The 55661-nt window shown below is 70.3% G+C and carries 53 protein-coding genes and 3 pseudogenes (1 of these 56 cut by a window edge); 28 read left to right on the forward strand and 28 right to left on the reverse strand.

Going from position 1 to position 55661, the window contains the following annotated elements:
* Window positions 1–38: 38 nt before the first annotated feature.
* From ACQHII_RS31405 to ACQHII_RS31420, 4 genes and pseudogenes are all read left to right on the forward strand, one after another.
* Entirely contained in the window at window positions 39–509 is a 471-nt protein-coding gene (locus ACQHII_RS31405) for an ATP-binding protein (RefSeq protein ID WP_427922432.1), read from the forward strand.
* Window positions 510–571: 62 nt separating this feature from the next.
* A complete protein-coding gene (locus ACQHII_RS31410) occupies window positions 572–925 on the forward strand; it encodes a hypothetical protein (RefSeq protein WP_427922433.1) in 354 nt (117 codons plus the stop codon).
* Window positions 918–1169 (forward strand): hypothetical protein, encoded by a 252-nt coding sequence (locus ACQHII_RS31415; RefSeq protein ID WP_427922434.1) that lies wholly within the window; start codon window positions 918–920, stop codon window positions 1167–1169. Before ACQHII_RS31410 ends, ACQHII_RS31415 begins: the two co-directional genes overlap by 8 nt.
* 105 nt (window positions 1170–1274) lie before the next feature.
* A pseudogene (locus ACQHII_RS31420) lies at window positions 1275–1763 on the forward strand (GNAT family N-acetyltransferase); the annotation flags it as partial.
* A gap of 346 nt (window positions 1764–2109) precedes the next feature.
* Here the strand turns inward: ACQHII_RS31420 and ACQHII_RS31425 are convergent.
* A complete protein-coding gene (locus ACQHII_RS31425) occupies window positions 2110–2736 on the reverse strand; it encodes a Uma2 family endonuclease (RefSeq protein ID WP_427922435.1) in 627 nt (208 codons plus the stop codon).
* A 157-nt stretch (window positions 2737–2893) separates the two neighbouring features.
* Window positions 2894–3988, reverse strand: a complete 1095-nt coding sequence (locus ACQHII_RS31430) for a mechanosensitive ion channel family protein (RefSeq protein WP_427922436.1) — start codon at window positions 3986–3988, stop codon at window positions 2894–2896.
* A gap of 355 nt (window positions 3989–4343) precedes the next feature.
* Between ACQHII_RS31430 and ACQHII_RS31435 the strand changes: the two genes are divergently transcribed.
* Window positions 4344–4880: an HNH endonuclease gene (locus tag ACQHII_RS31435; protein WP_019065631.1), complete on the forward strand. Its 537-nt coding sequence runs from the start codon at window positions 4344–4346 to the stop codon at window positions 4878–4880.
* Window positions 4881–5012: 132 nt separating this feature from the next.
* On the opposite strand, the gene ACQHII_RS31440 is transcribed toward ACQHII_RS31435, so the two are convergent.
* From ACQHII_RS31440 to ACQHII_RS31450, 3 genes are read right to left on the reverse strand one after another with little or no spacing between them, the layout of a single operon-like run.
* The gene (locus ACQHII_RS31440; RefSeq protein WP_427922437.1) at window positions 5013–6374 is read right to left on the reverse strand and encodes an ABC transporter permease; all 1362 of its coding nucleotides are present in this window, start codon (window positions 6372–6374) and stop codon (window positions 5013–5015) included.
* Window positions 6371–7069 (reverse strand): ABC transporter ATP-binding protein, encoded by a 699-nt coding sequence (locus ACQHII_RS31445; protein WP_427922438.1) that lies wholly within the window; start codon window positions 7067–7069, stop codon window positions 6371–6373. Before ACQHII_RS31445 ends, ACQHII_RS31440 begins: the two co-directional genes overlap by 4 nt.
* Window positions 7066–7599 carry a PadR family transcriptional regulator gene (locus ACQHII_RS31450; RefSeq protein WP_427922439.1) on the reverse strand — a complete coding sequence of 178 codons (534 nt, stop codon included), beginning with the start codon at window positions 7597–7599 and terminating at the stop codon, window positions 7066–7068. The genes ACQHII_RS31445 and ACQHII_RS31450 overlap by 4 nt, the downstream gene beginning before the upstream one ends.
* Window positions 7600–7797: 198 nt before the next feature.
* On the opposite strand from ACQHII_RS31450, the gene ACQHII_RS31455 reads away from it, so the two are divergent.
* From ACQHII_RS31455 to ACQHII_RS31465, 3 genes are all read left to right on the forward strand, one after another.
* The gene (locus ACQHII_RS31455) at window positions 7798–8040 is read left to right on the forward strand and encodes a hypothetical protein (protein WP_019065627.1); all 243 of its coding nucleotides are present in this window, start codon (window positions 7798–7800) and stop codon (window positions 8038–8040) included.
* Window positions 8041–10242 (forward strand): 4-alpha-glucanotransferase, encoded by a 2202-nt coding sequence (malQ, locus tag ACQHII_RS31460; protein ID WP_427922440.1) that lies wholly within the window; start codon window positions 8041–8043, stop codon window positions 10240–10242.
* Between the two features lie 126 nt (window positions 10243–10368).
* Entirely contained in the window at window positions 10369–10632 is a 264-nt protein-coding gene (locus ACQHII_RS31465; RefSeq protein ID WP_427922441.1) for a hypothetical protein, read from the forward strand.
* An 85-nt stretch (window positions 10633–10717) separates the two neighbouring features.
* Here ACQHII_RS31465 and ACQHII_RS31470 read toward each other — a convergent pair whose 3' ends face one another.
* On the reverse strand, window positions 10718–11311 hold the full coding sequence (locus ACQHII_RS31470) for a TetR family transcriptional regulator (protein ID WP_427922442.1): 594 nt from the start codon (window positions 11309–11311) through the stop codon (window positions 10718–10720).
* Window positions 11312–11424: 113 nt separating this feature from the next.
* Here ACQHII_RS31470 and ACQHII_RS31475 point away from each other — a divergent pair, with 113 nt between their 5' ends.
* The 3 genes from ACQHII_RS31475 to ACQHII_RS31485 all read left to right on the forward strand — a co-directional run bounded on the left by ACQHII_RS31475 (window position 11425) and on the right by ACQHII_RS31485 (window position 14305).
* Window positions 11425–12864, forward strand: a complete 1440-nt coding sequence (locus tag ACQHII_RS31475) for an FAD-dependent monooxygenase (protein ID WP_427922443.1) — start codon at window positions 11425–11427, stop codon at window positions 12862–12864.
* Window positions 12865–13026: 162 nt separating this feature from the next.
* Window positions 13027–13884: a radical SAM protein gene (locus ACQHII_RS31480; protein ID WP_427925448.1), complete on the forward strand. Its 858-nt coding sequence runs from the start codon at window positions 13027–13029 to the stop codon at window positions 13882–13884.
* 10 nt (window positions 13885–13894) lie between these two features.
* Window positions 13895–14305: a nucleotide triphosphate diphosphatase NUDT15 gene (locus ACQHII_RS31485; RefSeq protein ID WP_427922444.1), complete on the forward strand. Its 411-nt coding sequence runs from the start codon at window positions 13895–13897 to the stop codon at window positions 14303–14305.
* Here the strand turns inward: ACQHII_RS31485 and ACQHII_RS31490 are convergent.
* The 4 genes from ACQHII_RS31490 to ACQHII_RS31505 all read right to left on the reverse strand — a co-directional run bounded on the left by ACQHII_RS31490 (window position 14277) and on the right by ACQHII_RS31505 (window position 18137).
* Window positions 14277–15998 carry a hypothetical protein gene (locus tag ACQHII_RS31490; RefSeq protein ID WP_427922445.1) on the reverse strand — a complete coding sequence of 574 codons (1722 nt, stop codon included), beginning with the start codon at window positions 15996–15998 and terminating at the stop codon, window positions 14277–14279. The two genes, ACQHII_RS31485 and ACQHII_RS31490, sit on opposite strands and share 29 nt — an antisense overlap.
* A 3-nt stretch (window positions 15999–16001) precedes the next feature.
* A complete protein-coding gene (locus ACQHII_RS31495) occupies window positions 16002–16742 on the reverse strand; it encodes a hypothetical protein (protein WP_427922446.1) in 741 nt (246 codons plus the stop codon).
* A 58-nt stretch (window positions 16743–16800) separates the two neighbouring features.
* Window positions 16801–17430 (reverse strand): hypothetical protein, encoded by a 630-nt coding sequence (locus tag ACQHII_RS31500; RefSeq protein ID WP_427922447.1) that lies wholly within the window; start codon window positions 17428–17430, stop codon window positions 16801–16803.
* A gap of 185 nt (window positions 17431–17615) precedes the next feature.
* The gene (locus ACQHII_RS31505; RefSeq protein WP_427922448.1) at window positions 17616–18137 is read right to left on the reverse strand and encodes a MarR family winged helix-turn-helix transcriptional regulator; all 522 of its coding nucleotides are present in this window, start codon (window positions 18135–18137) and stop codon (window positions 17616–17618) included.
* A gap of 106 nt (window positions 18138–18243) precedes the next feature.
* On the opposite strand from ACQHII_RS31505, the gene ACQHII_RS31510 reads away from it, so the two are divergent.
* The 3 genes from ACQHII_RS31510 (at window position 18244) to ACQHII_RS31520 (ending at window position 21312) form a co-directional block, all read left to right on the forward strand.
* The gene (locus ACQHII_RS31510) at window positions 18244–19311 is read left to right on the forward strand and encodes an EamA family transporter (RefSeq protein ID WP_427922449.1); all 1068 of its coding nucleotides are present in this window, start codon (window positions 18244–18246) and stop codon (window positions 19309–19311) included.
* On the forward strand, window positions 19233–20474 hold the full coding sequence (locus ACQHII_RS31515) for a sigma-70 family RNA polymerase sigma factor (protein WP_427925449.1): 1242 nt from the start codon (window positions 19233–19235) through the stop codon (window positions 20472–20474). The genes ACQHII_RS31510 and ACQHII_RS31515 overlap by 79 nt, the downstream gene beginning before the upstream one ends.
* Before the next feature lie 79 nt (window positions 20475–20553).
* Window positions 20554–21312 carry an SDR family NAD(P)-dependent oxidoreductase gene (locus tag ACQHII_RS31520; protein ID WP_427925450.1) on the forward strand — a complete coding sequence of 253 codons (759 nt, stop codon included), beginning with the start codon at window positions 20554–20556 and terminating at the stop codon, window positions 21310–21312.
* Window positions 21313–21371: 59 nt separating this feature from the next.
* On the opposite strand, the gene pepN (ACQHII_RS31525) is transcribed toward ACQHII_RS31520, so the two are convergent.
* Window positions 21372–23945, reverse strand: a complete 2574-nt coding sequence (pepN, locus tag ACQHII_RS31525; protein WP_427922450.1) for an aminopeptidase N — start codon at window positions 23943–23945, stop codon at window positions 21372–21374.
* Window positions 23946–24057: 112 nt separating this feature from the next.
* Between pepN (ACQHII_RS31525) and ACQHII_RS31530 the strand changes: the two genes are divergently transcribed.
* Entirely contained in the window at window positions 24058–24522 is a 465-nt protein-coding gene (locus tag ACQHII_RS31530) for a DUF1203 domain-containing protein (protein ID WP_427922451.1), read from the forward strand.
* 201 nt (window positions 24523–24723) lie between these two features.
* Here ACQHII_RS31530 and ACQHII_RS31535 read toward each other — a convergent pair whose 3' ends face one another.
* A complete protein-coding gene (locus ACQHII_RS31535; protein ID WP_427922452.1) occupies window positions 24724–25740 on the reverse strand; it encodes an aspartate-semialdehyde dehydrogenase in 1017 nt (338 codons plus the stop codon).
* 188 nt (window positions 25741–25928) lie between these two features.
* Between ACQHII_RS31535 and ACQHII_RS31540 the strand changes: the two genes are divergently transcribed.
* Both ACQHII_RS31540 and ACQHII_RS31545 read left to right on the forward strand, forming a co-directional pair.
* Window positions 25929–26450 carry a sigma-70 family RNA polymerase sigma factor gene (locus ACQHII_RS31540; protein WP_427922453.1) on the forward strand — a complete coding sequence of 174 codons (522 nt, stop codon included), beginning with the start codon at window positions 25929–25931 and terminating at the stop codon, window positions 26448–26450.
* Between the two features lies 1 nt (window position 26451).
* Window positions 26452–27198 carry a hypothetical protein gene (locus ACQHII_RS31545; protein WP_427922454.1) on the forward strand — a complete coding sequence of 249 codons (747 nt, stop codon included), beginning with the start codon at window positions 26452–26454 and terminating at the stop codon, window positions 27196–27198.
* Window positions 27199–27253: 55 nt separating this feature from the next.
* Here the strand turns inward: ACQHII_RS31545 and ACQHII_RS31550 are convergent, their stop codons facing one another.
* Entirely contained in the window at window positions 27254–30547 is a 3294-nt protein-coding gene (locus ACQHII_RS31550; RefSeq protein WP_427922455.1) for a S8 family serine peptidase, read from the reverse strand.
* 129 nt (window positions 30548–30676) lie between these two features.
* Window positions 30677–31219 carry a CGNR zinc finger domain-containing protein gene (locus ACQHII_RS31555; RefSeq protein WP_427922456.1) on the reverse strand — a complete coding sequence of 181 codons (543 nt, stop codon included), beginning with the start codon at window positions 31217–31219 and terminating at the stop codon, window positions 30677–30679.
* Window positions 31220–31327: 108 nt separating this feature from the next.
* On the opposite strand from ACQHII_RS31555, the gene ACQHII_RS31560 reads away from it, so the two are divergent.
* From ACQHII_RS31560 to ACQHII_RS31585, 6 genes are all read left to right on the forward strand, one after another.
* Window positions 31328–31777 (forward strand): VOC family protein, encoded by a 450-nt coding sequence (locus ACQHII_RS31560; RefSeq protein WP_427922457.1) that lies wholly within the window; start codon window positions 31328–31330, stop codon window positions 31775–31777.
* 11 nt (window positions 31778–31788) lie between these two features.
* On the forward strand, window positions 31789–32679 hold the full coding sequence (locus tag ACQHII_RS31565) for a pyridoxamine 5'-phosphate oxidase family protein (RefSeq protein ID WP_427925451.1): 891 nt from the start codon (window positions 31789–31791) through the stop codon (window positions 32677–32679).
* Window positions 32680–32779: 100 nt separating this feature from the next.
* Window positions 32780–33238: an NUDIX hydrolase gene (locus ACQHII_RS31570; RefSeq protein WP_427922458.1), complete on the forward strand. Its 459-nt coding sequence runs from the start codon at window positions 32780–32782 to the stop codon at window positions 33236–33238.
* A 252-nt stretch (window positions 33239–33490) separates the two neighbouring features.
* On the forward strand, window positions 33491–35266 hold the full coding sequence (locus ACQHII_RS31575) for a TIGR03767 family metallophosphoesterase (RefSeq protein ID WP_427922459.1): 1776 nt from the start codon (window positions 33491–33493) through the stop codon (window positions 35264–35266).
* 116 nt (window positions 35267–35382) lie between these two features.
* Window positions 35383–36522 carry a serine hydrolase domain-containing protein gene (locus ACQHII_RS31580; RefSeq protein WP_427922460.1) on the forward strand — a complete coding sequence of 380 codons (1140 nt, stop codon included), beginning with the start codon at window positions 35383–35385 and terminating at the stop codon, window positions 36520–36522.
* Window positions 36523–36606: 84 nt separating this feature from the next.
* Entirely contained in the window at window positions 36607–37635 is a 1029-nt protein-coding gene (locus ACQHII_RS31585; RefSeq protein ID WP_427922461.1) for an aldo/keto reductase, read from the forward strand.
* A gap of 7 nt (window positions 37636–37642) precedes the next feature.
* Here the strand turns inward: ACQHII_RS31585 and ACQHII_RS31590 are convergent, their stop codons facing one another.
* Window positions 37643–37855: a DUF397 domain-containing protein gene (locus tag ACQHII_RS31590; protein WP_427922462.1), complete on the reverse strand. Its 213-nt coding sequence runs from the start codon at window positions 37853–37855 to the stop codon at window positions 37643–37645.
* Between the two features lie 4 nt (window positions 37856–37859).
* A complete protein-coding gene (locus tag ACQHII_RS31595) occupies window positions 37860–38735 on the reverse strand; it encodes a helix-turn-helix domain-containing protein (RefSeq protein ID WP_427922463.1) in 876 nt (291 codons plus the stop codon).
* A gap of 236 nt (window positions 38736–38971) precedes the next feature.
* On the opposite strand from ACQHII_RS31595, the gene ACQHII_RS31600 reads away from it, so the two are divergent.
* Together ACQHII_RS31600 and ACQHII_RS31605 are read left to right on the forward strand one after the other, a co-directional pair.
* Window positions 38972–39334 carry an ATP-binding protein gene (locus tag ACQHII_RS31600; RefSeq protein ID WP_427922464.1) on the forward strand — a complete coding sequence of 121 codons (363 nt, stop codon included), beginning with the start codon at window positions 38972–38974 and terminating at the stop codon, window positions 39332–39334.
* 154 nt (window positions 39335–39488) lie between these two features.
* The gene (locus ACQHII_RS31605) at window positions 39489–40694 is read left to right on the forward strand and encodes a glycosyltransferase (protein ID WP_427925452.1); all 1206 of its coding nucleotides are present in this window, start codon (window positions 39489–39491) and stop codon (window positions 40692–40694) included.
* A gap of 73 nt (window positions 40695–40767) precedes the next feature.
* Here the strand turns inward: ACQHII_RS31605 and ACQHII_RS31610 are convergent, their stop codons facing one another.
* Both ACQHII_RS31610 and pepN (ACQHII_RS31615) read right to left on the reverse strand, forming a co-directional pair.
* A complete protein-coding gene (locus tag ACQHII_RS31610) occupies window positions 40768–41805 on the reverse strand; it encodes a hypothetical protein (RefSeq protein ID WP_427922465.1) in 1038 nt (345 codons plus the stop codon).
* 230 nt (window positions 41806–42035) lie between these two features.
* On the reverse strand, window positions 42036–44633 hold the full coding sequence (gene pepN / locus ACQHII_RS31615; protein ID WP_427922466.1) for an aminopeptidase N: 2598 nt from the start codon (window positions 44631–44633) through the stop codon (window positions 42036–42038).
* Between the two features lie 148 nt (window positions 44634–44781).
* Between pepN (ACQHII_RS31615) and ACQHII_RS31620 the strand changes: the two genes are divergently transcribed.
* A complete protein-coding gene (locus tag ACQHII_RS31620; protein WP_427922467.1) occupies window positions 44782–45432 on the forward strand; it encodes a disulfide bond formation protein DsbA in 651 nt (216 codons plus the stop codon).
* A gap of 9 nt (window positions 45433–45441) precedes the next feature.
* On the opposite strand, the gene ACQHII_RS31625 is transcribed toward ACQHII_RS31620, so the two are convergent.
* The 3 genes from ACQHII_RS31625 to ACQHII_RS31635 all read right to left on the reverse strand — a co-directional run bounded on the left by ACQHII_RS31625 (window position 45442) and on the right by ACQHII_RS31635 (window position 48473).
* Window positions 45442–45648 carry a hypothetical protein gene (locus ACQHII_RS31625; protein WP_427922468.1) on the reverse strand — a complete coding sequence of 69 codons (207 nt, stop codon included), beginning with the start codon at window positions 45646–45648 and terminating at the stop codon, window positions 45442–45444.
* Window positions 45649–45783: 135 nt separating this feature from the next.
* Window positions 45784–47205, reverse strand: a complete 1422-nt coding sequence (locus ACQHII_RS31630) for an FGGY family carbohydrate kinase (RefSeq protein ID WP_427922469.1) — start codon at window positions 47203–47205, stop codon at window positions 45784–45786.
* 227 nt (window positions 47206–47432) lie between these two features.
* A complete protein-coding gene (locus ACQHII_RS31635) occupies window positions 47433–48473 on the reverse strand; it encodes a 2-hydroxyacid dehydrogenase (RefSeq protein ID WP_427922470.1) in 1041 nt (346 codons plus the stop codon).
* A 71-nt stretch (window positions 48474–48544) separates the two neighbouring features.
* Between ACQHII_RS31635 and ACQHII_RS31640 the strand changes: the two are divergent.
* A pseudogene (locus ACQHII_RS31640) lies at window positions 48545–48808 on the forward strand (FGGY family carbohydrate kinase); the annotation flags it as partial.
* Window positions 48696–49243 (forward strand): annotated as a pseudogene (locus ACQHII_RS31645) (histidine phosphatase family protein). The pseudogenes ACQHII_RS31640 and ACQHII_RS31645, both read left to right, overlap by 113 nt.
* Window positions 49244–49283: 40 nt before the next feature.
* On the opposite strand, the gene ACQHII_RS31650 reads toward ACQHII_RS31645, so the two are convergent.
* The 7 genes from ACQHII_RS31650 to ACQHII_RS31680 form a co-directional block, all read right to left on the reverse strand.
* On the reverse strand, window positions 49284–49919 hold the full coding sequence (locus ACQHII_RS31650) for a superoxide dismutase (protein WP_427922471.1): 636 nt from the start codon (window positions 49917–49919) through the stop codon (window positions 49284–49286).
* A gap of 77 nt (window positions 49920–49996) precedes the next feature.
* Window positions 49997–50887, reverse strand: a complete 891-nt coding sequence (locus tag ACQHII_RS31655; protein ID WP_427922472.1) for a TauD/TfdA dioxygenase family protein — start codon at window positions 50885–50887, stop codon at window positions 49997–49999.
* A 12-nt stretch (window positions 50888–50899) separates the two neighbouring features.
* Complete coding sequence (locus ACQHII_RS31660) at window positions 50900–52237, reverse strand: LLM class flavin-dependent oxidoreductase (protein WP_427922473.1); 1338 nt, start codon at window positions 52235–52237, stop codon at window positions 50900–50902.
* A gap of 126 nt (window positions 52238–52363) precedes the next feature.
* Complete coding sequence (locus ACQHII_RS31665) at window positions 52364–53080, reverse strand: ABC transporter ATP-binding protein (RefSeq protein WP_427922474.1); 717 nt, start codon at window positions 53078–53080, stop codon at window positions 52364–52366.
* Window positions 53056–53904 (reverse strand): ABC transporter permease, encoded by an 849-nt coding sequence (locus ACQHII_RS31670; protein ID WP_427922475.1) that lies wholly within the window; start codon window positions 53902–53904, stop codon window positions 53056–53058. The genes ACQHII_RS31665 and ACQHII_RS31670 overlap by 25 nt, the downstream gene beginning before the upstream one ends.
* A gap of 5 nt (window positions 53905–53909) precedes the next feature.
* On the reverse strand, window positions 53910–54980 hold the full coding sequence (locus ACQHII_RS31675; RefSeq protein WP_427922476.1) for an ABC transporter substrate-binding protein: 1071 nt from the start codon (window positions 54978–54980) through the stop codon (window positions 53910–53912).
* 214 nt (window positions 54981–55194) lie between these two features.
* Window positions 55195–55661, reverse strand: partial view of an ROK family protein gene (locus tag ACQHII_RS31680; RefSeq protein WP_427922477.1) — the final stretch only. 745 nt of this gene lie beyond the right edge of the window; the window shows 467 of its 1212 coding nt (coding positions 746–1212); its start codon lies off the right edge, out of view; it ends in the stop codon at window positions 55195–55197.

The following is a 55661-nucleotide window of genomic DNA, read 5'->3' on the forward strand; positions in this document are numbered from 1 at the left end:
TCAGTGCTCGATCCGCTACAAGGAGAGGTACGTGTCCCATGACCGAACCCCCCACCGCCCGCGACACCGAATCCGTCCCCGTCCCCCACGAGGACCGTCTCGACTACACCCCCGTCGCCCGCAGCGTCCCCCTCGCCCGGCGCCGAGCCGCACGGCTCGTCACTGAGTGGGGTCACCCCACCCTCGCCGGGGACGTCGCGGTCGTCGTGTCCGAGTTGATGAGCAACGCGCTGCTGCACGGCAGCCTTCGGGATCGGCTCATCCGGGTGCGGATCACGGACACCGGCGTCGTCCTTCGCGTCGAGGTCAGCGACCCGCGCGGCGAACGTCTGCCGAGCCCGTGCTCCGTAGGCGACACGGATCAGTTCGGGCGGGGATTATTGCTGGTCGGGGCCCTGTGCCATCACTGGGGGTGGGAGCCCCGGTCTGTCGGCAAGACCGTGTACGCGGAGTGGGTGCTCGGCCCTGACCCGGCTACGGTGAATCCGCTCGTGGGTGCGAGGGAGTGACGGGAATGGCGCTAGCGTGGGCACGTGCCACAAGGGCGCTTGGCGAGCGGAAGGGGCGGCCGATGACCATGCCGTACGCGGAGGGGAATGCTCCGCTGATTCCCCGTCCCGACCTCAGTCTTCCGGCGCTTCGCCAGGCGGTTGCCACGGTTGCCCCCTCCCGGCTTCCTGAGTTCTTCGAGGACCTGCAGAGGGCGTTCGTGCGGGCCGGGGACGAGGACAGCGTTGTGCCGATCCGGATGTTCTACCGGGAGTGGGGCGTGGTCGTAGAGATCGAGCGCCACCCGGAGACGGCCCGTCGGCTGCATGCCGCCGAGTCGGCTATTAACAGCGCGGACCCCGCCGTACGAGACCGAGCCGTTCGCGAGGCCGGAGAGATCGTCCGCGCCGCGCACCGCGAGGTCGCGGGTGGCTGACTGGCACTGGGAGCTGTTCCAGGACGACATCCTGGACGGACTCCCGGATTCGGCCCGCACCGAGGCGGAGCGGCTCGCCAACGAGATCGCCGTACGTGAGTCCATGGTCTTTCTGGAGGGTGCGGCCTATACGGGCCCCGGTCCCGGAGTGCGTACCGAGAGCCGTGGGTTGCTCATGCTCACCTATCTGACGGATGTGCGTGGGGAGCGGATCGTGGTGGTTCAGGTGAGCTGGTTCGGATAGGTCTTCATCCTCGGGGTTTACGGGGAGTCGTCAGCCTGTCGCAGGCAGCCTTGCCCCGACAACCCCCGTGCGCCCCAACCACCCCGCGTGATACTTCTCGCTGCCATGAGCGATCTTGTGACGGCACGGCTCGTGCTGCACCCGATGACCGTCGGTGAAGCCGGGCGAGTGGTCGCCGGTGAGCCGGGCAGCGGTGACCGGTGGGCGCCCGAATACCCCACCGACGGGGACGTGTTCGCCGCCAGGCGCTTCCTGGGTGTCTGTGCGGACACCGGTGATCCCGAGCCGTTCGGCAACTACGAGATCCGTCGCCGGGAGGACGGCCGGGCGATCGGCGGCCTCGGCTTCCACGGACCCGTGGACGAGGACGGCACCGTCACGATCGGCTACGGCCTCGTCCCGTCGGCCCAGGGTCAGGGATACGCCTCCGAAGCCCTCCGCGCGCTGCTGCAGTTCGCGCGGGCGCAAGGAGTCACGTGCGTGAAGGGCGACGCCGACCACGACAACATCGCCTCCCACCACGTCATGACGGCGGCGGGCATGCGGCCGGCCGGACAGGACGAACGCGTCAGGTACTTCGAGATCACCTGGGCCGACGCGAAGCCGATGAGTGAACTGTCCTGGTACGGCGTCCGATGCGTGTTCCAGCATCGCGAACTCGGCGTCTACGAGGAGCGGTTGACCCTCTGGCAGGCCCGTTCGCTCGACGAGGCCATCGGGCGGGGGGAGTCGGAGGCACGCGAGTACTGCGCCGACCTCGAGGGAGTTGAGTACGTCGACTTCGCCGAGGCTTACCGGATGTGCGGCGAGCCCGGGGAGGGTGCCGAGGTGTTCTCCCTCATGCGGGAGAGCGAGTTGCCGGCGGGGGAGTACGTGGGGCGGTTCTTCGCCACGGGGGCGGAGCGGACGGGGAGTTGAGGTGGGTCCGTGGTCTCGGGGCTCAGCTCTCCAGGAAAGGGGCCGTGTCCAGAGTGGGGTACGGGGCCGGGAGGACGAGGGGATTTCCCAGGCCGACCTTGGACTCGGCGTCGTAGTACGCCTCTTTGGGATCGTCGCCGGGGAGAACGGGGGCGGTGTAGCAGTGGGCCGTCTTCGTGTTGCGGTTGATCAGGACGAAGACCGGGACTCCGGCGGCGGCGTAGGTGCGGAGCTTCGGGCCGGTGTCCGTCTCGTGGTTGGTGGACGTGACCTCGCCGACCAGGGCGATCATGTCGATGGGGTACCAGCCCCTGTGGGCCTTGAGATACGACTCGTCGAGCTCGCTCGGCCTGCGGCGACGGACGTAGAAATCCGGGATGAGCAGGGCCATCGTGGTGCCGTCCTTGTGGGCTGCGCGGTAACCGTTGCCCATGCCCACGAGGCGGTGCCCGGCGGCGCGGAACTGGAAGGACAGCTCGAAGGCGCCATCGTTGTGGTTGTCGTTCGGTGCCGATGGCACGATGGCCATCCCCTCGACGTACTCGGGTCGAATCGGCGTCGTCGACGCTTCCTCGATCGCGATCAGCAGATCGATGGGGTCCTGCTGCGTCTGCGTCATGACCGGCTCCATGATGGGTTCGGCGCTCATCGATGCTTCTCCCTCGTCACGCTGTTGCCAGGCTACGCCCGTGCCGGGTGCCTCGGCAGAACGCTGAGGCATTCGTGCGCCCCGCGACCTGCGGTTCCGCCACCCTTCACTCGAACGAGTGTGCTGAACCGTTCCGCCCGCACCGGCCCCCGTACCCCTACCGCGTCGAGGGCCGCTGGGACGAGATCGGCGCAGCCGCCGCCACCTGAGGCGAGTCGGAGTTGGAGTACACGGAAGGCGCCGCGACCGACTCCGTAGGGTCGGCCGGGGTGTCCGCCGGGTCGGCCGTCGCGCCGCCGACGATGCGGATGTTCGCCTCGTCGAAGGCCCGCTTCACCCGCCAACGCAACTCCCGCTCAACGCCGACCGACTTGCCCGGCATCGTCTTCGCCGAGACGCGGACGACCATCGAGTCGATGAGGACGCTGTCGAGGCCGAGGACCTCGATGGGGCCCCAGAGTAGCTCGTTCCAGGGTTCTTCCTTGCTCATGCGCTCCGAGACCGCGTCGAGCGTCGCCTTCACCCGGTCCAGGTTCTCCGACGCACGCACCGTGACGTCCACGCCCGCCGTGGCCCAGCCCTGGGAGAGGTTGCCGATGCGCTTGACCTCGCCGTTGCGGACGTACCAGATCTCGCCGTTGTCGCCGCGGAGCTTGGTCACGCGGAGGCCTACCTCGATGACCTCGCCGGAGGCGACCCCCGCGTCGATCTGGTCGCCGACGCCGTACTGGTCCTCCAGGATCATGAAGACGCCGGAGAGGAAGTCCGTGACCAGGTTGCGGGCGCCGAAACCGATCGCCACGCCCGCGACACCGGCGGAGGCGAGCAGCGGGGCCAGGTTGATCTCGAATGTGCCGAGGATCATCAGCGCCGCCGTGCCCAGGATCACGAACGACGCCACCGAGCGGAGGACCGAGCCGATCGCCTGGGAGCGCTGGCGGCGGCGTTCCGCGTTCACCAGGAGACCGCCGAGCGCCGTGCCGTCCACCGACTCGACCGTGCGGTTCATCCGGTCTATCAGCTTGGTGATCGCCCGCCGCACCGTCATTCTCAGCACCGCCGCGATCACCAGGATCAGCAGCACCCGCAGCCCGATCGCCAGCCAGGTGGACCAGTTCTGCTCGACCCAACTCGCTGCGTTGGTCGCGCTCTCCTGGGCGTCCTGGAGCGTGGGCACGGTCACCGTGGTCTCCGAGGGGCTCGGAGACGGCGACGGCGAGGCGGCGGCCAGTAGGACGGCGGACAAGGACACGGCAGGTACCTCCAGGTGCTGCGGTCCGCCCCCGGCGCTGCGGTCAGGTCTTACACGTCGTACACGTCTTCGTACACGCGGTCTAGGTCACGAATAGGTCACCGTAGGGGCGGACCCACCACACTATCGGGGCAACGCGTGAGGATCGTTGCCGCATTCGGGGGAGAGGCTGTGCTCAGCCGGGAAAGAACAGGTGGGACGAACCCACGGCCGTCCCGGGGACGGATCACATGTGGTCGAAAACACTCCCAGCCCGTTACCGGGACATGGTGGCGCTTCCACCAGGCATGAGGGGAGACTGACTACAGATCGTCCCGGCGCGAGCCACGCGCCGCCGACGCACAAGGAGGCATCCGTGCCGCATGTCCTGGTCCTCAACGCGTCGTACGAGCCACTCGGCGTCGTACCGCTCCGCCGCGCGCTCGTCCTCGTCCTGGAGAACAAGGCTGTCTCCCTGGAGGAATCCGGCGCCTATATGCACAGCGCAACCGTCACAGTCCCCGCACCCAGCGTGGTCCGGCTCAAGCGATTCGTGCGGGTTCCCTATCGGGGGCCCGTTCCTCTTACCCGGCGGGCGCTCTTCGCGCGCGACGGGGGCCGGTGCATGTACTGCGGTGGCGTCGCAACCAGCGTCGACCATGTCATTCCGCGCAGCCGCGGGGGCAAGCACGCCTGGGACAACGTGGTGGCGTCCTGCCGCCGCTGCAACCACACGAAGGCCGACCGGCACCTCTTCGAGATCGGCTGGCGGCTGCGCCACAAACCCGCCCCACCCACCGGCCTGGCCTGGCGCATCATCGGGACCGGGCATAGGGACCCGCGCTGGCTGCCGTACCTGCAGCCATACGGCGCGGAGGACGCGATGGCCCGGATCGACGGCATCTCCGCCTGACGATCCGGGCTTTTGTGTACCCCGCTGTACGGCGCTGTACCCCGTAACACCCGGTTCCGTACGACGGTACGGAGCGGTCCGCCCCGGGAGTCCCCTGTGCTCCCGGGGCGGACCGTCATGCGTGGCGCGGGATCACGTGTAGCGCAGTTCGCCGGGACGCACCGAGCGGCGCAGCAGCGGCAGTGACGTGGCCGCCGCCAGCAGACAGGCCGCGTAGATGCCGAGGGGGACCAGCAGCGCGTCGTACGGCACCGGGATCGCCGTGTGGTCCGAGGCGGCGGCGCCGTACCAGACGCCGATCGTCAGGCCGCCGAGGCCCGCCAGCGTGAGCGCGGGCGCCAGCGGGACCGCGGTCTCCAGCAGGGTCGCCCGCGCGAGCACCGGGTACGGCACGCCGGCCGCCACCTGGGCGGCGAGTCCCCGGCGCCGGGTGGCGACGGACTCGGCGGTGCCGACGGCGAGCGCGGCCAGGACCAGGGCGAGCGCGAGGAGGAGCGCGAGGCCGACGAGGTTCAGGCCGTTCTCGTAGAACCCGATGTCCTCCGCGTACTGGTCCGCCTCCCCGCGCAGGACCGAGAGCAGCACCTGCCGTATCCCCATGAAGCCCGAGCCGACGACCGTCACCAGCAGCACCGCGGCATGGGTACGGGCCGCGGCCCACGGGTCGTCGCGCAGTCGCTCCGCCGCGATCAGTACCGCCGGGCGCCGGGCGCGGGCGGCCACGCCCTCGCCGAGCTGCCGGGCCGAGGCACCGGTCAGCCACACCGCCACGGCACCGATCAGCAGGCACACGCCGACGACCGTGACCGGGGTGAGGGCGAACTCGAAGGGCACGTCGTGGAAGGGGGTGGTCACGATGTACACCACCGACAGCACCAGCACCGCCGTCGCCACCCGGAACAGCCGCCCCGGGCCCTCGGCCGGCCGCAGCCGCCGGATCCGTCCCAGGGGAGAGGCCACCACTCCGCGCAGCACCAGCGCGCTCACCGCCGCGCCCAGCACCGGCACTCCCACGGCCACCAGGGCGATGCCCGCCCAGGCCGCGGGGACGGGGCTGTGCCACAGCCGCAACAGGGTCGGCACGGCCACCGCCGTGGCCACCGCCGAGCCCGCCAGGCAGGCCAGCCCCGACTCCAGCGCCGCGATCCGCCGCGTCTGGCCGGGGGTGGCCCCCGCGAGCCGCAGTGCGGCCAGCCGGCGGTCGCGGTGCACCGCGCCGACCCGGGCGCACTGGCCCAGGAAGCCGAGCACGGGGATGAAGAGCAGCAGGAGCGCGGCGACCACACCGATCCGGGTACCGGGCTCGTCCAGCAGCCCGCCGCCCACGGACACCCTGTGGTGCCCCTCCAACGGCAGCAGCGCGGCGACGGCCAGCCCGAGGCCGGTCGCCAGTCCCGCCCCGACGACGGTGAGCAGGACCCGCCACCACTCCCGGCGGTCGGACCCCCGGGTGAGCAGCCAGGCCAGCCGCAGATCGGACAGCAGAGCACTCATGCCGCCACCCCCGCCCGCGCCACGGTCCCGTCCGTCAGCCGGATCTCGCGGTCCGCGTAGGCCGCGACCTGCGCGTCGTGGGTGATCAGCAGGACCGCCGTACCGGACTCGCGGGCCGTGCCGACCAGGGCCGTCATCACCTGCTCGCTCGCCAGGGAGTCCAGGGCGCCCGTCGGTTCGTCCGCGAAGACGATCCGCGGGCCGGTCACCAGGGCCCGGGCGAGGGCCACCCGCTGGGCCTGGCCGCCGCTCATCCCGCCCGGCCGCAGCCCGGCCTGCCCGCGCACCCCGAACCGCTCCAGCCACTCACCGGCCCGTTCCTGCGCCTCGCCGCGGGTCGCCCCGGCCAGCAGCAGGGGCAGGCCCACATTGTCGACGGCCGTCAGTTCGGGTATCAGCTGGCCGAACTGGAAGACCACCCCGAACTCGGTCCGCCGCAGCTCGCTGAGCCGCTTCTCCGGCAGCTCGTCCAGCCGCTCCCCGGCATACGTCACCGTCCCCTCGTCGGGGCGGACGATCCCGGCCAGGCAGTGCAGCAGGGTGCTCTTGCCGCTGCCGCTGGTCCCCGTGACGGCGAGGATCTCGCCGGCCGCCAGGTCGACCGAGGCGCCGTCCAGCGCCCGGGTCCTGCCGTGCGTCCTGGCGAGGTCCCGGGCCGCGAGCAGCGGCGTCGCCGTACCCCCGATGTCGCTCATGCTGTGTCGACCTCCGCGGTCAGTGTGGTCAGCCGGGCCGCCGTCGTCGCCATCCAACGGAGGTCCGCGTCAAGGTGGTTGAGGGCGTAGTCCGCCGAGAGGACGGTCGCCAGGTCGGCGCCCTTGGCGGTCTTGAGCGCCGTGAGTTCGCGCATCCGCTCCATGTGGGCGGCGCGTTGGGCCCGCAGATAAGCCTCCGGGTCGCCGCCGGACAGGATCGAGACGACGACCTTGGCGAAGATCTCGTTCGTCACGAAGGGCGCGGGCGGCGCGATCTCCCCTGCCCAGTGGGCGAGTTCACGCGAACCCTCGGCGGTCGAGCGGTACGCCGTCCGCTCCGGGCCGCCGTCCGAGCCGGTGCCGTCGACCTCCGCGAGACCGTCCCGGACCAGGCGTTGCAGGGTCGTGTAGACCTGCCCGTAGGCCAGCGGGCGGGCCTGCGGGAAGCGTTCGTCGTGGCGTCGCTTCAGGTCGTAGCCGTGGCTGGGTCCTTGGGCGAGCAGGCCCAGCAGGATGTGGCGGGTGCTCATGGGCATCAGTATGCACTGGATACATGTACTGAGTGAATAGTGATCAGCGGGAAACGCGCGGGTGTCCGGTACGGGAGTGGCCACGGTGCCGCCCGTACCCCAACCTGGAGGTCTGCCGTCGCGCCCACTGGGTAGGGCTGCGGTAACCGGACCGTCGCCCGACCCGACCATCCCGACCATCCCGGCAAGGAGGCCACCGTGGCCGCATCGGCATCACTTCCGCTCCCGGCCCGCTCCAAACGCGTCGCGGAGCCGTCCGCCGACCTCGAACCCGAGCTCTTCCACGTCGACTCCGAGGGCGCCTGGGCCGAGACCCCGCTCACCAGCGAACCCCCGCTGACCGACGCCGAACCCCTCACCAGCGAGCCTCCGCTCGCCGACACGGCCCCGCTCACCAGCGAGTCCGCGGTGTTCGCCGACCCGGACTCGACGAGGCCCTAGATGACAGCACCCCGGCCGGTCGAAGCCCTCGGCGAGGAGCTGTCCCGGCTCGCCGAACTGCACGGTGTCGCCACCGCCTACAGCCCCTCCCCGGACCGCGCGGTCCCTGCCTCGCCCGGCGCCGTCGTCGCCGTACTGGCCGCCCTCGGCGTCGACGCGAGCACCCCGCGGGCCGTCCGCGCCGCGCTCGCCGCCCGCCGACAGGAGCTGGCCGAACGGCTGTTGCCGCCCACCGTCGTGGGCCGGCACGGCAGCACGCCCGCCGCGCTCGACGCACTGCCCGAGGGCACCCGGTTGCACATCGAGACCGAACAGGGCGAGACCTACGACGGCACCGGGCACGGTGAGTTCGGGGCGGTCGTCGGACAACTCCCGCCCGGAGTCCACCACTTGACCGCCACCGCCCCGGACGGCCGCAGCGCCGAGGCCCATCTCGTCATCGCCCCGGACCGGTTGCCGACGCCCGCCGGACGGTCGTACGGACTGATGGTGCAGGTCTACTCGCTGCTCTCCCGGCACTCCTGGGGCATGGGCGACCTCGGTGACCTGGGCGAGCTGACCGCCTGGGCCGGGCGGGCGCTCGGCGCCGGATTCGTGCAGGTCAACCCCTTGCACGCGGCCGTGCCCGGCGCACCCACCGACCCCTCGCCCTACCGCCCGTCCTCGCGCCGCTTCCCCGACCCGGTGTATCTGCGGGTCGAGGACGTCCCCGAGTTCGCGTACGTCGAGGAGCGCGAGCAGGTGCGCGGACTCCTCGAACGAGCCGCGCGGCTGCGCGAATCCGTCCTGGAGAAGGGCGCGTTGATCGACCGCGACGCCGTGTGGGAGCTCAAGCGGGAGGCGCTGGAACTCGTACGGCGGGTCCCCCTCGGGCCCGGACGGCGGGCCGCCTACGTCGACTTCCTCGCCCGCGAGGACGAGGCGCTGGAGGACCACGCCACCTGGTCCGCCCTCGCCGAGGTGCACGGCTCGGACTGGCACCGCTGGCCCGCTGGTCTGCGCGACCCCCGCTCGGCCGAAACCGCCCGCGCCCGCGCCGAGTTGATGGACCGCGTCGACTTCCACTCCCGCCTCGCCTGGCTCACCGACACCCAACTCACCGCCGCCCAGCGGGCCGCACGGGAAGCGGGCATGCCCCTCGGAGTCGTCCACGACCTCGCCGTGGGCGTGCATCCCGACGGCGCCGACGCCTGGGCGCAGCAGGACCACTTCGCGGCCGGCATGTCGGTCGGCGCACCACCGGACGCCTTCAACTCCCTTGGCCAGGACTGGGGTTTGCCCCCGTGGCGCCCCGACCGCCTCGCGAAGTCCGGCTACGCCCCGTATCGCCGCCTGCTCCGCGCGCTCTTCCGCTACGCGGGCGCCCTGCGCATCGACCACGTCATGGGCCTGTTCCGCCTGTGGTGGGTCCCCCAGGGCGGCCCGCCCACCGAGGGCACCTACGTCCGCTACGACGCGGAGGCCATGCTCGCCGTCCTCGCGCTGGAGGCCTCGCGTGCCGGGGCGGTGGTGATCGGCGAGGACCTGGGGACCGTGGAGCCGGGTGTGCGCGAGGAGTTGCAGGAGCGCGGGGTGCTCGGCACGTCGGTGCTGTGGTTCGAACGGGACTGGGACGGCGACGGCCGGCCCCTCGCGCCCGAGACGTGGCGCGCCGACTGTCTCGCCACCGCCACCACCCACGACCTGCCGCCCACCGCGGCCCGGCTCACCGGCGAACACGTCGAACTCCGTTACCGGCTGGGCTTGTTGACCCGCCCGGTGGAGGAGGAGCGGGTCGAGGCCGCCACCGACGTGGGGGAGTGGCTGGCGCTGCTGGCCCGGCTCGGTCTCTACGAACCCGCGACGGGCGGCGGCCGGCCCGCGTCCGAGGAGGAGGCGGAGATCCACGCCGTCCACCGCTTCCTGCTCCGCACCCCCGCCCGGATGATCGGCGTCTGGCTCCCCGACACGATCGGCGACCGCCGCCCGCAGAACCTGCCCGGCACGTGGGACCAGTACCCGAACTGGCGCCTCCCGATCGCCGACGCGGACGGCCGTCCCGTGACGCTGGAGGAACTCGCCGCGTCACCGAGGCTGCACGCGCTGGTGGATGTGCTGCGGGTGGGGCTGGAGGCGGGCGCGGAAACGGGCTCGGGTGCGGAAACGGGCTCGGGTGGGGAATCGGCCGCGGGTGCGGAATCGGCCGCGGGCGGGGGTGGGTAATCGGGCTCCGGTGAGGGCGCGGGGACAGGCCCGGGCGGAGGTGCTGAGGGACGCCCGTGACGCCCGTACGCCCCATACGGCACCCCCGGGCGCGCGGCTCGTTCGGGCGTTCGCTACTTTTGCGTTGTGGACAAGAAGAACGCCCTGCGCGCCGGTGCCCTGGTTGCCGGTACGACGCTGATGATGCTGCTCATGACGTCCCCCGCGCTCGCGCTCACCCGCGACGACGGCGACGACCCGGGCAACGGCCTGAGCGTCGCCGAGACGCTGGGGCTCTTTGTCCTGTGCCCGCTGGCCCTGTTCGCGATCATCGCGGGCCTGGTCCTGGTGCTGGACAAGTCCAAGGACCGTGCGCCGAAGGCCAAGTCCGCCACCGGCACGAAGGCCTGACCCCACCTTTTCCGGAGGGCGCCCGCATCACCCACAGCGGTGAGGCGGGCGCCCTCGGCATGTCCGCCTGCCGGTTCCGCCGGTCTCACGGGCTCGGCGCGGTCAGATACCGCTGCACCGTGGGCCCGAGCCAGACCGTGATCTCCTCGCGGGTCAGCGCCACGGCCGGCGGGATGCGCAGCACATAACGGGTGAGCGCGAGCCCCAGGAGCTGGGAGGCGACCAGCCCGGCCCGCGTCGGCGCCTGCACCGGGTCGGGGCACGCCTGCCGCGCGACCGGCAGCAACTGCTCCCGGAAGATCTCCTGCATCCGCTCGGCCCCGCCCCGGTTCGTGGCGCCGACCCGGAGCATCGCCGTGAGCTCCTCGTTCTCCTCCCACATGGCGAGGAAGTGCGTCACCAGGGTGTGGCCCACCTCGTCCCGCGCGGCCGAACGCAGGTCCGGCAACCGCAGGTCGTAGGAGACGGCCGCCGCGAACAGCCCCTCCTTGTTGCCGTAGTAGCGCATCACCATCGACGGATCGATCCGCGCGTCCTTGGCGATGGCGCGGATGGTGGCGCGCTCGTAGCCGTCGGCGGCGAAGCGCTCGCGGGCGGCTTCGAGGATGGCGGCGCGAGTGGCGTCGGAGCGGCGGGGACCGGTGCCGGGGTCGGGGCTCGGGCTGGCGCTTTCGTTCATGCCAACAAGCGTAGGCCAACACGTGTTGACAGTCCAGGGAGGTGGTTCTAATCTCACCAACGAGCGTTGGCCAACAGGCGTTGGCAAACAACTGTTGATCCCAGGAGGTCGCCATGAACCGCACCGCCCGCGTCATCGTCGTCGGCTCCGGACCCACCGGCCTGCTCCTGGCCGGTGACCTCGCCGCTGCCGGCGTCCCGGTCACCCTGCTGGAGAAGCGCCCCGAGAAGATCAGCAACCTCTCCCGCGCCTTCGTCCTGCACGCCCGCACCCTGGAGCAGCTCGACGCCCGCGCCCTCGCCGACGAGCTTGAAGCCATCGGCCAACCCCTCGACCGGCTCCGCCTGTTCGGCCGCCTCACCATCGACCTCACCCCCCTCCCCTCCCGCTTCAACCACCTCCTGGTCCTCCCGCAGTACGAGGTCGAGAAGGTGCTGTTGCGGCGCGCGGTGGAGGCGGGCGTGGACTTCCGCTACGAGACCGAGCTGACCGGACTGACGCAGGACGCGGCCGGCGTGACCGTCGAGGTCCGCGGGACCACCGGACCGTCCGAGTCACTGCGCGCCGCGTACGTCGTCGGCACCGACGGAATGCGCAGCGCCGTGCGGAACGCCATCGGACTGCCCTTCCCCGGCCGCTCCGTCATCCGTTCCGTCGTCCTCGCCGACGTACTGCTCGACGAGAAGCCCGACACCCTGCTCACCGTGGCCACGGTCGGCGACGCCTTCGCCTTCATCGCGCCCTTCGGCGACGGTTACTACCGCGTCATCGGCTGGAACCGCGCCCACGACGCCGCCGACGACGAACCCCTCGACCTCGACGAGGTCAGGGAGATCGCCAGGCTCGCGCTCGGCCGTGACTTCGGGATGCGCGACGCCCGCTGGATGTCCCGCTTCCACAGCGACGAACGCCAGGCGCCCGCCTACCGGGTGGGCCGCGTCTTCCTGGCCGGCGACGCCGCGCACGTGCACACCCCGGCCGGCGGCCAGGGCATGAACACCGGCCTCCAGGACGCGGCCAACCTCGGCTGGAAACTGGCCGCGGTACTCGGCGGCCACGCGCCGCTGTCCCTCCTCGACACCTACCAGTCCGAGCGCCACCCCGTCGGCAGGGCGGTCCTGCGCAGCAGCGGCGGCATCGTCCGCCTCGCGATGGCCAAGCGCCCCTGGACCCTCGCCCTGCGCGCGGCCCTCACCACGGTCCTCGACCACGTCCCCCCGGCCCGCCGCAAGGCCCTCGGCCAACTCACCGGCATCGGCTACGCCTACCCGGCCCCCCGAGGCACCCACCCCCTGACCGGCACCCGCGCCCCCGACGTCTCCCTCGCCAACGGCACCCGCCTCTACGAGGCCCTGCGCGGCGGCCGGTTCGTACTGATCACACCGGAGCCGTACGAGAACCAGGGCACCCGCAAGAACCGGCTGGCCGCGGAGCACTGGACGAGCGACCGCCGTACGGCACTGCTGGTGCGGCCCGACGGGTATGTGGCGTGGGCGGCGGACGCGGCGGATCCGGCGGCGATCGAGAAGGCCCTGGGCGAGTACGTCGGCTGACGCCGGTGGAGCGGGGACGGGAGTGATCTCTCCGGCTGCTGGGAAGTGTTCGGAGAGGAACGCAGTCGGCGCCGCGCTGCCCATCAGTAGGGTGACACTTTTCAGCGACGGGCGGCGGGCTGCGCCGCTGGGCTGTACATTCGCCGGGTGCTCCCTCCGTATGTGGATTTCCGTCCGATCGGCAGATGCAATCTGAGCTGCCCTTTTTGCTTCGGACCCCGCCACGAAACGCCCACCATGCGTCGCGAGGAGGCATTCCGGATCGCTGCGACGCTGCGGCAGGAAGGGGTGCAGGGAGTCGTGATTTCGGGTGGGGAGCCCACGCTCCTGCCGTATCTCGGGGACTTGGTCGAGGAGTTGGGCAGTCCGCTGCCGGACGGCGGATCGCCTCCCAAGGTGGTGCTCAGCACCAACGGACTCGCGTCGCTGCGGGTGATGCAGCGCATCCTGCCGGGACTTTCGTGGATCGCGCTGCCGCTGGAATCGGCGGACGACAAAGAACACCGGGAACTCAGGAAAGGTGTCGCGCCGCACCGGGAAAGGGTTCTCGGTCTGTTGCGGGAAGTGCGTAAGAACCACGGGACGGTCGGCGTGAAACTGGGGACCGTCGTCACCCGGCGCAATGTCGCGGGAGCCCCGCGCGTCCTCGACCTCATCGAAGACTCCTGGCTTCCCGACGTCTGGAAGGTCTACCAGATGTCGGAGACCAACTACGGGGCGGACAACGGGAATTGGCTCTCCGTCGGTGACGACGAGTTCGAGGACGTGGTGGCGCGGTGCCAGGAAGCCGCCGACAAGCGGAAGGTCGCCCTGCGGGTCTACCGGAACTCCACCCGGACGGGCAGCTATTTCTTCATCGACCCCGACGCCGAGGTCGTCGTGATCGACGACGGTGAGGAACGGCGGCTCGGCAACTTCTTCGACCTGCTCCAGGACGACGGGGTCCGCCCGTCCAGTCTGGTCCTGCCGTCCAGGAACGTCGCGAACTTCGTCGACACCTATACCCATCCGGAACGCTGAGAGGGCTGTCATGACGGCGCACGTACGCGTGGGGGTTCAGGCCATCGTCCGCTCCGGCGAGCGCGTCCTGCTGGGGCTGCGGGCCAATACCTTCGGCGCCGGCAGCTGGGGGCTGCCGGGCGGGCATCTCGAGATCGGCGAGACGCTGACCGGAGCCGCCTGCCGCGAACTGGAGGAGGAGACCGGGGTCCGCGCCCGGGCCGCGCGCGTCGTCTGCGTCACCGACCCGGATCCGGCCGCCAACCATCACATGCAGGTCGGCGTGGAGATCCCGGCCTACACGGGCGAGATCCAGGTACGCGAACCGGACCGGTGCGAACGCTGGGAGTTCTGGCCGCTCGACGCGCTGCCGACACCGTTGTTCGTGGGATCGGTGGACGTGCTGGACAGGATCAGGGGCGGGGTACTTCTCCCCTCCTGACGCTCGCCCTGACCCGTACGGAGGCGAGCGCCCCCATCTCCGAGCGCAGTGCGGCCTTGTGCTGTTCCTGGTTGGCCTCGAACTCCTGCCAGGTACTGGAGAGTTCCCACTGCGCCCGGAACTCCTCCAGGCTGTCGGCGTAGTACCGGCTGTCCCTCCTGAACTCCACCTCGAAGACGCTCATGCCCCGCCGGGTCCGGCGCTGCGGATTCGACGTGATGTACGGCTCGAAGAACCCGACGTTCGAGGTGAGCAGAGTGGAGCCGCTGACGTCCAGAGAGGTGATCCGCAGTTCGATCCGGCCCGGGTACATCGCCTTGAGCAGCTTGTACGACTCGACCACGGGAAGAAAGGTGTTGTTGTACGAGGGGCTGCTCTCCACCAGTTCCACGATGTTCTGGTAATTGCCCGGTTCGGAAGCGGCGTTGTGCGGCATGAAGGCGGCGAGGCTGTTCCACGGACTGCTGATGACGACGTTGAAACGGACTCCGCGCGCCAGCGCGTCCTTGACCCGTCCGTAGAAGAGCCGGGTCTCCTCCAGGAAGTAGGAGGCGCCGGCGTGGGCGATGAGTCGGATGACGCTCGGCTCCTCCTCCAGGGCCCTCCTCTTGGCGTCGTTGCGCTCGGTGTTCTCCTGGGGCTTGTACACCTTCTCGATGCGGTACGGGAGTTCGTCGTCCGGAGTGATGGCCGCCCGCATGTCCGCCAGTTCGTCCTGGAGGATGTGCGTCTGGGGATGCTCCTGGCCGAGGTCGGGAGAGGCGACGGCGCGGCCCGTCGCCGTGGCGAAGGCCTGCACGGCCGCCGTCGTACGCTCGTTGGCCTGTCCGCCCCAGCCGTCCGCGGCCGCGAACTCCGTTGCGGCGAGGGTGGCTTGGGCGATGATCGTCTCGCGGTGCTCCAGACCGAGCGCCACCTGCACGGAGACCTGGAGGAACTCCAGCTCGGCCAGGTTCTGCGGGCTCGGGTCGGCGTCGTAGCGTGCCGCGGCCAGGGCGATGCGCGCGCCCAGGGCCCTGGGGTGTTCGCCGCCCTCGTTCTCGACGAAGAGGGCCACCGACTCGGCGAAGCTGTCCACCGCGCCGTGCAGGTCCTGGTCGTCGCCCGACGCCCTGGCCAGGTCCAGGCGTACCCGGTCGGCGGTCAGCCGGGTCTCCACGTCCTTCTCCCGTTCGTACTTCAGCGAGTCGAAGGCCTTGTCGGCCCAGACGGCGGCCGCCTTCGGATCGCCCAACTGGAGGCTGACGGCGGCCAGGTTGGCGAGGATGGCCGGGACTTCGTAGGTCTCGTACTCATGGGCGCGGGTGAGCGCGCAGTTCAGCACGGCACGGGCGCGCACCAGGTCGCCCTGCTCGGCGAGCAGGGACCCGAGGTGGTTCCAGAGCTCCGGCTCCTTGTACACGACCTGGTCGATCTCCGAGAGCTCCATGGTGCGCAGCGTTATGTCGGTCAGGTCGGCGGCGGCCTTGCTCAGACCGAGGGCGAGCAACAGCTCGACCAGGTGGGTGTAGCGGGCGATCCGCTGGGGCTCCTCCTCCCACGGGACCTGTCCGTCGCGCAGGCGGTCGACGTAGTGGATGAGGGCCGCTTCGGATTCCCGCACCGAGTTCTGTGTTTCCGGGCCGCCGTCCTCGTGTTCCGCCATTTCCTCCGCGGTCGATATCGCCTCGTCGAGGTCACTGATTTCGTTCATCGATCAGTTTCCTTCCGGCGGGCGTCGTGTACGCCGGCTCGGGTCGGTCCTCGTCCATTGCGGGCGAACGCTGCCATATCCCCTGTCGTGGAGAATCTGGCCGGCCCGTGTGCGCCTCTCCGCTTTCCTGACCCCTGTGACGGCCGAGGGCTGAGGCTGTGAAGGCAAGGACAGTTTGTAGTTCTCGAACAGCCTGAGCGCCTCCTTCACGGAGATGGCGAAAGCCTCGTCGCTCTCCTCGGACGACGTCCCCCTGGGCTTGACCAGCAGGCCGAAGACGACGGGCGGATCGACCTGCCGGGTCTCCTCGATCGGGCTGCCGGCGTAGGCGGAGGGATCGCGGAGCGTGCGCTCGCAGCGCAGCCGCAGGGCCTTCACCTTGAGGTTGGGGCCGTCGTGGTACATGGCGTCGGGCTCGACGACCTTGCCCACCAGGGGCTTGGGGTCGACGGAGACGGTCGCCCGCCAGAGCTGCCCCGCCTGTGCCTCGCCGAAGTTGGTCGTGGACAGCGGGCCCGTCGTGCCGTTCAGTTCGAGTCGGAGCAGGGCGAGGTCCGAGGGTGTGTTGCCCCAGAGGATGTGCGCGGGGGTCCCGTCCCGGAGATGCAGGGTCGGCTTCGCGGAGAGGACATCACGTCCCAGTGAGTGCGCGGCCGTCAGTGCGAATGTGCGTGCGATACGCAGGCCGGACGCTATGCGTGTTCCCGCGAGATATAACTCGATCAAATGCTCGTCCCGCGCCATGTTCGGCCCCCGTCTGTTCCCCTGCGCGTTCCAGAAGTCTCACCCGGAAAGAGCAATGTTAACCGTGATCAGGTTTTTTCGACCGGCTCTTCCCGACCGATGTTTCCCATGATGCCGAAGAGCCGGATGTGGTCACGCTCAGTTTGATTCCGAGGAAGCAGGACGGAGGGGAGGGAGTGGATCTTTTCCGTTCGCCGTGGATGTCGGCCAGCAGGAGATCGAGGAGTTCGCTGTCGGCCGCCGCGGATTCCTCGACCCGGTCGGTGAACTTCTTCCAGAGGCCGTCGGCCTTGCTGGGGAGGCGGACGTCCTCGCCCTGGTCGTGCCACTCCTCCCAGGCCTCCAGCCACCGCCGCATGCCCTCGAACGACTCCTCGCAGGCCTCGCGCAGCTTCTCGGAGCTGTAGAGCTCGATGCGTGCCGCCAGCGTGGCGGCGGAGTGCAGGGCATCGTTGCGCACGCCTTCGAGCTGCGGGAGGTCGAAGGTCTGCCGGGTGTGGGCGCGGAGCTGGGCGTAGGTGTGCACCGTGCTCATCAGGTCGTCGTACGTGGCCACCCGGCGGTCCCAGATCCGGCGCTCCCTCTCGCGTCTCGACGTCGCCCGCTGGGTGATCCAGGCGGCGCTGAGGGTGGCCGTCGCGCCCAGGGACGTGCCGATGATCGCGGCCTCTGCCGGGGTGATTCTCACGCCGTCATGATGAGGTGACGGTGGTCCGGACGGAACGCCTCCGGTGGTGACGGCTCCTTCGGGGTGACTCCTCCGGAGGGGCTGGCCCCTTCAGGGTGAACGCCTCCGGTGGTCCCGGCCCCCTCAGGCTGAACATCTCCCGTGGTGATCGCTCCGTCCGCGTCGCGCGCTCCCCGGCCGCGGAGTCACTCCGCCGCCCGCTGGGTCCCCGCCAGCAACTCCCTCAGCAGGTCGGCCAGTTGGCCGGCCCGCTCCCCGTCGAGGGCGGTGGACAGGGCCTCCTGCTGGGCCGCAAGCCCGGCCCCCACCGCCTCGTCGATCAGCGTCAACCCCTTCTCCGTCAGGGTCACTCGGAGACCCCGCCGGTCGTGCGGGTCGGGGGAGCGGCGGAGCAGGCCGGCCCGTTCCAGTTTGTCGAGGCGGCCGGTCATGCCGCCCGTGGTGAGCATCAGCGTCGCCGAGAGCCGGCGCGGCGAGAGGGTGTACGGCTCGCCGGCCCGGCGCAGGGTCGCGAGGACGTCGAACTCGCCGCGCGAGATGCCGTGCGGCGCGTACGCCTTCTCCATGCGGTCGCCCATGGCCCGCGAGAGCCGGAAGATCCGCCCGAAGACCTCCATCGCGGCGGTGTCGAGATCGGGCCGCACCGCCGCCCACTGCTCGACGATCGCGTCGACGGGGTCCTTGCGCTGCTCAGGGCGTGCACTCATGCGTCGAGTATCGGTGGGACGACGGGTTGTCCGCAAGAAAGTGACTTGACGGAAAGTTGCTTGCGACTAAGCTAATTAGCGGCAAGTTACTCATGAAGGGGATGGCATGAACCGCTCCGCCACCATCGTCCTCACCGCCCTCGCCCCGATCTCCTGGGGCACCACCTACGCCGTCACCACCCAGTTCCTCCCGCCCGACCGCCCCCTCTTCACCGGCCTGATGCGGGCCCTCCCCGCCGGTCTCGTGCTGCTCGCGCTGGCCCGGGTGCTGCCGCGCGGGGCCTGGTGGTGGAAGGCGACCGTGCTCGGCGCGCTGAACATCGGCGCCTTCTTTCCGCTGCTGTTCCTGTCCGCGTACCGGCTCCCGGGCGGCATGGCCTCGGTCGTCGGGTCGATCGGGCCGCTGATCGTCGTAGGCCTCTCGGCGGCCCTGCTGGGGCAGCGGCCCACGGCCCGGAGCGTGCTCACCGGCGCCCTCGCGGCCTTCGGCGTCAGCCTCGTCGTACTGAAGGCGGCCGGAGCGCTCGACCCGGTCGGTGTGCTCGCGGCCCTCGCGTCCACGGCCTCGATGTCCACCGGCACCGTGCTCACCAAGCGGTGGGGCCGCCCGGACGGCGTCGGCCCGCTCGCGCTCACCGGCTGGCAGCTCACCGCCGGCGGGCTGCTCATAGCCCCCGTCGCCTTCCTCGCCGAGGGGGCGCCGCCCGCGCTCGACGGGCGGGCGGTCGGCGGCTATCTGTACCTCGCGCTGGCGAACACGGCGGTCGCGTACTGGCTCTGGTTCCGCGGCATCGGCCGGCTCTCCGCCACCCAGGTCACCCTCCTCGGCCCGCTCTCCCCGCTGACCGCGGCCGTCGTCGGCTGGGCGGCCCTCGGCCAGGCGCTCGCGCCCTTGCAGGTGGCGGGGATGGCGCTGGCGTTCGGCGCGACGGTCGCCGGGCAGATCGGGGCGCGTCCCCCTGCCGCTTCCGTCCGAGGGGTAGCGTCACGCGGGAACGCCGTGACGCAACGCCGGAGGCGCCCGTGGCCGATGCATCCTGCCCCAGTTGTGGCAAGCCGCTCACCGCGCGGACGGGCCGTACCGGTCGCCGCTCCGTGTACTGCTCCGCCGCCTGTCGGCAGAAGGCCTACCGGGAGCGACAGGGGAGTGCCGAGGTCGGTGTCGAGGGGCTGATCAAGGAGATCGGCCGGCAGGTGGAGGAACTGGTGCCGCAGCCGCCCTCCGTCTTCTACTCCGGGGTGACGGAACTGTCCTCGTCCGTCGCGCGGCTGCGGCGGGTGGCCCGCACGGCGCGCGACACCGCTCAGGAATCCGTCACCCACGCACCCGTTACGGAAGTCCCCGCCCTCTCCGAAGTCCCGCTCGACGAAGGGGACTTCGCCGCGCTCGTCGAGTCCCACCGGCGGGAGATCCAGGTCCACTGCTACCGCATGACCGGGTCGTACGACGACGCCGAGGACCTGGTGCAGGAGACGTTCCTGCGGGCCTGGCGGGCCCGGGACACCTTTCAGGGGCGGGCCGGTGCCCGTACGTGGCTGTACCGCATCGCCACCAACGCCTGCCTGGACTTCCAGCGCCGTACGGCCCGCCGCCCGGGGCGCTACGAGCCGTTGCCCGGCATGAACCACGGTGGCGGGGAGCCGCCCGCCCGGATCACCTGGCTACAGCCCTACCCCGACGACGAGTTGCCCTCCGCAGAGGAGCAGCCGGAGGCCGCTGCCGTCTCCCGCGAGACCCTGGAGCTGATCTTCCTGGCCGCCGTCCAGCATCTCCCGCCGCGCCAGCGCGCGGTGCTGGTGCTGCGCGATGTGCTCGGACTCACCGCCGCCGAGACCGGCGAGGCCCTCGACATGACCGTGGCCTCGGTCAACAGCGCGCTGCAACGCGCCCGCCCCACCCTGCGCGACCGGCTCCCCGGCCGCCGTGCGGACTGGAGCGCCGACGGACCCACCGAGCATCAACGCACCCTGGTCAAGCGGTACATGGCCGCCGCCGAACGCCTCGACCTGTCCGAGGTCGCCGCGCTGCTCAGCGAGGACGTCACCCTCACCATGCCGCCGAACCCGTTCTGGTTCGTCGGTCGTGACGCGCTGGTGGAGTTCCTGAGCCTGAGTCTCGACGCCAACTCGCCCATGTTCCTGGGCCATTGGCGCCACCTCCCCGCCCGCGCCAACGGGCAGCTCGCGGCGGGTGGTTACGTCCGACGCCCCGGTACGACCGTCTACCGCGCCCAGGTTCTCGACGTGCTCCGCTTCGGCGCCGACGACCGGATCGTGGAGATCACCTCCTTCGAACCGCACCTGTTCCCGGCCTTCGGACTGCCCCTGCGGCTGTGACCGATGAGTGGCGGGCTCCCTGTGCGTCTGTATGGCCGACATGAACGACACGTACATCACGACCCGCAAGGAGATCACCATGCTGCTCACCGACAAGACCGCGGTCGTCTACGGCGCCGGCGGCTCGATCGGCGGTGCGGTCGCCCGTGCCTTCGCCGCCGAGGGCGCCCGTGTCCACCTCGTGGGGCGCACCCGGGAGACGCTGGAGGCCGTGGCCGCCGACATCAAGGACGCCGAGGTGGCCGTCGTCGACGCGCTCGACGAGACGGCCGTCACCGAACACCTCGCCAGGGTCGGGGACTTGGACATCTCCTTCAACCTCGTCTCGCGCGGCGACGTACAGGGCCTGCCGATGACCGAGATGGCCGTCGACGACTTCCTGCGGCCCGTCATCAACGGCACCCGCGCCAACTTCATCACCGCACGCGCCGCCGCCCGCCGCATGGCCGAGCGCGGCTCCGGCGTCGTCCTCACCCTCAACAGCGGTTCCGCGCACGGCAGTCCGATGATGGGCGGCACCGGTCCGGCCGACGCGGCGACCGACAGCCTGGTGCGCAACCTGGCGATGGAGCTGGGCCCGCGCGGGGTGCGGGCGGTCGGGATCTGGGCCGCGGGCATTCCCGAGACGCTCACGATCGAGAAGCTCGGCAAGGTCAACCCCGACCTCAACCAGGCGGCGATCCAGGGCATCCTGGACCACCTGTCGAGCCTGCGCATGACCCGCCGCAACCCCACCCTCGCCGAGATCACCGCGACCGCCGTGTTCCTCGCCTCGGACCACGCGGCGAGCATCACCGGCACGTTCGTCAACGTCACCGGCGGGATGTTCCCGGGCTGAGGGACGGCGAAGGGCGCCCGGCCGCACGCCGGGCGCCCTCATGGCCATAGCAGAAGTGACTACGAAGCGGCCGCGTCCGCGGCCTGGGCCTTCAGGGCGCGTTCCACGCCCGAGCGGGACTCCGAGACCAGGCGGCGCAGGGCCGCGTTGGGGTCGGCGGTGGTCAGCCAGGTGTCCGTGCGGTGCAGGGTGTCCTGGGAGACCTGGATCGACGGGTAGAGGCCGACCGCGATCTGCTGGGCGATCTCGTGCGAACGGGCGTCCCAGATCTCCTTGACCGCCGCGAAGTACTTCTCCGTGTACGGCGCCAGGAGTTCGCGCTGGTCGGTCTGGACGAAGCCCGAAATGACCGCTTCCTGAAGGGCGTTGGGGAGCTTGTCGGACTCGACGACCTGCGCCCAGGCCTCCGCCTTCGCCTCCTCGGTCGGACGGGCGGCACGGGCGGTCGCCGCGTGGCGCTCACCGGCGGCCGTCCTGTCCCGCTCGTACTCGCCGGCGATCTCCGTCTCGTCGAACCGGCCCACGGACGCGAGGCGTTCGACGAACGCCCAGCGCAGCTCGGTGTCGACGGCCAGCCCCTCGATGGTCTGCGTGCCCTCCAACAGGGCGTCCAGCAGGTCGAGTTGCTCCGGGGTGCGGGCCGTGGACGCGAACGCGCGGGCCCACGCGAGCTGGTGGTCGCTCGCGGCCTCCGCGGAGCGCAGGTGCGCCAGCGTGGCGTCCGTCCAGCGGGTGAGCAGCGCCTCGCGGGCGGCCGGGTCGGCGTACAGCTCGATCGCGAGCTTCACCTGCCGTTGCAGCGACTGCACGACACCGATGTCGGACTCCTTGCCGATGCCCGAGAGGACGAGGGAGAGGTAGTCACGGGTGGCGAGTTCGGCGTCGCGGGTCATGTCCCAGGCCGAGGCCCAGCACAGGGCGCGGGGCAGCGAGGACTCGAAGTCGCCCAGGTGCTCGGTGACGAACGCGAGGGACTGCTCGTCGAGGCGGACCTTCGCGTACGACAGGTCGTCGTCGTTGAGCAGCACCACGTCCGGACGGCGCTTGCCGACCAGCTGCGGTACGGCGGTCAACTCACCGTCCACGTCCAGCTCGACGCGCTCGTCGCGCACCAACTTGCCGGTGTCCTCGTCGAGTTCGTACAGGCCGACCGCGATGCGATGCGGGCGCAGGGTCGGCTCGCCCTTGGCACCGGCGGGCAGGGCCGGGGCCTCCTGGCGGATCGCGAACGCGGTGATCACACCGTCCGCGTCCGTCTCGATCTCCGGGCGCAGGATGTTGATGCCGGCGGTCTGGAGCCACGCCTTCGACCAGGCGCTCAGGTCGCGCCCGGAGGTCTCCTCCAGCGCGCCGAGCAGGTCGGACAGGCGGGTGTTGCCGAACGCGTGCCGCTTGAAGTACGCCTGCACGCCCGCGAAGAACTCGTCCATGCCGACGTACGCGACGAGCTGCTTCAGCACGCTCGCGCCCTTGGCGTAGGTGATGCCGTCGAAGTTGACGAGGACGTCGTCCAGGTCGCGGATCTCGGCCATGATCGGGTGCGTGGACGGCAGTTGGTCCTGCCGGTACGCCCAGGTCTTCATCGAGTTGGCGAACGTTGTCCACGAGTGCGGCCAGCGCGAGTCCGGCGCGTACGCCTGGCAGGCGATGGAGGTGTAGGTGGCGAACGACTCGTTCAGCCACAGGTCGTTCCACCACTCCATGGTCACGAGGTCGCCGAACCACATGTGGGCCAGCTCGTGCAGGATGGTCTCCGCGCGCACCTCGTAGGCGGCGTCGGTCACCTTGGAACGGAAGACGTACTGGTCCCGGATGGTGACGGCACCGGCGTTCTCCATCGCGCCCGCGTTGAACTCCGGGACGAACAGCTGGTCGTACTTCTTGAAGGGGTACGCGTAGTCGAACTTCTCCTGGAACCAGTCGAAGCCCTGCCGCGTCACCTCGAAGATCGCGTCCGAGTCGAGGAACTCCGCGAGCGAGGGCCGGCAGTAGATGCCGAGCGGGACGGACTGCCCGTCCTTTTCATAGACGCTGTGGACGGAGTGGTACGGCCCGACGATCAGCGCCGTGATGTACGTCGAGATGCGGGGCGTCGGCTCGAACACCCAGGTGTCGTCCCGGGGTTCGGGCGTCGGGGAGTTGGAGATGACGGTCCAGCCCGTCGGCGCCTTCACGGTGAACTGGAAGGTGGCCTTGAGATCCGGCTGCTCGAAGCTCGCGAACACGCGGCGCGCGTCCGGGACCTCGAACTGGGTGTAGAGGTACGCCTGTTGGTCGACCGGGTCGACGAACCGGTGCAGGCCCTCACCGGTGTTGGTGTACGCGCAGTCCGCGACCACGCGCAGGACGTTGGGCCCTTCCAGCAGCCCGGCCAGCGCGATCCGCGAGTCCTTGAAGACCGCGTCGGGGTCGAGCGGGTCGCCGTTCAGCGTCACCTCGTGGACGGCCGGGGCGACCAGGTCGATGAAGGACTCGGTGCCGCCCTCCGTCACATCGAAGCGCACCGTCGTCGCGGACCTGTAGGTCCCGCCCTCCTGCGCGCCGGAGAGGTCGAGATCGATCTCGTACGAGTCAACGGTGAGCAGCGTCGCCCGCTGCTGCGCCTCTTCGCGAGTCAGGTTTGTGCCAGGCACGCGGTCATCTCCTCGTTATGTGTGGGTTGCGCCATCCTTCCACGGGACCTGCGGAGAACGCGATGTCCGTATCCCGCCGGTCAGCGGGGCGGACGAGCGCGAGCCTGGAGTCATGACGACGTACACGGCACGACCCATCGACCCCACGGTTCTGAAGGAGCTGCGCTCTGCTGACGATGCGGGGCGCGGAATGGTTCCCACGACGGACGAGGAGGGCGGCGCTCCGCTCCGCTGCTGCCTGCGCCGCAGCGAGCCGGGCGAGCGGATCGCCCTGGTCTCCTACGCCCCGGTGCGCCGCTGGGCGGCACAGGCGGGGGCGTACGACGAGGTGGGGCCGGTGTTCGTCCACGCGGAGGAGTGCGGGGGGCCTGCGGCCGGCTCGGGGTACCCGCTCGGGGACGCCCACCGCGTGCTGCGCCGCTACTCGGCCGAGGGCCGCATCCTCGGCGGCGAACTCGTCGACACCCTGGACGACGAGGCCTTCCAGCGGGCCTTCGACGACCCGGACGTGGTGGTTGTCCACGTCCGGGCCGTCGAGTACGGCTGCTTCTTCTACGAGGTACGCAGGGCTTCATGATGAGGGATCTCGCCCCCGCCGCCCCTACCCGTCCCATCCCTCTGGGGCTCCGCCCCGGACCCCGCTCCTCAAACGCCGGACGGGCTGATTCTCAGCCCGTCCGGCGTTTGAGGACGAGGCCGTTCAGGCCGAAGCGGGGGTCTGGGGGCGGCAGCCCCCGTGGATGGGACGGGTAGGGGCGGCGGGGGCGAGGAACCCGGGTCAGCCCTGGAGTTCTGCCGCCACCAGCTCCGCGATCTGCACGGCGTTCAGCGCAGCGCCCTTGCGGAGGTTGTCGTTGGAGATGAACAGGGCGAGGCCGTGCTCGACCGTCTCGTCCGCGCGGATGCGGCCGACGTAGGACGGGTCCTGGCCGGCGGCCTGGAGGGGGGTCGGGATGTCGGAGAGGGCCACGCCCGGCGCGCCGCCGAGGAGTTCCGTCGCGCGCTCCACGGAGATCGGGCGGGCGAAGCGGGCGTTGACCTGGAGGGAGTGGCCGGAGAAGACCGGCACCCGGACGCAGGTGCCGGAGACCTTCAGCCCGGGGATCTCCAGGATCTTGCGGGACTCGTTGCGGAGCTTCTGCTCCTCGTCGGTCTCGTTCAGGCCGTCGTCGACGATCGAGCCCGCGAGCGGCAGCACGTTGAAGGCGATGGGCCGCTTGTAGACCTGCGGCTCGGGGAAGTCGACCGCGCCGCCGTCGTGCGTGAGCCTGTCCGCGTCGGCGACGACCTTCAGCGCCTGCCCGTGCAGCTCGGCCACCCCGGCCACTCCGGAACCGGACACCGCCTGGTACGTGGCGACGACCAGCGCCTCAAGGCCGGCCTCCGCGTGCAGCGGCTTCAGGACCGGCATCGCGGCCATCGTCGTGCAGTTCGGGTTGGCGATGATGCCCTTGGGGCGGTCGACGATCGCGTGCGGGTTCACCTCGGAGACCACGAGGGGTACGTCCGGGTCCTTGCGCCAGGCGGAGGAGTTGTCGACGACGACCGCACCCTGCGAGGCGACCTTCTCGGCCAGCGCCTTCGAGGTCGCGCCGCCCGCCGAGAACAGCACGATGTCGAGGCCGGAGTAGTCGGCGGTGGCCGCGTCCTCCACCGTCACCCCGTCGAGGACCGTCCCCGCCGAACGGGCCGAGGCGAACAGACGCAGCTCGGTCGTCGGAAAGTCCCGCTCGACGAGGATCCTGCGCATGACCGTGCCGACCTGACCGGTGGCTCCGACGATTCCGACCCTCACAGCGACTCCTTCACCTGTTCCTGTACATCTGCGGCGTTTCCATCATGCGGCCGCCCCGGGTCCACCTGTCCAATTCTTTGCCCCGCATGCCCGAGGAGTGGGACACGACCCTTGCCAGTGTGACCTACGTCTCCGAACGTTTCCGTGCGCTGCGGCGTCGTAGAGGAAACGCGGGAAGGGGGTGGCTTGTGCTGCGCAGAAAGGTCCGGCGGGTCCGGGAGGGCGACGATCCACTGGACGCGGCCCAGGAGCGGCGGGTGCGGGCGGTGCTCGCGCTCGGCGGGGTGCCGCAGGCGGATCTGCCGGACGGGGTCCAGCAGGTGCGGCTGCGGTTGCTGGAGCGGGCGGCGAAGGGCGACGAGGCACCGCGCGACGTCTCGGCGTGGGCGGCGGTCGTCGCCTCGAACTTCGCCATGGACTGGCACCGGGCCAGGCGCCGCCAGGAGCGGGTGGGGGAGCGGCTGGCCTCCCTGCGCCAGCTCGCGCACCCCTCCGGCGAGGACACGAGCGTCCTGTCCCTCGCGGTGGCCCAGGGCCTGGACGAACTGCCCGACCAGCAGCGCCAGGTCCTCGTCCTCCGTTTCTTCGCCGATCTGCCGGTGCGTTCCATAGCGGACGAGCTGGGCATCCCGGAGGGCACGGTCAAGAGCAGGCTGCACACGGCGGTCCGCGCACTGCGCGACCGCCTGCACGAGGACGAGGTGGTGTGACGTGGCCACGCAGAACGAGGAGTACGACGGCGTGGACGCGCTGATGGCCGCGATCACGGGCGAGCCGGTGCCGGAAGCGGCCCGCGCGGACGCCGCCTACCGTGCCGAGCACCGGGCCGCCACGGCCGATGTGGCGCTGCTGCGCGAGCAGTTGGGGATCATCGGGGAGGCCCTGGCCGCGGAGGAGCCCGTGCCCGAGGCGCGCGGCACGCTCACGGCGCGACCGCGACGCCGTCCGGCCCTGCGCGCCCTCGCCTACGGCACGCTCGCGATGGCGGTGGTGATCGGGATGATCACCGGGCTCGCCTGGCTGGTCGCGCACAACGGGGGCGCGGACTCCGCTTCGAGCAGCAGCGCGGACTCCGGGTCCAAGGTGGCGGGCGGCTCCGGCGGGGGCTCCAGTGCCCCGGGCCCGTTGTCGGACCCGGAGCTGTACGTCGCCTGCTCCAGCCTCCTCGTCGAGGGGACCGTGACGAACGTACAGCCGGGTTCGGACCCGCGGAAACGGATCACGGTCGCCGTCACCCGCTCCTACCGGCCCGCGCACGGCCCGGCCGATGTCACGGTCGTGCTGCCCGCCGGGGCGAGCCCGGCGCCGCGCCAGGGGCAGCATGTGCTGGTCGGCGTCCCGAAGGGCGCGCACACGGCGAACCTCTGGGTCGTCGGCGAGGACGCCGTCGCCGCGGACCGCGCCGCGATCGTGGACGCCCTGAGCCATGGCGGTACGGTCACCTGCCCGGCCGCCTGACAGCGAGAAGGGCGGGCGCCCGCACGGACGCCCGCCCCGTCTGTCGCACGTCGTGCTACGACGTGACCTTCTCGATCTTCACGCTGCCCAGGCCCGCGACCGTGCCGTGGGCGTTGACCAGCTGGACCCGGCCGAAGAACTCACGGCCCGCCGGAGCCGCCGCCAGGGCGGTGACGCTGCCGGAGACGGTCGCCGAGGCGCCCGTCGCGAGCTTGACCGGCGTCGAGTCGTCGACGGTGACCGTGCCGAGCGCGGCCGAGTAGAACACGTCCAGGTAGTCGTACGCGGTCGACCCGGACGGCACCGAGTAGCCCGCGACCTCGATCGTGTAGGTCCCGGCGGCCGGGTTGGCGATCGAGACCGCCTCCTCCGAGTCGCCGTCGGCGGACTGGCCGACGACCGTACCGGCGGCGTTCTTCACCGTCAGGTCCAGGTCCGCCGCCGTGTCCGAGACGTTGCCGATGGACACGTCCAGGGAGGTGGCGCCGGCGGGGACGTCGACCGTGGTGGTCTGCGTGACGCCCTCGGTGATGGTGGGCCGCGCGGTCAGCGAGGAACCGAGCGGGCCGCCCGTCAGCGTGCCGTCCAGCGCCGCGTACTTGTTGGTCACCTTCCACGAGGCGGTGGCCGGGACGCCGACCTTGGCCTCGGGCACGGTCACGGTCTCCGGGTCGAAGACCGCGCCGAGGACGGTGGCGTCCAGCTTGTACGGGTTGTCGAGCAGCGGCGAGGTGCGGCGCGCCTCGACCTCGATCTCCCAGACACCGGCCTGCGGGTCGGCGTACGAGCGCACGTCGGGCTTGCAGCCGTTGCCGTCGAGGTAGTTGTTGTAGCAGTACGGGGTGCCCGTGTTCTCGACCGGAACGCCGTACGGGTGGATCGAGATGAACCGCGTCTGGCTCTTGTCCTTCAGCCCGCCGATCGCGACCTCGAAGGCCTTGGCGCCCTCGGGGACGGTCACGAAGTACGACTGCGTGCTGTTGCGCTGCACCGAACTCGACTTGGAGAAGGTGTAGTTGACGGGAGTCGAGACCACGACCGTCGCCAGGATCTGCTTGTCGACGCCCTCGGTCCTCGGGTCGTCGACCTCAAGGATCGCGCTCTTGATGCCCGAACTCTTCGGCGCCGCCTGCACCTTGACGGTCACCGGCTGGTTCAGCGGCAGCTTGACCTCGTCGGAGCCGACGATCCGGAAGGTGCCGCCGGCGTTGTTCGCGATGCTCAGCTCGTGCCGAACCGCCTTGTCCGCGCCGGTGGTTCGCGTGATGACGACGTCGTACGTCTTCTTCGCGCCGGCCTTGAGGCCGCCCTCGCGGTCGTAGAGTCCCGTGCCGAAGCCCGGGGTCTTCAGCGCGTAGTCGATCGCGGTGTCGACGGGGGCCTTCACCGTGTACTCGTGGGCGGTGGCGCCGTCCCTGATGGACTGCCACGCGTCCACGATGTCGATGCTGCCCGCGCCCTCCTCGTAGGCCTGAACGCCCTTGATGTGATGGGCCGTTGAGGTCAGCGCGGTGCGCAGGGTCGCCGGGGTGAGGGCGATGTGCCTCTGCTTGGCGGCGCTCAGCAGCAGCGCCGAGGCGCCCGCGGCCTGCGGGGAGGCCATCGAGGTGCCCTGGAGCATCGAGTAGCCGGCCGGCAGGGTGTAGCCCGCCTCGGCGACCGGGGAGCCCGGCAGCCAGGTCTGGGTGGAGTTGATCGAGGCACCGGGCGCGACGAGCGTCGGCGTGAAGCCGCCGTCCTCACGCGGGCCGCGCGAGGAGAACGGCAGCAGCTGGTACTTCTTCTCCACCTGGGAGCCGTAGTTGGAGGCCCAGGTCTCCTTGGAGATGGCCGCGCCGACCGAGATCACCTTGTCGGCCAGGCCGGGGTCGCCGATCGTGTTGGCGCCCGGACCGGAGTTGCCGGCCGAGATCACGAGCTGCACGCCGTAGGTGTCGATGAGCCGCGTGTACAGCTCGGCGCGCGCGTTGTTGCCGTCGTTCAGCGCGGGCAGGCCGCCGATCGACATGTTGACGATGTCGACACCGCGGTTCGCGACGAGGTCGATCATGCCCTCGGTGAGCGCCACGTTGGTGCAGCCGCCGGTCCAGGTGCAGGCACGGGACGACACGATCTTCGCGCCGGGGGCCGCGCCGTTCATCCTGCCGCCGAACAGGCCGTTGGCCGCGGTGATGCCGGCGACGTGGGTGCCGTGCTCGGACTCGATGACGCCGATGTTGACGAAGTCGGCGGTCTTGCCGACCCACGACCCGCCGTACGGGTCCATGGGTACGTCCTTGCGGATCTGCACCACGAACGGCTGCCGCTCGACGACGTCCGTCGCCGGGTTGTCGGTACCGAAGTAGCCGATCTGGTACCCGTCCTTGTACGGCTTCATCGGCGTGTCGTCGCCGAAGTCGTGGTTGTTGTTCAGGTCGACCGTCACCGTGCCGGCCGCCGGGTCGTAGAGCACGCCCCACGAGTCGGTGGTGTCACCGTCCCGGTTCGCGTCGCCCGCCGCGTCACCGCCGGTGGTGTACGACTCCCTGAACGTGCTGATCTCGTACGACCCCGCCGGCGCCGTCCACGTCGAGCCGCCGTAGGTGAAGGTCGGGCCGGACACGGCGGTCACCATCGGGCGCCAGGTCTGGTCGCTGTCGACGATCGGGTCGGTCGAGGTGACCCAGTCGACGATCTTGCGCTCGCCGGTGGTGGTCTTCTGGAGCGCCGGGTGGCCGAGGTCGACGCCGGAGTCGAGGATGCCGATGGTGATGCCCCGGCCGTCCGCCTTCGGGTTCTTCTTCACGAAGTCGACGGCGCCCGTCTCGAAGGACGGGTTGTACGGGTTCTCGGCGGGAGTGGTCTTGCCCGGCCCCGAGTAGGTGACGGTCTTCGTCGCCTTGGCGGCGCCCTTCGCGGTGTCCGCGCTCGGGGTCGGGTCGTCGAGCGCGATCTCCTGGCGCAGGTCGATCGCGTGCACGGAGGACAGCTTCGCGGCGGCGGCGATGGCCGAATCGGCCCTGCCCGTCGGGACGGTGGCGCGGACGTAGCCGAGCTTGTCGTAAGTACGGCCCACCGAGCCGCCCTTGACCGCGTCCAGCTGGTCGGCGACCTGCTCGGTCTGGCCCGGGGCGGTCGCGATCATCATCGTGACGTTCTTGTCGCCGTCGGCCTTGGCCGCGGCGAGCAGATCGGCGTCGTCCGAACCGAGCTTGGCGGCAGCGGACTTGACGGTGCCGTCCGTGGGCGCGGTGGTGGACGGGGCGTCGGCGGAGAAGGCCATGGGTATCGGCCCGGCCGCGGACAGCGCGGCGACGAGACCGGCGGCCGCGGTTATTCGGGCCACGCGTCTCTTGGGGGTGAGGGTCATCGGCATCCCTTTTAGGTGAAGAATCCAGTGCCGGACGAGCGCACAGCTTTACCCAAGGGACAGTTGTTTGGGAAGTGTTGACCGAAACGATATGGACGTATGGGGAAAACCCCCTATTGGGAGGGGGGTTCAGGACTCCTTGACGCGCGTGTAGTGGCGGGACGCCTTCGCGCGGTTGCCGCAGGCCGCCATCGAGCACCAGCGGCGGGTGCCGTTCCTCGACGTGTCGTAGAAGTGCAGGATGCACGCCTCGTGCGCGCAGCGGCGGATGCGGTCGGGGGCGGCGGTGAGCAACTCCAGGTAGTTGCGGGCGGCGAGCCAGCCGGGACCCCATCGGGGGTCGTCGAACTCGGGGATCTCGCCGGGGCCGTCGGCGGTGAGCGTGGGCCGGATCCGCCCCTGGTCGAGGACGAGGTCGAGGTTCTCCGCGCCTTGGGCGAGGGAACCGTCCACCACCGCGTGGAGCGCGTCGCGCGCGATCTTGGTGTGCGCCAGGGTGATCGGGTTCGCCTCGAACCGCTCGCCGAGCCCGGCCGAGCCGAGCCATACGGCGAGCCCGCGGGGGCCGGAGAGCAGATCCTGCACGACCCCGTCCTTCATCCACCGCGTGTTGAGCAGATCTAGCGCGAGGGGTTCGCCGAGGAGCGGGCGGGGGTCGGGGGTGGTGGTCACGGAGGTGTCCCTTCTGATCTAACCGGTCAAGAGTACGTGACCGGTTGACCCTCTCGATTCTAACCACTAACGTCATCGACAACGGTTAGATCAGAGGAGGGCTTTTCCATGACCCTGCACGCCGGCCACATCGGCCTCAACGTCACCGACCTCGACCGCTCGCTCGCCTTCTACCGTGACGTCCTCGGCTTCGCGGTACTCGCCGAGGGCAAGGAGGACGGCGACCGCCGGTACGCGTTCCTCGGCGACGGCGGCGACCACCCCGTCCTCACCCTCTGGCAGCAGGCGCAGAGCCCGTACGGCGGCGACCGCGCCGGCCTCCACCACCTCGCCTTCGCGGCCGACTCGATCGAACAGGTCGAGCGCTACGAGGCGGCACTCAAGGCCTACGGCGCCGACTTCGCGTACGAGGGCGTGGTCGCCCACCGCGAGGGCGCGGCCTCCGGCGGCGTCTTCTTCCACGACCCGGACGGCACCCGTCTGGAGATCTCCGTGCCGACCGGCGCCGAACACGCCCCGGCCCCGCACGCGGAAGCCCCGACCTGCGGCTTCTTCTAGCCATGGCCGCCATGCGGACGTACCACGCGGGCTCCCGAGCCGTGCAGGACCGGGCGGGAGTGCGGGACATCGCCGACCACGTCGGCCAGATCATCGGCCAGGGCATCAAGCCCGTGGCCGCCGCCTTCCTCGAACTCCAGCCCCTCCTCATCCTGGGCGCCGCCGACCCGGCGACGGACCGCGTCTGGGCCTCCCCGCTCACCGGCCCACCCGGTTTCGTACGAGCGACGGGCCCCCACCAGATCTCGGTGACCGGCGGCCCGCGCCCCGCCGACCCCCTCACCCCGGCCCTCACCGACGCCCGGGACCTGCCGGTCGGCACGATCGCCCTCGACCCCCGCACCCGCCGCCGTATGCGAGTCGACGGCCGACTCCGCACCACGGCAAGGGGGTTCACGATTGCGGCGGAGCGGGTGTTCTCCAACTGCCCCAAGTGCATCCAGCGGAGAGAGTCGTACGAGACACTCGCGGACCGAGTGCCGGCGCCCGTCCGGCACAGTGGCGAACTCACCTCCACCCAGGCCGAGTTCATCGCGGCGGCCGACACCTTCTTCCTGGCCACCGTCCACGACCACGGCGCCGACGCCAGCCACCGGGGCGGCAACCCCGGCTTCGTACATGCGATTTCACCCCACGAACTGACCTGGCCGGACTACCCCGGCAACGCCATGTTCCTGAGCCTGGGCAACCTCCTGACCGACCCCCGCGCAGGCCTCCTCTTCCTGGACTGGAACACGGGCACGACCCTCCAGCTAACCGGCGAGGCAAGGACGGAGTTCGGGGAGGAGGGGGAGCGCAGGGTCCGTTTCAATCTCGATGAGGTAGTCGAGAGCACCGCCGCGATTCCACTGCGCTGGTCGCCTCCCGAATACTCGCCTGCCAACCCCACACCTGCACGGTGAGTGCTTTCAGGGGCGCGGGGAACTGCGCGACCAGCCACGACGGCGCGTCAGTCGAAAAATCCACATGCGCCACCCCCAGCGAAGCACCTAGTTTCTCCGAGTGCGCAAGAAACTGAGGGTCGCCGCCTACGCCGTCTGCGTCCGCGACGGCCAACTCCTGCTCGCCCGTTCCCCCGCCGAGGGCGGAGGCCACGAGTGGGTGCTCCCCGGCGGCGGCATGGACCACGGCGAGCACCCCAACGACACGGTGGTCAGGGAACTGGAGGAGGAGACCGGCTACCACATCGAGGTCACCGGATTCCTCGGTATGGACTCGATCCACCACGTCATCCCGTGGAGCTACCGACGCAGGGTGGACCAGCACGGACTGCGGCTCGTGTACGAGGCCCGGATCGTCGGCGGCGAGCTCCGCGACGAGATCGGCGGCTCCACCGACATGGCCGCCTGGCACCCGCTGGACGACGTGCCGGACCTGCGCCGGGTCGCGTTGATCGACGTCGCACTGCGGCTGTGGCGCGAGCGGCCGGCCGTAGGGCGAGTCGAGCGCGTCCCGGAATAGCTTCAGTACCCCGGCAGATGAACGCTGAGTAGCCGCCTCCCGGCGGCTCGACGAGCGTTCACGAACGCACAGGGGGCGCCAAGATCCACGTACGGTGATCGGCGCTGCACGTTGCCGTCTCGTTTACGCGCAGGTCATCCCCGATGCCAAGCATCCAGTACGAGCGGGAAGTTCGCGACCGCGACCGAGAACCGGTCGACGCGAACACCCGCGACCACTGCCGACGCAGTTCGTACTCGGGGAGATCGCGCCATGTCGCGCACACGCTCTGTCGCCAGCTCCGCGCTGGGGGTCAACCGCCGTACCGTCCTCGCCGCCACCGCGGCCGTGTCCGTCTCCGCGGGCGTGGGTTACGCCCTGCGGCCCACCGACAGCCAGGCCGCCACGACCGACGCCACCAACGCCTCCAACGCCGCCGCCGAGGCGCCCGTGGCCCAGTCCCGCAAGGCACCGGCCGCCCCCCTGGCCCCGTACACCAAGGGCACCACCCTCGCGACCGTCGCCGCCCCGCGCACCCACTCCGGCTACCGCCGCCTCGGCGACGGCGCCGGCTGGAAGCGCGTCGTGCGCGCCGACCTCGCCGCCGCCAAGTCCGGGCGCGCGGGCCGCCGTACGGCACTCGCGTCGTTCGTGCAGTTCACCGACCTGCACCTGATGGACAGCCAGCACCCGCTGCGCCTGGAGTACCTGCGCTCGACCGACAAGCACGCCTGGCGCCCGCACGAGGCGCTCACCGTGCAGGGTGGGATCTCGCTGGTCGAGCGGGTCAACGCGCTGCGCGGCGCCCCGGTGACCGGCTCCCCGCTGCACTTCGTGATGACCACCGGCGACAACACGGACAACAACGCCAAGTCCGAGCTGGAATGGTTCATGAAGATCATGAGCGGCGGCCGGTTCACCCCCAACACCGGTGACCCGCGCCACTACGAGGGCGTCCAGAACAGCGGTCTCAAGCTGTACTGGCAGCCCGACTCCACCGTGCGCGACGGCGACAAGCAGCTCGGCTTCCCGCACCTGGCGGGCTTCCTGGCCGCCGCGATCCGCGAGGTCCGCAGCCCCGGCCTCAACCTGCCCTGGTACTCGACGGTCGGCAACCACGACGCGCTCCCGCTGGGCTGCTTCGGCTCGCACGCGGACCCGTACCTCACCGAACTCGCCATCGGCGGCAAGAAGTTGATGACCGCGACGGCGGCCGAGGCGAAGAAGCTCCAGAACTCGATCAGGGACGCCAAGGACCCCAAGGGCAGCGGCTACCGCGACTTCCTCAAGGCGCACGCCCGCTCCGCCCGCTCGATCACGCCCGACGAGAAGCGCGCCCCCTACACCTCCGCCGAGTACCTCAAGGCCCACCTCGACCCGGCCTACCAGGGCCTTGGCCCGGTCGGCCACGGCTACTCCTCCGCGAACGTCGACGCGGGCACGCAGTACTACGCGTTCCGTATCGCCGACGACGTGATCGGCATCAGCCTCGACACCACGGACGCGGGCGGCCACTACGAAGGGTCCATCGGGGCAACGCAGTTGAGGTGGCTGGACAAGACGCTGCGCGACAACAAGGACTCGTACGCGGTGATCTTCAGCCACCACACCAGCAAGACGATGGACAACACCCGCCCCGACCCGGCGCACCCCACCGAGCGCCGCTACGAGGGCAACGCGGTCGTCTCCCTCCTCGGCAGCCACCCGAACGTGCTGGCCTGGGTCAACGGCCACATCCACCGCAACGTCATCACCCCGCACTCGGCGCCCGACGGCCGCAGCTTCTGGGAGATCTCCACCGCCTCGCACGTCGACTACCCCCAACTCGCCCGGGTCATCGAGCTGGTGGACAACAAGGACGGCACGCTGTCCCTCTTCACCACGCTCATCGAGTCCGCGGCCCCGCACCGCACCGACTTCTCCGACCTCACCCAGACAGGCCTCGCGGCCCTCTACCGCGAACTGTCCTACAACGCGCCGGGATCCAGCACGGTCCTGGGCGGCGACGCCAAGGACCGCAACACCGAGCTGATCCTCAAGAAGGGCTGAGCCGTGCAGAACGGCTGAAACTCACTCAACTGGCGTACAGCGGAGCAACCTTCACTCCGGGCCACCGTGTCCCTCCCCCCGACCGAGCCGAACCGGGCTCGACGAAGGGGGAAGACATGGCAGTTCGTGCGGTAGTGATGGGTGCGACGGCGGTGGCGCTGTCGGTCGCACTGGCGGGACCCGCGCTGGCGGCGGAGCTCGCGGGCAAGGACCACACGGCGACCCGGGAGGCACTCCGGGCGGCCGTGCGGGACGGCGTACCCGGCGTCACGGCCACCGTGCGGGACGGCGGCACCACCTGGTCGACGACGGCGGGAGTCGGCAACCTCCGTACCGGGGCCCCGCGTTCGGCCGACGACCGCTACCGGATCGGCAGCATCACCAAGGCCTTCGTGTCGACGGTGCTGCTCCAACTGGAGGCGGAGGGCCGCCTGTCGCTCGACGACACGGTGGAGAAATGGCTGCCGGGCGTGGTCCACGGCAACGGCAACGACGGCGCGCACATCACCGTCCGCCAGCTCCTGAACCACACCAGCGGCATCTTCAACTACACGGAGGACGACGGCTTCGGCCGCGCGTACTTCACCAAGGACGGCTTCTTCCGGCACCGTTACGACACGAAGACCCCGGCCGACCTGGTGGCGATCGCCATGTCCCACAAGCCGGACTTCGCGCCGGGCACGTCGTGGCACTACTCCAACACGAACTACGTGATCGCCGGCATGGTCGTCCAGAAGGTCACCGGCCACTCGTACGCGACGGAGATCCGCGACCGCATCATCAACCCCCTGCACCTGAGGGCGACTTCACTCCCCGGCACGAAGGTGACGATGCCGAGCCCGAGCAGCCACGCGTACAGCAAGCTGGCGGAGGAGACGACGGGCCCGACGTACGACGTCACGAAACTGAACCCGTCCATCGCCTCCTCGGCGGGCGAGATGATCTCCGACTCCGCAGACCTGGACCGCTTCTACGGCGCGCTGCTGGGCGGAAAGCTCCTCCCGGCCAAGCAGCTCAAGGAGATGCAGACGACGGTACCGGCGGGCGACAGCCCGACCACCCGCTACGGCCTCGGCATCTCCGACATCAAGCTGCCCTGCGGTGTCCATCTCTGGGGCCACGACGGCGGTATCCACGGCTCGTCCTCGGCGGTGGTGGCGACACCGGACGGCCGCCACTCACTGGCGTTCAACTTCAACGGCGACTGGTCGGGGGACGCGGGGGCGGTGGTGGTGGGGGAGTTCTGCGGCAAGTAGGGCTTGGCTTGCACAAGCGGAACAGCGTTCCGTATGGTTGTTCCGGAACGCTGTTCCGCTTGCCTGCCTTTCCCGAGGAGAGCCATGCATTACCGCACACTGGGCCGCACCGGTATCAAGGTCAGCCCCTACTGCCTGGGCGCGATGATGTTCGGCGCCGACGGCAATCCCGACCACGACGAGTCTGTCCGAATCATCCACAGGGCGCTGGACGCGGGCATCAACTTCGTGGACACCGCCGACTTCTACGGGCGCGGCGAGTCCGAGGAGATCGTCGGCAAGGCCCTGAAGGGCCGCCGCGACGACGTCGTACTGGCCACGAAGGCACATCTCCCGATGGGCGACGATCCCAACGAGCGCGGAAATTCGAGGCGTTGGCTGGTGCGGGCGCTGGAGAACTCCCTCCGCCGCCTGGGCACCGACCACGTCGACCTGTTCCAGATCCACCGCCCCGACCCGGACACGGACATCGAGGAAACCCTCTCCGCCCTCACCGACCTGGTGCGCGCGGGCAAGGTGCGGGCGGTCGGCACGTCCTCCTTCCCCGCGTCGGACATCGTCGAGGCGCAGTGGGTCGCGGAGCGCCGCAACCTGACCCGCTTCCGCACGGAGCAACCGACGTACTCGATCCTCAACCGGGGCATCGAGCGCGAAGTCCTCCCCGTCTGCGAGCGCTACGGCATGGGCACGCTGGTCTACAGCCCCCTGGCGGGCGGTCAGCTCACGGGCCGCTACCGCAAGGGCCGGGCCGTCGACACCCGCCGGGCCGCCTACGGCTTCAAGTACCTCGGCGACGAGCGCCGGCTCGACGTCGTGGAGCGGCTGATCACCCTCGCCGAGAAGGCGGACCTGTCGCCGACCCACCTGGCCATGGCCTTCGCGATCGCCCACCCCGGCGTCACCTCGGCGATCATCGGCCCCCGCACGATGGCCCACCTGGACGACCTGCTCGCCGGCGCGGACACCGTCCTCCCGGACGAACTCCTCGACGAGATAGACGAGTTGGTCCCGCCCGGCACGGATGTCGGCACCCTCGACATGGCGTACGCCCCGCCGGCCCTCCAGCACACGGCACTGCGCAGGCGGGCACTTGAGGAACGTACGGCGGCTTGACCTGTCGTCAGCCGCGTGAGTCCGTCTCGCGGAGGTGGGAGAGGAAGGGCACCCATGCCGTTGCGGGGAGGAGCAGGGCGGGGCCGGTGGGGTTGTTCTTGGAGTCGCGGACCGCTATGGCGGTGGGGGTGGGGCGGGCGGCTTCGATGCAGTTCTGGCCCGTGCCGTCGCTGTAGGACGACTTGAACCAGGCGTGGTCGGGGGCGATTTCGGCGTTCATGGGACTACAGCTCGCTTTCTAGCCGGTGCAGGAAGTCCGGTGTGTCTTCGGGAGGCAATGCCGATGCTGTCATGGCGTCGAACCGGCGGATAAATCGGTCGACTTCACGGCGCTTGTCCGAGGTGTGGGTCGCGCCCCAGGCGCTGTCGATCTGGACCCTCGGCGGGAGGTCGTCCCCGAGGTCGAGGATCGCGAAGTCGTTCGTCGAGCGGTAACCGGCTCTGAACGGCAGGATCTGGATGGCGATGTGGTCCCAGGACGACATCGTCACGAGTTTCTCGAACTGGTCGCGTTGCACCTCGGCACCTCCCACCGGGTAGCGCAGGGCGGCCTCACCGAGGATGACGCGAAGCTTGACGGGGTCTTCCCTGGTGAGCACTTCTTGGCGCCTCATCCGCAACTCCACGCTACTGCGCACGAACTCGGAGGTGTTCTCCTCGACCGGCTTGTGTGCTTCGAGGAGCGCGCGTGCGTAGGCCTCGGTCTGCAACAGGCCGTACACCAGGGTCGGGTGGTACGCCCGCATGCTGCGCGCCTCCGGTTCGAGCCCCACGAATGTCGGCATCCCGGTCGGCATGGGGAACTGGGTGAGCCAATCCCGTTGCCCGGACTCCCGGTTGAGGTTGGTCAGCGACTCGATGACGTCCTCGTCGGTGACGCCGTACTTGTCCAGCAGCTTCCTCAGATCGCCGACGTTCCGGAAGTTCAGGGCGCCGGTCTCGATCCGCAGCAGTGTCGCTTCGGAGATGCGCAGTCCCTGTACCGCCTGTTTCCGAGTGAAGCCGCCTCCACGGTCGCCCAGACCGCATCCTTCACGTAACTGGCGGAGCTGAAGGCCAAGTTCGAGTCGCTGGCCGGTCCGCCCGCGCTTTGCCGCCATGTGCATCATCCCTGTGGCGTTGTACGTGTCGCCTGTTCAGGCATGCCGAGTGTGGCATGGCGTATGCAAGCCGTGCAGGCACTTGTGCAGATCCGGGCATAGTCCAATTCAGACTTCCCTGAAATTTCTGGGGAGTTTCGATTGCAGCTCGATGTGCAGTCTCGCCACGGTAGTCGGGTACCTCAAGCCCGAAAGGAACCCCCATGCCCACCCCCGACTGGTCAATGAGCTACCCCATGACCCCGCGGAGCGTCCGCCTCGCCCGTCTCCACACCCGCCGTCGCCTCACCCTCTGGAACTGGCCCGGTGACATCGAGGACGCCGTCCTCGTCACTTCCGAGCTCGTCGCGAACGCGGTACGTCACGGGCGGCTCCCCGGACACGAGGTCTGGCTTCGGGTCGCCGTGGACGAAGACGAGAAATCCGCGCTGACGATCGACGTGTCGGACCCGGTGCTGGAGTTTCCCGTGGTCAACCAGACCCCCAGCGGGGAGAGTGGACGCGGACTTCTGGTCGTTTCCGGGGTGTCCGCGTCCCTCGACTGGTTTCTGCGCGGCGACATCGGCAAGACCGTCCGCGCCCGCCTCGCCACCAATTGACCCCGGGATAACCAACCGGACTCAGACATGAGACGCCCAGTTCATTCATGCGAAATGTCCGTGCCGCCTCATAACGGCTAACCCGCTGTTCACGGGGATGGCTCGATTCATACGCAAGGCGGGTGGTCGTGTGCGCGCTAGACACGAACTGCACGTGCTGTCGGTCTACGAGGGCTTCTTCTCCGGAGGAGCCCGGATCGTCCACAGCGACGTCGTTCTGGGACTGGTGGAGGGCGGACAGCATCATTCGGTGCTGAGCATCCACGGAGAAGTCCATCGGGAAGCGACCCGGCAGCCGATGGAGAACGACCCCTGCTATCAGCAGCTGACGGCGGCCGGTGTCGGGATCTCCACCCTCGGGCGCAGTCTCGGCGGTGGTGAGGGGCAGGTCAGTACCGGCTTCACCGGCCCGGAACTCGCCGACGCGGCCCGCGCCCTCGCCGACGCCGACGTCGTGCTGTCGCTCAAGGAACAGCCGCTCTCCCTGCTGAACCAGGGAGGCCTGCCGCGTCGGCCGGTCGTCGTGTGCCTGCACCGTTCGGACCCCGAACACCAGGGCGCCGCCCTCGACGAACTGAAGGCCGCCATCGCCGACGGCAAGGTCGTCGCCTGTGTCTGCTGCGCGGAGTCCACCCGCGACGCCTACCAGGCCGCAGGCATCCCGCCCGAGGTCCTCCACGTCATCCCGAACGGCGTCGATCTGCTGCGCTTCCGGCCCGACCCGGCCCGGCGGCTCGCCTTCCGCGCCTCCCTCGGGATTCCGGACACCGCCCCCGTCGTGGTGTTCGCCGCCCGCTACGCCACCATGAAGAACATCCCGCTCTTCCTCGCCGCCGCCCACGAGTGGCTACGACGCGAACCCGCCGGCCACGTCGTCATGTGCGGCACGGGCATGACCGACAACCAGCCCGCCCTCTCCGCCGACATCGACGCCGCCTTCGGAGGAGACCGAGACGAACTCGCCTCGCGGCTTCATCTGCTCGGCGTGCGGCGTGACATGGAGACCGTCTACGCCGGGTCCGACGTCGTCGCGCTGACGTCGTCCTTCGGCGAGGCCGCGCCCCTCTGCCTCATCGAGGGCATGATGTGCGGGGCCGTACCCGTCGCCACCGACATCGGCGACAGCGCGTCCATCGTCGCCGGGCACGGCATCATCACGCCTCCCGACCCGGACGCCGTCGCGTCGGCCTGGACCGAGGCGGTCATCGGCCGCGCGGAGTTCGCCAAGGCCCACGCCCGCAGCCGCGAACGCTTCAGCCGTACGCGCATGATCGCCTCCTACGCCGCCCTCCTCGACGGCCTCCACACCAGCCACACCACCACCAGCGCGACCCCGCCACCCCTCCCCGAACCCCTATGAGCACATGCGAGGAGGGACCACCGACCCCCCGGTGGCCCCTCCTCTCCCCTCCTGATGCCGCCCCGGTCCGTCACTACCGGGGCAGCACCACGACATACGCGGCCGGATCGCGGTCCGCCGCCGCCATCAGTGCCGTACGGACCACCGCCGCCTGCTGCTCAAGACCGTCACGGAGCTTCCTGGGGGTGATGTGGACGACCGTGATGCCGAGCCGTTCCAGGTGCTCGCGCTTGCGGGCGTACTCCGACCACAGGGCGTCCTCGTCCTGGCGGGGTGCGCGCGTGTCCAGCTCGACCGCCACCGCCTGCTCCGGCCAGTACGCGTCCAGGCCCCCCAGGTGCGGGCCGCCGGGCAGCCGCAGGTCGACGTTCCAGACCGGGTCGGGAAGGCCGTACTCGCTCACCATCCGGTAGAGGCGGTCCTCCGCGATCGCGCGGCCCTCGGCCAGCAGCGAGTCCACCGCGTCCACCACGTGCGGGCGGCTCAGCAGCTTCGCGTCGTTCAACTCCCGTACCACCGCAGCCGGTTCGCAGTGGCCGCCGCGTACCGCCTCGGTGAGCAGCCGGCGGACCGCGTTCGCGTCCGACAGCCCGGCCACCGCGTCCGCGACGGCCCGCGGCACCGGGGCGACCGGTACGCCCTTCACCTGCCGCGTGGCGGGGAGCGCCGGGGTGCGGAGGATGCGGGCGCAGCCCGTGGAGCGCAGCCGGCGCATCCGGGGGACCAGGACGTCGATCTGGTCGAGGGAGGCGAGCGGCCCGGCCGAGGTGAAGCCGTACAGGGCCAGCGCGGCGAGGCCGGTGACCATCGTCTCGCCGTACGTCGGCCGGTGCGGCTCCTCCGCGCCGGGCTGGACCGGGACACCCGCCGTCCGCTCCCGCGCCGCGTACGTCAGCACCGCGTGCAGCCGCTCCTCGCCGGTGGGCGGACCGGAGTGCAGCAGGACGACGCCGGGGAGGAGCTGCTGCCAGGGGCCGCCGGGACGGCACTGCTCGTTCACCTCGGCGGCCGGGACGCCGTGCGCACGGAGCTGAGCCGTCGTCAGAACCCGGCGGTGCACCTCGGAGAGGTGGCTGAGGGGGCGGGGGGAGAGCGGCGTGTTGTGGTTCATGCAACGGGGTTTTCCGCGCCGGATCCGCTCCCTAACCGCTGTTACACGCCCGTCGACAAATCCGGACGATGCGGTACTAAAGGACAGGCGTTCGGGTGCCGAGTAGGCGCCGAAAACCCCTGGTCCGGATGGGGTGGACCAGGGGTTACGGCTGCGATTACCTGTATTCAGTAACGGTCACGGAGAGGGCAATCACAGGCCAAGGATCAGCCCGTCAGCCCGTCAGCCCGTCAGTCCTGATCTCCCCGGCCCCCGTTGTCCGCCTCCTGCGCCCGCAGCGCCCGCGCCAGATCGTCCCGCGCCTCCAGCACCAGCCGCCGCAGCGCAGGCGCCGCGTCCTCGTGGGAGGCCAGCCACGCGTCCGTCGCGGCCAGCGTCGCCGGACCGTCCTCGGCGGTCGGGAACGCCGGGAACAGACCCCGCACCACATCCATCGCGATCTGGATCGACCGCTCCCGCCACACCCGCTCGATCGCCGCGAAGTACTTCTCCGTGTACGGCGCCAGCAGCTCCCGCTGCGACGGCTGCGCGAAGCCCGCGATGGTCGCCTCGACGAACGCGTTGGACAGCGCGTCCGACTCCACGACCTGCGCCCACGCCTGCGCCTTGACCGCCGCCGAGGGACGGGCCGCGAGACAGCGCACCTGGTGCCGCTTGCCGGACGCGGTGTCGTCCCGGGCCAGCTCGGCGGCCACCACGGACTCGTCCACGACCCCGTGCGCGGTCAGTGGCTCCAGGAACGCCCAGCGCAGCTCCTGGTCCACCACCAGACCGTCGATCTTCTCCGTACCGTCCAACAGGCCCTGCAACAGCGCCAGTTCCTCCGGAGCCGACGCCACCGACGCGTAGAAACGCGCCCAGGCCAGCTGCTGCTCACTGCCCGCCTCGGCGCCCCGCAGATCCCGCTCCGCGATGTGCGCCAGCAGCTTCGCGCCGGTCTCCCGCCACCACGGCGGCGAGTAGTTGACCAGCGCCGAGTTCGCCCACGCGTGCAGCATCTGAAGCACACCGATGTCGGTCTCCCGGCGCCCGAACTGCATCACCAGGTCGATGAAGTCCGGCGCGAGCAGCAGCGCGTCCCGCGTCATGTTCCACAGCGCCGACCAGCACAGCGCCCGCGCCATCGGATCGGTGAGCGAGCCGAGCCGGTCCCGCAGGGTCGCCAACGACACCGCGTCGAAACGGGTCTTGGCGTACGTGAGGTCCTCGTCGTTGACGAGCACCAGCTCCGGCGCGTCCGCACCCGCCAGCTCCACCACGACCGTCCGCGGACCGTCCACGTCCACCTCGGCCCGCTCGTAGCGGACGAGGCGCCTGTTCTCCGTCCGGTAGAGGCCGACGACCACCCGGTGCGGACGCAGGGAAGGGTGCGACCCGGCCGCCTCCTGAAGCACCGTCAGCTCGGCGATGCGCCCGCCCTCCACGTCCAACACCACCTGCGGAGTAAGCGAGTTGACCCCGGCCGTCTGAAGCCACGACCGCGACCAGGACGCCATGTCCCGGCCGCTCGTCTCCTCCAGCACCGACAACAGGTCACCGAGACGCGTGTTGCCGTACGCGTTCCGCTTGAAGTAGCGGCGCGCGCCCTCCAGGAACGCGTCCTGGCCGACGTACGCCACCAACTGCTTCAGTACGGAAGCCCCCTTGGCGTACGTGATCCCGTCGAAGTTGAGCTTCGCGTCCTGGAGGTCGCGGATGTCGGCGGTGATGGGGTGCGTGGAGGGCAGCTGGTCCGCGCGGTACGCCCACGCCTTGCGGCGGTTGGCGAAGCTGATCCACGCGTCGGTGAAACGGGTCGCGCCGACGCTCGCGAACACCCCCATGAAGTCCGCGAAGGACTCCTTCAGCCACAGGTCGTCCCACCACTCCATGGTGACCAGGTCGCCGAACCACATGTGCGCCATCTCGTGCAGGATCGTGTTCGCCCGCCCCGCGTACGACGCCTGCGTCACCTTCCCCCGGAAGATGTACTCCTCGCGGAAGGTGACAAGACCCGGGTTCTCCATCGCGCCGAGGTTGTACTCCGGCACGAACGCCTGGTCGTACTTCCCGAACGGATACGGGTAGTCGAAGTGGTCGTGGAAGAAGTCCAGCCCCTGCTTCGTCACCAGGAACACGTCGTCGGAGTCGAAGTACGGCGCCAGACCCTTGCGGCACATCGCGCCGAGCGGGATCTCCAGCGTCGTACCGTCGTCGAAGGTACGGGAGTAGGAGTCCGTGACGTAGTGGTACGGGCCCGCGAGGAACGCCGTGATGTACGTCGAGATCGGCTTCGTCTCCGCGAACCTCCATACGCCGTCGGCCAGTTCACCGGCGCCGTTGCTCCACACCGTCCAGCCCTCGGGCGCCCGCACCTCGAAACGGAACGGCGCCTTGAGGTCCGGCTGCTCGAAGTTGGCGAAGACCCGGCGCGAGTCGGCCGGCTCGTACTGGGTGTAGAGGTAGATCTCGCCGTCCTCGGGGTCGACGAAGCGGTGCATGCCCTCGCCGGTCCGGGAGTACGCGCACTGCGCGTCGACGATCAGCTCGTTCTCCGCGGCCAGGTCCTCCAGCTGGATCCGGGAGCCGTCGAAGACCTCGCCCGGGTCCAGGTCCCTGCCGTTGAGCGACACGGCCGTCACGGCCGGCGCGATCAGGTCCGCGAAGCTCGCCGCGCCCGGCTCGGCGCAGCGGAAGCGGAGCGTGGTGACGGAGCGGAACGTGCGGGGGCCCTCGCCCGTGTCGTCCCCCACGGCGGAACGCAGGTCGAGGGACACGTCGTACCCGTCGACGGACAGCAGTGCGGCCCGCTCCCGGGCCTCGTCGCGGGACAGATTCTCACCGGGCACGGGGCACTCCCTCGGATGGTCATCACTGGTGGACATCGCTGCATGGTCAGGGCCGATCCTGCCATGCGCCCCTGACCGCGGGCACCCGGGAATGAGGTGGCGAGGGGCGGTGTTGCGGTGGGGAAACGGCCGTATTCCGAGGAGCGCCATGTCTGAGACCGCCAAGACCCCCGTGGACTTCTGGTTCGACCCGCTGTGCCCGTGGGCCTGGATGACCTCCCGGTGGGTGCTCGAGGTCGAAAAGGTCCGCGACATCGAGGTCCGCTGGCACATCATGAGCCTGGCGGTGCTGAACGAGCCCAAGCTCGACGAGCTGCCCGAGGAGTACCGCGAGCTGCTCGCCACCAAGGCCTGGAAGCCGATCAAGGTGGTCACCGCCGTCTGGCAGAAGCACGGCTCGGACGCCCTCGGCCCCTTCTACACCGCGCTCGGCACCCGCATCCACAACAACGGCGAGGGCCCGACCGTCGAGGCGATCGCCGGCGCGCTCGCGGACGTCGGCCTGCCCGCCGACCTCATCGACTACGCCGACCAGGAGGACTTCGAGTTCGACGCCGAACTGCGCGCCTCCCACAAGGAGGGCATCGACAAGGTCGGCCAGGACGTCGGCACCCCCGTCATCGCCGTCCCCGGCCCCGACGGCGAGCAGATCGCCTTCTTCGGCCCGGTCGTCACCCCCGCCCCCAAGGGCGAGGAGGCCGCACGCCTGTGGGACGGGACTGTTGCGGTCGCGTCTGTTCCCGGGTTCTACGAGATCAAGCGGTCGCGTACGAAGGGGCCGGACTTCAGCAACCTGTAGGTCCGGTCCTCACTTGTCCGGCTCGGGGAAGAAGCCGCCGTCCCGCCAGTTGAGGCGCCGCTGATAGCGCCTGCACCCCGGGACGGCACAGCGTATGTACGCCTCGGGGGCGAAGTCCTTCTTCTCCCCGCGGACGAACGCCTTCTCCTTGTCGTCGAGGTCGCAGAACTCCCGCAGCGGGCCAGGGCCGCAGCCGGGGCACCTCTTGTGCACCATGTCGAACCTCCAGAACCTCCACACCAGACGACGCCGGCAGTCCATCGGCCCGGCCCCGCGAGCGTAGACGCCGACGGGGCCGGGCCGCAGCCGGTCCGCCGCCCTCCGGAAAGGTCCTAGGCCCACGGAAAGGTCCTAGCGTTCCCGCCCCCGCGCCGCCTTCAGCCGCGCGAGATGATCCTCGTACCCCTTCGCGTAGTACGCCGCCCGCCCCGCGTCCGGCTCGACCACCTCCGTCGGCCGCGTCCAGACCGCCGCGTCCAGCGGAACCCCGTATCGCTCCGCCGCCGCGAGCACCGCGCCCCGCGCCCCCACCTCGCCCTCGACCACCCGCAGCGGCCGGCCCAGGACGTCGGCGAGGAGCCGCATCCAGGCGGGGCTGCGGGTACCGCCGCCGCACACCGCGAGGGATCCCGTCAGTCCCGCCGCCTCCAGGCAGTGCCGGGCCGCGTAACCGATGCCCTCGCAGGTCGCCCGGATCAGATCGGCGGGCGTCGACTCCAGGGAGACACCGGTCAGTTCGGCCCGCAGGCGAGGCTCGACGAACGGCGCGCGCTCGCCGGACGGCGCGAAGTACGGCAGCACCCGCACCCCGTTCGCTCCGGGCGGGGTCGCGGTCAGTAGCGCGTCCACCTCCTCGTGCCGGACGCCCGTCGTCGACAGCACCCAGTCCAGTGCCGCCGTACCGACCATCGCCGGCATCGCGCGCAGCCAGTGCCCCGGGCGGTCGAGGGAGATGTACAGGCCGGCCGGCTCGCCGGAGAGATCGAGGTCGGTGGTCGCGACGAGACTGGCGAGGCAGGTCCCGACGATGAGGAGGCCGTCCCCCGGTTCCGTCACGCCCGCGCCGAGCGCGCAGGCGGGGAGGTCGTAGGGGCCGTTCGCGACGCGGGTGCCTGCGGGGAGTCCCTCGCCGCGGGCGACCGCCGTCGCGACCGGGTCGCTGACCGGGGCCAGCAGGCGCCGGTGGCGGGTCAGGCCCAGGAGTTCTACGACACCGTTGTCGTACGCGCGTGTCCTGGGGTCGAGGAACGGCATCGACGCGTCCGACACGTCGGTCGTGGGAGGCGCCCCGGTGAGGCGGTGGAAGACCATGTCCTTGCAGAACATGGCATGCGCCGCCGCGTCCAGCGCCTTCGGCTCGTGTGCCTCGAACCACGCCAGCACCGGGCCCGGACAGCCCGGGAACATCGCGCTGCCGGTGCGACGGAACACCGTCTCGAAGGTTCCGTCCGCCAGCCACTGGTCGAGGAGTTCGAGTGCCCGGCCGTCCATCCAGGACACGGCCGGGTGCACGGGGCGGCCTGTGGTGTCGGTCAGCCAGACGCCGTCGCCTTGGGCGGTGAGGCCGGCCAGTTCGATGGGGCCTTCCGTGGCCGAGGTGACGTCATTCAGTACGGCGACCACCGCGGCGTACACCTCGTCCATGTCCTGCTCGACGTGGCCGCCGTGCATCGACAGCTCCACCGGGCGGGAAGCTACGGCGAGTTGACGGCCGGTGGGGTCGAAGGCGGCGGCTTTTACGGTGGAGGTGCCGACATCGATTCCGACATACATGGGTGACCCCCTGTTGAGTGGTGTTGCTCAGGTCGGGCGGCGTTGAGAAGGCGCCGTTCGCGCGCACCTCTTTTGGTTCGGTCGCCTTCGGGGCGCCTGAAGCCGGTGTCGAGAGCCCCACCGTGCTCGGCGCTGCGCGCCTCCGCGCGCTGGGACTCTCGACACCGGCGCGCCCCTACGGCTCCCTCTCGGCCGGTGTCGTGGGGACAGGACAACTTGGTGGGCTCTCACCGGAGTTGGTGTGCGAGAGAAGCACCTCGTGTCCAGCGGCCGACCTCCTCTGCTGCTATTCGTGCCGCCTTCTCGGCTACGGCTCGGGAGGCGCCGCCCAGGTGAGGGGTCAGGATCAGCCTGTCGGTGAGGCCGAACAGGCGTGATGTGGGAGGCAAGGGCTCGTGGGTGTAGGTGTCGAGGGCCGCTGCCGACAACTGGCCGCTCTCCAGGGCCTCGCACAGTGCCTCCTCGTCCAGGAGGGGGCCCCGCGCGACGTTGACCACTACCGCGCCGGGGCGCAGCAGTGCCAGCTCGCGGGGGCCGATCAGGCCGCGGGTCTCGGGGGTCAGGCGGGCGTGCAGGGTGATGACCTGGGAGCGGCGCAGGAGTTCGTCCAGCGTCGCGACGCGCAGTCCGTGGATCTCGCCGTGCACATAAGGGTCGTACACCATCACGCGGGCGCCGAATGCGCAGAGGGCGCGGGCGACGCGGCTGCCGACGGCGCCGTAGCCGACGAGGCCGACCGGCAGATCCTCCAGCTCCAGCCCGCTGTGCTCGTAGGTGTAGTAGGTGGCTCCCTGCTCCCAACTCCCTTGTCCGGTAAGGAGTTCGTGTGCCTGGGGGATGCGGCGTAGCGCGGCCAGCATCATGCCCACGGTGAACTCGGCGGTCGCGGCGGCGTTGCGGCCGGGGGCGAAGCACACCCGTACGTCGTGGGTCTTGGCCGCGTCCAGGTTGACGTTGACCGGTCCGCCCCGGCACACCACGACCAACTGGAGATCTGGGCAGGTCGTGAGGACGCGTTCGGTGACCGGGCCCATCTGGGTGACCAGTACCTGCGCGTGGCTGCTTCGCAGGGCGCCGATCAGTTCGTCCTCGGCGTCGCTCGCCTCCTCGACCTCGGCTACCCGCCCGAAGGGTTCCAGCGGCCAGCCGAGCGTCAACTCGCTGACGGTGAAGGGGTGTTCGCGCAGTTCCTCGGCCATCGCGGAAGTGATCAGCGACGGCAGGACGAAATGGTCACCGGCGGCGACGACACGCAGGGTCTCCGTCATCGTGGGGCTCCCTCCCTCTTTGCCACGATGAACGGGGAATGCCGAATGCGTAACCCCTGTGGGAGGTCCGGATGATGTTCGAGGGCGACGGCGGGGCGTGGCTGGGCATCGACCTGGGGACGCAGAGCGTCCGCGCGATGGTGGTGTCGGCCGACGGCGCGGTCCTCGGTGCCGGCACCGCTCCGCTGGCCGGACGGCGGGACGGGGTGCGGCACGAGCAGGATCCGGGCGAGTGGTGGGAGGCGGCGCGGGTGGGCGTGCAGACGAGTTGGGCGCTGCCCAAGGTGTTGTGGTTGTCGGAGGCGTATGGGGGTGGGCTGGTCACCCATCAACCATCCCGGCGACGACCGGTGGGCCGCCGCGCATCCGGTCGACGCGGTCTGGACGTCCCCGCTGTCACAGGCGGTGCTGACGGCGGTGCCCGCCGCTCGCGCGCTGCACCTCACTCCCCACACCGAACCCGGCCTGCGTGAATGCGACTTCGGGGTGGTGGAGGGCCGGCCGCCCTGCGGCGCATCGCCGCCGAGCACTCCGGTCGGCGCGTTCTGGTCGTCGCCCACAACACCCTGCTGCGGTTGGCGCTGTGCCGGGCGCTGTCGATTCCGCTGGGTGAGTACCGGCGGGTGTTCCCGCGGCTGCGGAACGCGGCGGTGAGTGAAGTTCGTGTGGGGGAGGGGGAGTTCGCTCTGTTGTCGCTCGATGTGCCGGACGGCGGTCCCCGCGAGTCACGTCCTCGCGGGGACCGCCGTCCCGTCCGCCTGCCCGCGTGAAAGGTGAGAAGACGATCACGAGGCAGGACGTCTCATGGGGTCAGACGGGCAGGATCGTCCGGCGGGACCTCGCGGCCTCGTAACGCGCCGCCACGTCCTGCCAGTTGACCACCGCCCACATGGCGTCGATGAAGTCGACCTTCTGGTTCTTGTACTGGAGGTAGAAGGCGTGCTCCCAGGCGTCGAAGACCAGGAGCGGGGTGGAGCCCTGGCCGACGTTGCCCTGGTGGTCGTAGACCTGCTCGACGATGAGGCGGCCGCTGAGCGGTTCGTGGGCCAGTACGCCCCAGCCCGAACCCTGGGTGGTGGCTGCGGCCTTGGTGAGCTGGGCCTTGAAACCGGCGAAGGAGCCGAAGGATTCGGTGATCGCGTCCGCCAACTCGCCCACGCCGTCCGCCCGCAGGGGTTCGCCGCCGCCCTCGCCGGTCATGTTCCGCCAGTAGACGCTGTGCAGGATGTGGCCGGAGAGGTGAAAGGCGAGGCTCTTCTCCAGGCCGTTGACCGAGGCCCACTGCTCCTTGTCGCGTGCCTCCGCCAGCTGCTCCAGCGTGTCGTTGGCTCCCTTGACGTAGGCCGCGTGGTGCTTGTCGTGGTGCAGCTCGATGATCTCGGGGCTGATCACGGGGGCGAGCGCGGAGTAGTCGTAGGGCAGGTCGGGCAGCGTGTAGACGGGCATGACGGATCGATCCCCTCCGGACCTCTTGTTGCACATGACTTGCAACTACAATCTATCAGCGACAAGGGTTTGTGTGGCTACTCCGCCACCGAGGTGTAGTGCGAGGCGTCGCCCTCGACCGAGTAGCTCTCCTTGCCCTCGATGCCGACCGGGACGTCACCGGCGACGGTCACGCGGTTGAGGCGGCGCGGCCGGCCGTCGTAGTTGTCGACGGCGTAGTGCTGGGTGATGCGGTTGTCGAACAGGACGAGCTGGTTCGGGGACCAGCGGTGGCGGAGGGTGTTCTCGGGGCGGGCGACGTATGCCTGGAGGAGGTCGAGGATCTTGCGGGATTCGTCCTTCGACAGGCCTACGATGCGCTGCGCGAAACCGCCTATGAACAGGCCGCGTTCGCCGGTCAGCGGGTGCACTCGGACGACCGGGTGGACCGTGCGGAACTTGATGGACGTGAACTGGGCGCGCTGGGCGGCCTTTTCGTCGTCGATCTCCTCGTCCGGTACGGCGTAGTCGTAGTCGTTGGTGTGCTCCGCCCACAGGGTGTCGGCGAGGGCGCGGAGGGGTTCGGGCAGGTCGCGGTAGGCCGCCGCCGAACTGGCGATCAGGGTCTCGCCGCCGTACGGCGGGACCGTGATGGAGCGCAGGGTGCTGGCCTGGGGCGGGTTCAGGACGAAGGTCACGTCCGTGTGCCAGTGGTTGGCCCGGCCGCGCTCGCTGTCGACGGGCAGCACGTTCGGGGCGCCGTCGACCGCCGGCACGGTGGGGTGCGCGGTGGTGACGTCACCGAAGTGGCGGGCGAAGGCCTCCTGGCCCTCGTCGTCGAGGTGGACGTCGTCGAAGACCAGCGCCTTGTGGACGTTGAGGGCCTCGCGGATCACCGCCACCTGCTCGGCGTCCAGCGGCTTGTCGATGTCGACGCCCAAGACGCGGGCGCCGATGTGCGCGGTGACCTTCTGGATCTCGATGGACATGGTGAAGTCCCTTCAGGCGTAGGCGGGTTGGGTGTACTGGTTGGCCGGGCGGGGGAGGCCGTAGCGCTCCCGGAGGGTGGTGCGCGGGCCGTACTCGGTGCGGAGCAGGCCGCGGGAGCGGAGGAGCGGGACGACGTGGTCCACGAAGGCGTCGAGGCCGGAGGGCAGGACCGCGGGCATGATGTTGAAGCCGTCGGCCGCGCCCCGCGTGAACCACGTCTCGATCGCGTCGGAGACCTGTTCGGGTGTGCCCGCGAAGGTGAGATGACCGCGTCCGCCGCCGAGCCGGCCGATCAGCTGCCGTACGGTCAGCCGGTCGCGGCGGGCGAGTTCGACGACCAGGGTGTAGCGGCTCTTCGCGCCCTCGATGGCGTCCTCGGGCGGGAGATCGGTGGGTAGCTGGGCGTCCAACTCCAGCGTTCCGGGCGGTAGTTGGAGCAGGTGCTCCAGGCGGTCCACTCCGTGCGTGTACACGATGTGGTCCTCCAGGAGGCGCTCGTTGGCCCGCGCCTCTGCTTCGGTGCCGCCCAGCACCGGGACGATGCCGGGCAGCACTTTGATGTGCTCGGGGTCCCGACCGGCCGCCGCCGTACGGGACTTGAGGTCCGCGTAGAACGCCTGCGCGTCGGCCAGGGTCTGCTGCGCGGTGAACACCGCCTCCGCGTAGCGGGCCGCGAACGTCTTGCCGTCCTCGCTCGAACCCGCCTGTACGAGGAGGGGGTAACCCTGGGGCGAGCGGGGGACGTTGAGGGCGCCCTCGACGCTGAAGTACGTCCCCTGGTGGCGCGGTGGGTGGATCTTCGCGTCGTCGCCCCACACACCGGCCGCCTTGTCGGCGACGATCGCGTCGTCCTCCCAGCTGTCCCAGAGCTTCAGCGCCACATCGAGGAACTCGGCGGCCCGTGCGTACCGTTCCGCGTGCGCGGGCTCGTGGTCGAGTCCGAAGTTGCGGGCCGCCTCGGCTCCGGCCGTGGTGACGATGTTCCAGCCGGCCCGGCCGCCGCTGATGATGTCGAGCGAGGCGAACTTGCGGGCCAGGTTGTAGGGGGAGTTGTAGGAGGTCGAGGCGGTGGCGATCAGGCCGATGTGCTCGGTCGCCGTCGCGAGTGCGGTGAGCAGGGTGAGCGGTTCCAGGGCGCCTGCCGGGCGTTGGGCCAGGTTGCTCCACAACTGCGGTCCGTCGGCCAGGAAGAGAGAGTCGAAGGTGCCGCGCTCCGCGATCCGGGCGAGGTGTGTGTAGTGGTCCAGCTCGACGTGGGCGTAGGGGTTGCTCTCGGGGAGGCGCCAGGAGGCCTCGTGGTGACCGGTGTTCATGAGGAAGGCGTTGAGGTGGAGGAGACGGCGGGGCATGCCAGGTTCCTTAAGTGGGAGTTCGGGGTGCGTACAGTCAGCCCGTCCGGCGTTTGAGGACGAGGCCCCTTCAGGGCCGATGGGGGTCCGGGGGCGCAGCCCCCGGGCGGGACGTGCAGCCGACGGTCACCGCGAATCCGACGTCACACCGAGCGCCGCCAACAACCGCTCCCGGTACTCCGCCCGCGGCACTTCAGGATCGATGGCCAGGTCCAGCCCGATCCGCCCCTCCTCCAGCACCAGCACCCGGTCCGCGAGCACGATCGCCTCGTCCACGTCGTGCGTGACCAGCAGCACCGAAGGCCGGTGCCGCTCCCACAGCTCGCGCAGCAACACGTGCATCCGAATGCGGGTCAGGGCATCCAGCGCCCCGAACGGCTCGTCGGCCAACAGCAGTTCGGGCTCACGCACCAGCGACCGGGCCAGCGCCGCCCGCTGCGCCTCCCCGCCCGACAGCTCGTTCGGCCAGGCCCGCTCGCGGCCGGCGAGGCCCACTTCGGCGAGGGCCTCGCGGCCCTTCGCGACGGCCTCCTTGCCCTCCGTCCCCAGCAGCACGTTGTCGAGCACCCGACGCCAGGGCAGCAGCCGCGAGTCCTGGAACACCACCGACACCCGTTCGGGCGCGGTGAGTCGACCACTCCCGACCACCTCGTGATCGAGCCCCGCGATGGCCCGAAGCAGCGTGCTCTTGCCGGACCCGCTGTGTCCGAGCAGCGCGGTGAACTGTCCGGCGGGCAGGTCGAGGTCGATGTCGTCGAGGACCGTACGACCGTCGAACGACCGTGTGAGGCCCCGGAGTTGGACGGTGGGGGCGATGGTCAGCTGCTGAGTGTGCGGCGCCATGACAGCACCCTCCGTTCTACGAGACGGACCGCGCTGTCGGAGGCCAGGCCGAACACGCCGTAGATCAGCAGGCCGACGAGGATGACGTCGGACTGGCCGTAGTTCTGGGCCTGGAACATCATGTAGCCGAGGCCGCTGGTGGCGTTGATCTGCTCCAGGACCACCAGGCTCAGCCAGGAGCCGGTGACTCCGAGGCGCAGGCCGACGAAGAAGCCGGGCAGGGCGCCGGGGATGACGATCTGGCGGATGAACTGGAGCCTCGACAGGCCCTGGACCTCGGCGAGTTCGACATAGCGGTGGTCGATGCCGGACAGCGCGGCGTGCAGATTGAGGTAGATCGGGATGTAGACGACGATCGCGATGATGGCGATCTTGAAGGTCTCGCCGATGCCCAGCCAGAGGATGAACAGCGGGATCAGGCCGAGGGTGGGGATGGCCCGGTTGAGCTGCACGGTCCCGTCGACGAGGGCCTCGCCGATCCGGCTCAGACCGGCGACCAGCGCCAGGACGACACCGGCGGTGAGGCCGAGGGCGAAACCGTAGGCGGCGCGTTCCAGCGAGGTCAGTACGTCCGTGGGCAGCGTGCCGGACGTCCACAGCCGGCCGGCCGTTCGCAGTACCGTCCAGGGCGCCGGGATCGCGGCCGGGTCCAACTGCCCGGCGGCGGAAGCGATGGCCCACAGGGCGAAGAAGAGCGCGGGGCCGATGATCCGGGAGGCGGGCAGGCGTTTGCCGGGGGAGAGGCCGCGGCGCCGGCCGCGCCGCCGTACGGCCGTCTTCTCCTCGACAGCCGTCACCGGCACGGTCGTCGTCGTGGTCGTCATGGCCGTCACTTCCGGTACTCCGCCGGGACGGCCTTCGCCGCGATGTCCTCGAAGCGCCGGTCGAAGAGCGAGTCCACCTTGAAGTCCTTCACGAAGCCGCCCTCGGCCAGCAGATCGGCGGTCTCCTGCTCCCACTTGATCGCCTCGTCCCAACTCGGCGGGAACAGGGGCTTGTTGGCGAGTGCGGTGACCGACTGGGCCTGCGCGAGGGTCAGGTTCTGCGTCTTGACGTAGAACTCCTCGTTCCAGGTGTCCGGGTTCTCGTACTGCCAGACCTGGCCCTGCGCCCACTGCGGGATGTACGCGGCGATCGCGGCGGCCTTCGCGGAGTCGGCCAGCACGGAGGCCGGTGCCCACAGCAGGCTGAGCAGGTCCACGACGTCGGTGGTGATCGCGTGGGCGCCCTTCGCCTCGTACTGCTTGAGGTAGGCCGGTGCCTGGCTGTTGGCGAGCGGGGCGATGTCGACCTGGCCCGACTGGAGGGCCGTCAGGAACTGGTTGCTGGTCAGCGGGACCAGCTTCACCTCGTCGTACTTCAGGCCCGCTTCCTTCAACGCCCGGAGAAGTACCACGCCTTGGGCCTGGCCCTGGGAGAACGCGAGCTTCTTGCCCTTGAAGTCGGCGACCGTGCGGATGTCGCTGCCGGGCTTGGTCGCGAAGAGGTAGTTGGGCTTGCGGGTGATGTCGATCGCGACGATCTTCGCGTCGAAGCCCTGGTAGTGCGCCTGGATCGGCGGAATGCCCGCGTTGTTGGCCAGGTCCAGGGACTTGGCGCGGAACGCGTTGATGACATCGGGACCGGCCCCGATGTTCACCCAACTCGACACGGTGAACGGCAACTTGGGCAACTTCGCCAGCTTGAACTGGAGTTGCTGGGTGTTGAGGTAGGAAGAGATCTTCAGGCTTGTGCCGGACGGCACCTTCTCGGCGAGCGGGGCGGACAGACCGGCCCCCGACTTCGAGGCCGCGGCACTGCTCGTGGCGCAGCCGCTGAGGCCGGCGATGCCCGCGGCGGCACCGAGCACGGAGGTGAGGAAGAGCCGCCGGTCGAGGCCGGGCGCACGGGAATTGGGCATGGGAGTACTCCCTGGTCAAAAGTCGCGGGAACGCGGGAATGCGCGCGGGATTCACGGCAGGGGAAAGCCGGAGAGAGAAATGCGGGCAGGATGAGACCGGCGCCAGGGGCGCGTCAACGGGTCAGCAACAAGAAGTGCGACAACTCATCTGCAGGCTCATGACCAGGATGTTCCCGGTCATGAGCGCTCCCTGTCAACATTCCGAGTTTCTGAATTAAATAGTCGCCGGTGAAACGCTTGGCGACACGCTCAAAGGATCCCGGAACAGCACGTCCAGCATCACCGAACCACCCGCCACCGCCAGCACGGAATCCGGGAAACTCGTCGGCACGACAGCGGACGCCCGTGCGTCACCGACCTCCTCGCGCAGCGCGCGGAGGCAGTCCTCGCGGTGGATGACACCGAGTTCGGTGACGACCACCGTCTCCGGGTTGAGGATGTCGAGCAGCAGCCCGGCCGCCCGCCCGGTCATCCGCGCCCGCTGCGTCAACAGCCGTACGGCGAGGGGGTTTCCGCGTTCGGCCGCGGCCACGACATGGGTCGGGTTCACCCCGTCGACGATTCCGGCCTCGCGGGCCCGGCGGCACAACGTCCGTTCGCTCAGCTCGACTTGGAGGCAGCCGACCCGGCCGCAGTCGCACGGCTCGGTGCCGCCGCGCAGCGGCAGATGCGCGATCGTGC

It is taken from the genome of Streptomyces sp. cg40 (assembly GCF_050320165.1).
Taxonomy (GTDB): domain Bacteria; phylum Actinomycetota; class Actinomycetes; order Streptomycetales; family Streptomycetaceae; genus Streptomyces; species Streptomyces hokutonensis.

Bases quoted from the DNA above. Each gene is read 5' to 3' on its own strand.
- ACQHII_RS31405 (WP_427922432.1), top strand. From the start codon at position 39: ATGACCGAACCCCCCACCGCCCGCGACACCGAATCCGTCCCCGTCCCC.
- ACQHII_RS31410 (WP_427922433.1), top strand. From the start codon at position 572: ATGACCATGCCGTACGCGGAGGGGAATGCTCCGCTGATTCCCCGTCCC.
- ACQHII_RS31425 (WP_427922435.1), bottom strand. From the start codon at position 2,736: ATGAGCGCCGAACCCATCATGGAGCCGGTCATGACGCAGACGCAGCAG.
- ACQHII_RS31440 (WP_427922437.1), bottom strand. From the start codon at position 6,374: ATGAGTGCTCTGCTGTCCGATCTGCGGCTGGCCTGGCTGCTCACCCGG.
- ACQHII_RS31445 (WP_427922438.1), bottom strand. From the start codon at position 7,069: ATGAGCGACATCGGGGGTACGGCGACGCCGCTGCTCGCGGCCCGGGAC.
- ACQHII_RS31450 (WP_427922439.1), bottom strand. From the start codon at position 7,599: ATGAGCACCCGCCACATCCTGCTGGGCCTGCTCGCCCAAGGACCCAGC.
- malQ (WP_427922440.1), top strand. From the start codon at position 8,041: ATGACAGCACCCCGGCCGGTCGAAGCCCTCGGCGAGGAGCTGTCCCGG.
- ACQHII_RS31470 (WP_427922442.1), bottom strand. From the start codon at position 11,311: ATGAACGAAAGCGCCAGCCCGAGCCCCGACCCCGGCACCGGTCCCCGC.
- ACQHII_RS31475 (WP_427922443.1), top strand. From the start codon at position 11,425: ATGAACCGCACCGCCCGCGTCATCGTCGTCGGCTCCGGACCCACCGGC.
- ACQHII_RS31485 (WP_427922444.1), top strand. From the start codon at position 13,895: ATGACGGCGCACGTACGCGTGGGGGTTCAGGCCATCGTCCGCTCCGGC.
- ACQHII_RS31490 (WP_427922445.1), bottom strand. From the start codon at position 15,998: ATGAACGAAATCAGTGACCTCGACGAGGCGATATCGACCGCGGAGGAA.
- ACQHII_RS31495 (WP_427922446.1), bottom strand. From the start codon at position 16,742: ATGGCGCGGGACGAGCATTTGATCGAGTTATATCTCGCGGGAACACGC.
- ACQHII_RS31505 (WP_427922448.1), bottom strand. From the start codon at position 18,137: ATGAGTGCACGCCCTGAGCAGCGCAAGGACCCCGTCGACGCGATCGTC.
- ACQHII_RS31510 (WP_427922449.1), top strand. From the start codon at position 18,244: ATGAACCGCTCCGCCACCATCGTCCTCACCGCCCTCGCCCCGATCTCC.
- ACQHII_RS31520 (WP_427925450.1), top strand. From the start codon at position 20,554: ATGCTGCTCACCGACAAGACCGCGGTCGTCTACGGCGCCGGCGGCTCG.
- ACQHII_RS31530 (WP_427922451.1), top strand. From the start codon at position 24,058: ATGACGACGTACACGGCACGACCCATCGACCCCACGGTTCTGAAGGAG.
- ACQHII_RS31550 (WP_427922455.1), bottom strand. From the start codon at position 30,547: ATGACCCTCACCCCCAAGAGACGCGTGGCCCGAATAACCGCGGCCGCC.
- ACQHII_RS31560 (WP_427922457.1), top strand. From the start codon at position 31,328: ATGACCCTGCACGCCGGCCACATCGGCCTCAACGTCACCGACCTCGAC.
- ACQHII_RS31565 (WP_427925451.1), top strand. From the start codon at position 31,789: ATGCGGACGTACCACGCGGGCTCCCGAGCCGTGCAGGACCGGGCGGGA.
- ACQHII_RS31575 (WP_427922459.1), top strand. From the start codon at position 33,491: ATGTCGCGCACACGCTCTGTCGCCAGCTCCGCGCTGGGGGTCAACCGC.
- ACQHII_RS31580 (WP_427922460.1), top strand. From the start codon at position 35,383: ATGGCAGTTCGTGCGGTAGTGATGGGTGCGACGGCGGTGGCGCTGTCG.
- ACQHII_RS31585 (WP_427922461.1), top strand. From the start codon at position 36,607: ATGCATTACCGCACACTGGGCCGCACCGGTATCAAGGTCAGCCCCTAC.
- ACQHII_RS31590 (WP_427922462.1), bottom strand. From the start codon at position 37,855: ATGAACGCCGAAATCGCCCCCGACCACGCCTGGTTCAAGTCGTCCTAC.
- ACQHII_RS31595 (WP_427922463.1), bottom strand. From the start codon at position 38,735: ATGGCGGCAAAGCGCGGGCGGACCGGCCAGCGACTCGAACTTGGCCTT.
- ACQHII_RS31600 (WP_427922464.1), top strand. From the start codon at position 38,972: ATGACCCCGCGGAGCGTCCGCCTCGCCCGTCTCCACACCCGCCGTCGC.
- ACQHII_RS31610 (WP_427922465.1), bottom strand. From the start codon at position 41,805: ATGAACCACAACACGCCGCTCTCCCCCCGCCCCCTCAGCCACCTCTCC.
- ACQHII_RS31620 (WP_427922467.1), top strand. From the start codon at position 44,782: ATGTCTGAGACCGCCAAGACCCCCGTGGACTTCTGGTTCGACCCGCTG.
- ACQHII_RS31625 (WP_427922468.1), bottom strand. From the start codon at position 45,648: ATGGTGCACAAGAGGTGCCCCGGCTGCGGCCCTGGCCCGCTGCGGGAG.
- ACQHII_RS31630 (WP_427922469.1), bottom strand. From the start codon at position 47,205: ATGTATGTCGGAATCGATGTCGGCACCTCCACCGTAAAAGCCGCCGCC.
- ACQHII_RS31635 (WP_427922470.1), bottom strand. From the start codon at position 48,473: ATGACGGAGACCCTGCGTGTCGTCGCCGCCGGTGACCATTTCGTCCTG.
- ACQHII_RS31650 (WP_427922471.1), bottom strand. From the start codon at position 49,919: ATGCCCGTCTACACGCTGCCCGACCTGCCCTACGACTACTCCGCGCTC.
- ACQHII_RS31655 (WP_427922472.1), bottom strand. From the start codon at position 50,887: ATGTCCATCGAGATCCAGAAGGTCACCGCGCACATCGGCGCCCGCGTC.
- ACQHII_RS31660 (WP_427922473.1), bottom strand. From the start codon at position 52,237: ATGCCCCGCCGTCTCCTCCACCTCAACGCCTTCCTCATGAACACCGGT.
- ACQHII_RS31665 (WP_427922474.1), bottom strand. From the start codon at position 53,080: ATGGCGCCGCACACTCAGCAGCTGACCATCGCCCCCACCGTCCAACTC.
- ACQHII_RS31670 (WP_427922475.1), bottom strand. From the start codon at position 53,904: ATGACGACCACGACGACGACCGTGCCGGTGACGGCTGTCGAGGAGAAG.
- ACQHII_RS31675 (WP_427922476.1), bottom strand. From the start codon at position 54,980: ATGCCCAATTCCCGTGCGCCCGGCCTCGACCGGCGGCTCTTCCTCACC.